This window comes from Pseudomonas sp. CP-1 (assembly GCF_021213715.1).
GTDB classification, from domain to species: domain Bacteria; phylum Pseudomonadota; class Gammaproteobacteria; order Pseudomonadales; family Pseudomonadaceae; genus Pseudomonas; species Pseudomonas aeruginosa.
Window position 1 is genome coordinate 1 of sequence record NZ_JAJQKY010000023.1, and the last position, 56,326, is coordinate 56,326.

Annotated in this window: 56 protein-coding genes and 1 pseudogene (1 of these 57 cut by a window edge); 12 read left to right on the top strand and 45 right to left on the bottom strand. The window is 56.9% G+C overall.

All coding sequences use genetic code 11. The features are described 5' to 3' along the window. From LT948_RS28645 to LT948_RS28655, 3 genes are all read right to left on the bottom strand, one after another. Window positions 1–892: type II secretion system protein (locus tag LT948_RS28645; protein WP_232197130.1), on the bottom strand; the 892-nt coding region annotated here is incomplete at its 3' end. 41 nt (window positions 893–933) lie between these two features. Next, the gene (locus LT948_RS28650) at window positions 934–1,368 is read right to left on the bottom strand and encodes a metal-dependent phosphohydrolase (protein WP_021018389.1); all 435 of its coding nucleotides are present in this window, start codon (window positions 1,366–1,368) and stop codon (window positions 934–936) included. A gap of 75 nt (window positions 1,369–1,443) precedes the next feature. Beyond that, window positions 1,444–1,788 carry a hypothetical protein gene (locus LT948_RS28655; protein ID WP_038405185.1) on the bottom strand — a complete coding sequence of 115 codons (345 nt, stop codon included), beginning with the start codon at window positions 1,786–1,788 and terminating at the stop codon, window positions 1,444–1,446. A gap of 175 nt (window positions 1,789–1,963) precedes the next feature. Between LT948_RS28655 and LT948_RS28660 the strand changes: the two genes are divergently transcribed. Next, on the top strand, window positions 1,964–2,386 hold the full coding sequence (locus LT948_RS28660; protein ID WP_021018391.1) for a hypothetical protein: 423 nt from the start codon (window positions 1,964–1,966) through the stop codon (window positions 2,384–2,386). A 53-nt stretch (window positions 2,387–2,439) separates the two neighbouring features. On the opposite strand, the gene LT948_RS28665 is transcribed toward LT948_RS28660, so the two are convergent. After that, window positions 2,440–3,078, bottom strand: coding sequence for an SOS response-associated peptidase (locus LT948_RS28665; protein ID WP_021018392.1), 639 nt, complete (start codon window positions 3,076–3,078; stop codon window positions 2,440–2,442). A gap of 129 nt (window positions 3,079–3,207) precedes the next feature. Between LT948_RS28665 and LT948_RS28670 the strand changes: the two genes are divergently transcribed. Next, a complete protein-coding gene (locus LT948_RS28670) occupies window positions 3,208–3,381 on the top strand; it encodes a hypothetical protein (RefSeq protein ID WP_162835983.1) in 174 nt (57 codons plus the stop codon). A 31-nt stretch (window positions 3,382–3,412) separates the two neighbouring features. Here LT948_RS28670 and LT948_RS28675 read toward each other — a convergent pair whose 3' ends face one another. Both LT948_RS28675 and LT948_RS28680 read right to left on the bottom strand, forming a co-directional pair. Then, window positions 3,413–4,720: a hypothetical protein gene (locus LT948_RS28675; protein ID WP_021018394.1), complete on the bottom strand. Its 1,308-nt coding sequence runs from the start codon at window positions 4,718–4,720 to the stop codon at window positions 3,413–3,415. A gap of 161 nt (window positions 4,721–4,881) precedes the next feature. Then, window positions 4,882–5,451: pseudogene (locus LT948_RS28680) on the bottom strand (SPFH domain-containing protein); the annotation flags it as partial. Between the two features lie 61 nt (window positions 5,452–5,512). On the opposite strand from LT948_RS28680, the gene LT948_RS28685 reads away from it, so the two are divergent. Beyond that, entirely contained in the window at window positions 5,513–5,887 is a 375-nt protein-coding gene (locus tag LT948_RS28685; RefSeq protein WP_033997839.1) for a hypothetical protein, read from the top strand. 2 nt (window positions 5,888–5,889) lie between these two features. Here the strand turns inward: LT948_RS28685 and LT948_RS28690 are convergent, their stop codons facing one another. Further along, complete coding sequence (locus LT948_RS28690; RefSeq protein WP_232197131.1) at window positions 5,890–6,810, bottom strand: putative molybdenum carrier protein; 921 nt, start codon at window positions 6,808–6,810, stop codon at window positions 5,890–5,892. Window positions 6,811–7,233: 423 nt separating this feature from the next. On the opposite strand from LT948_RS28690, the gene LT948_RS28695 reads away from it, so the two are divergent. Together LT948_RS28695 and LT948_RS28700 are read left to right on the top strand one after the other, a co-directional pair. Further along, window positions 7,234–8,268: a DNA-binding protein gene (locus LT948_RS28695; protein WP_010792471.1), complete on the top strand. Its 1,035-nt coding sequence runs from the start codon at window positions 7,234–7,236 to the stop codon at window positions 8,266–8,268. Between the two features lie 133 nt (window positions 8,269–8,401). Then, complete coding sequence (locus tag LT948_RS28700; protein WP_021018396.1) at window positions 8,402–9,601, top strand: hypothetical protein; 1,200 nt, start codon at window positions 8,402–8,404, stop codon at window positions 9,599–9,601. A gap of 30 nt (window positions 9,602–9,631) precedes the next feature. On the opposite strand, the gene LT948_RS28705 is transcribed toward LT948_RS28700, so the two are convergent. The 7 genes from LT948_RS28705 to LT948_RS28735 form a co-directional block, all read right to left on the bottom strand. After that, complete coding sequence (locus LT948_RS28705; protein ID WP_010792474.1) at window positions 9,632–10,723, bottom strand: hypothetical protein; 1,092 nt, start codon at window positions 10,721–10,723, stop codon at window positions 9,632–9,634. An 807-nt stretch (window positions 10,724–11,530) separates the two neighbouring features. Beyond that, window positions 11,531–11,752, bottom strand: coding sequence for a hypothetical protein (locus tag LT948_RS28710; protein ID WP_010792475.1), 222 nt, complete (start codon window positions 11,750–11,752; stop codon window positions 11,531–11,533). Window positions 11,753–12,820: 1,068 nt separating this feature from the next. After that, a complete protein-coding gene (locus LT948_RS28715) occupies window positions 12,821–14,209 on the bottom strand; it encodes a tyrosine-type recombinase/integrase (RefSeq protein WP_010792476.1) in 1,389 nt (462 codons plus the stop codon). Window positions 14,210–14,246: 37 nt separating this feature from the next. Further along, a complete protein-coding gene (locus LT948_RS28720) occupies window positions 14,247–15,092 on the bottom strand; it encodes a prepilin peptidase (RefSeq protein WP_021018399.1) in 846 nt (281 codons plus the stop codon). Further along, window positions 15,089–15,493 carry a response regulator gene (locus tag LT948_RS28725; RefSeq protein ID WP_010792478.1) on the bottom strand — a complete coding sequence of 135 codons (405 nt, stop codon included), beginning with the start codon at window positions 15,491–15,493 and terminating at the stop codon, window positions 15,089–15,091. Before LT948_RS28725 ends, LT948_RS28720 begins: the two co-directional genes overlap by 4 nt. Window positions 15,494–16,171: 678 nt before the next feature. After that, window positions 16,172–16,696: a hypothetical protein gene (locus tag LT948_RS28730; protein ID WP_232197132.1), complete on the bottom strand. Its 525-nt coding sequence runs from the start codon at window positions 16,694–16,696 to the stop codon at window positions 16,172–16,174. An 878-nt stretch (window positions 16,697–17,574) separates the two neighbouring features. Next, window positions 17,575–17,856, bottom strand: coding sequence for a hypothetical protein (locus tag LT948_RS28735; RefSeq protein WP_010792481.1), 282 nt, complete (start codon window positions 17,854–17,856; stop codon window positions 17,575–17,577). A gap of 148 nt (window positions 17,857–18,004) precedes the next feature. On the opposite strand from LT948_RS28735, the gene LT948_RS28740 reads away from it, so the two are divergent. From LT948_RS28740 to LT948_RS28750, 3 genes are all read left to right on the top strand, one after another. After that, a complete protein-coding gene (locus LT948_RS28740) occupies window positions 18,005–19,939 on the top strand; it encodes a hypothetical protein (RefSeq protein ID WP_010792482.1) in 1,935 nt (644 codons plus the stop codon). A gap of 209 nt (window positions 19,940–20,148) precedes the next feature. Next, entirely contained in the window at window positions 20,149–20,544 is a 396-nt protein-coding gene (locus tag LT948_RS28745) for a hypothetical protein (RefSeq protein ID WP_010792483.1), read from the top strand. Further along, on the top strand, window positions 20,541–21,065 hold the full coding sequence (locus LT948_RS28750; RefSeq protein ID WP_021018402.1) for an RES family NAD+ phosphorylase: 525 nt from the start codon (window positions 20,541–20,543) through the stop codon (window positions 21,063–21,065). Before LT948_RS28745 ends, LT948_RS28750 begins: the two co-directional genes overlap by 4 nt. Window positions 21,066–21,110: 45 nt before the next feature. Here the strand turns inward: LT948_RS28750 and LT948_RS28755 are convergent, their stop codons facing one another. Together LT948_RS28755 and LT948_RS28760 are read right to left on the bottom strand one after the other, a co-directional pair. Beyond that, entirely contained in the window at window positions 21,111–22,361 is a 1,251-nt protein-coding gene (locus tag LT948_RS28755; protein WP_232197133.1) for a TerD family protein, read from the bottom strand. Between the two features lie 196 nt (window positions 22,362–22,557). Next, on the bottom strand, window positions 22,558–23,613 hold the full coding sequence (locus LT948_RS28760) for a prepilin-type N-terminal cleavage/methylation domain-containing protein (RefSeq protein WP_021018403.1): 1,056 nt from the start codon (window positions 23,611–23,613) through the stop codon (window positions 22,558–22,560). Window positions 23,614–23,990: 377 nt separating this feature from the next. On the opposite strand from LT948_RS28760, the gene LT948_RS28765 reads away from it, so the two are divergent. Then, window positions 23,991–24,182, top strand: a complete 192-nt coding sequence (locus tag LT948_RS28765) for a hypothetical protein (protein ID WP_010792486.1) — start codon at window positions 23,991–23,993, stop codon at window positions 24,180–24,182. A gap of 421 nt (window positions 24,183–24,603) precedes the next feature. Here LT948_RS28765 and LT948_RS28770 read toward each other — a convergent pair whose 3' ends face one another. From LT948_RS28770 to LT948_RS28805, 8 genes are all read right to left on the bottom strand, one after another. Beyond that, window positions 24,604–25,749 carry a glycerate kinase gene (locus LT948_RS28770; RefSeq protein ID WP_232197134.1) on the bottom strand — a complete coding sequence of 382 codons (1,146 nt, stop codon included), beginning with the start codon at window positions 25,747–25,749 and terminating at the stop codon, window positions 24,604–24,606. A 124-nt stretch (window positions 25,750–25,873) separates the two neighbouring features. Next, complete coding sequence (locus LT948_RS28775) at window positions 25,874–26,959, bottom strand: sugar diacid recognition domain-containing protein (RefSeq protein WP_010792489.1); 1,086 nt, start codon at window positions 26,957–26,959, stop codon at window positions 25,874–25,876. Window positions 26,960–27,167: 208 nt separating this feature from the next. Next, entirely contained in the window at window positions 27,168–27,365 is a 198-nt protein-coding gene (locus tag LT948_RS28780; protein WP_010792490.1) for a hypothetical protein, read from the bottom strand. Window positions 27,366–27,428: 63 nt separating this feature from the next. Beyond that, on the bottom strand, window positions 27,429–28,406 hold the full coding sequence (locus tag LT948_RS28785) for a hypothetical protein (protein ID WP_172405643.1): 978 nt from the start codon (window positions 28,404–28,406) through the stop codon (window positions 27,429–27,431). Window positions 28,407–28,730: 324 nt separating this feature from the next. Beyond that, window positions 28,731–29,942, bottom strand: a complete 1,212-nt coding sequence (locus LT948_RS28790; protein ID WP_010792492.1) for a hypothetical protein — start codon at window positions 29,940–29,942, stop codon at window positions 28,731–28,733. A gap of 9 nt (window positions 29,943–29,951) precedes the next feature. After that, on the bottom strand, window positions 29,952–31,826 hold the full coding sequence (locus LT948_RS28795; RefSeq protein WP_232197135.1) for a hypothetical protein: 1,875 nt from the start codon (window positions 31,824–31,826) through the stop codon (window positions 29,952–29,954). Between the two features lie 8 nt (window positions 31,827–31,834). Next, complete coding sequence (locus LT948_RS28800; protein WP_123083997.1) at window positions 31,835–32,686, bottom strand: SH3 domain-containing protein; 852 nt, start codon at window positions 32,684–32,686, stop codon at window positions 31,835–31,837. Window positions 32,687–32,712: 26 nt separating this feature from the next. Next, the gene (locus LT948_RS28805) at window positions 32,713–33,981 is read right to left on the bottom strand and encodes a hypothetical protein (protein ID WP_232197136.1); all 1,269 of its coding nucleotides are present in this window, start codon (window positions 33,979–33,981) and stop codon (window positions 32,713–32,715) included. A 377-nt stretch (window positions 33,982–34,358) separates the two neighbouring features. On the opposite strand from LT948_RS28805, the gene LT948_RS28810 reads away from it, so the two are divergent. Both LT948_RS28810 and LT948_RS28815 read left to right on the top strand, forming a co-directional pair. After that, window positions 34,359–34,862 carry a TerD family protein gene (locus LT948_RS28810; protein ID WP_052150437.1) on the top strand — a complete coding sequence of 168 codons (504 nt, stop codon included), beginning with the start codon at window positions 34,359–34,361 and terminating at the stop codon, window positions 34,860–34,862. A gap of 200 nt (window positions 34,863–35,062) precedes the next feature. Next, window positions 35,063–36,322: a VWA domain-containing protein gene (locus LT948_RS28815; RefSeq protein ID WP_057391298.1), complete on the top strand. Its 1,260-nt coding sequence runs from the start codon at window positions 35,063–35,065 to the stop codon at window positions 36,320–36,322. Window positions 36,323–36,428: 106 nt separating this feature from the next. Here the strand turns inward: LT948_RS28815 and LT948_RS28820 are convergent, their stop codons facing one another. The 16 genes from LT948_RS28820 to LT948_RS28895 form a co-directional block, all read right to left on the bottom strand. After that, window positions 36,429–37,622, bottom strand: coding sequence for a DUF4236 domain-containing protein (locus LT948_RS28820; protein ID WP_128683546.1), 1,194 nt, complete (start codon window positions 37,620–37,622; stop codon window positions 36,429–36,431). A 64-nt stretch (window positions 37,623–37,686) separates the two neighbouring features. Further along, a complete protein-coding gene (locus tag LT948_RS28825; protein ID WP_232197137.1) occupies window positions 37,687–38,664 on the bottom strand; it encodes a lysozyme inhibitor LprI family protein in 978 nt (325 codons plus the stop codon). 66 nt (window positions 38,665–38,730) lie between these two features. Beyond that, window positions 38,731–39,756 carry a hypothetical protein gene (locus tag LT948_RS28830; RefSeq protein ID WP_172688493.1) on the bottom strand — a complete coding sequence of 342 codons (1,026 nt, stop codon included), beginning with the start codon at window positions 39,754–39,756 and terminating at the stop codon, window positions 38,731–38,733. Window positions 39,757–39,890: 134 nt separating this feature from the next. After that, window positions 39,891–40,469, bottom strand: a complete 579-nt coding sequence (locus tag LT948_RS28835) for a TerD family protein (protein ID WP_033997894.1) — start codon at window positions 40,467–40,469, stop codon at window positions 39,891–39,893. A 33-nt stretch (window positions 40,470–40,502) separates the two neighbouring features. After that, window positions 40,503–41,081 (bottom strand): TerD family protein, encoded by a 579-nt coding sequence (locus tag LT948_RS28840; RefSeq protein WP_010792502.1) that lies wholly within the window; start codon window positions 41,079–41,081, stop codon window positions 40,503–40,505. Between the two features lie 28 nt (window positions 41,082–41,109). Beyond that, window positions 41,110–42,144, bottom strand: coding sequence for a TerC/Alx family metal homeostasis membrane protein (locus LT948_RS28845; RefSeq protein ID WP_057391295.1), 1,035 nt, complete (start codon window positions 42,142–42,144; stop codon window positions 41,110–41,112). A gap of 11 nt (window positions 42,145–42,155) precedes the next feature. Beyond that, on the bottom strand, window positions 42,156–42,605 hold the full coding sequence (locus LT948_RS28850; protein ID WP_010794506.1) for a tellurite resistance TerB family protein: 450 nt from the start codon (window positions 42,603–42,605) through the stop codon (window positions 42,156–42,158). A gap of 47 nt (window positions 42,606–42,652) precedes the next feature. Further along, window positions 42,653–43,843, bottom strand: a complete 1,191-nt coding sequence (locus LT948_RS28855; RefSeq protein WP_010792505.1) for a TerD family protein — start codon at window positions 43,841–43,843, stop codon at window positions 42,653–42,655. Beyond that, complete coding sequence (locus LT948_RS28860) at window positions 43,840–44,433, bottom strand: TerD family protein (RefSeq protein WP_010792506.1); 594 nt, start codon at window positions 44,431–44,433, stop codon at window positions 43,840–43,842. Before LT948_RS28860 ends, LT948_RS28855 begins: the two co-directional genes overlap by 4 nt. Window positions 44,434–44,435: 2 nt before the next feature. Beyond that, window positions 44,436–45,164: an HAD family hydrolase gene (locus LT948_RS28865; protein ID WP_232197138.1), complete on the bottom strand. Its 729-nt coding sequence runs from the start codon at window positions 45,162–45,164 to the stop codon at window positions 44,436–44,438. After that, window positions 45,164–46,111: an HpcH/HpaI aldolase/citrate lyase family protein gene (locus tag LT948_RS28870; RefSeq protein ID WP_010792508.1), complete on the bottom strand. Its 948-nt coding sequence runs from the start codon at window positions 46,109–46,111 to the stop codon at window positions 45,164–45,166. Before LT948_RS28870 ends, LT948_RS28865 begins: the two co-directional genes overlap by 1 nt. Further along, window positions 46,111–47,205: a cysteine protease StiP family protein gene (locus LT948_RS28875; protein WP_010792509.1), complete on the bottom strand. Its 1,095-nt coding sequence runs from the start codon at window positions 47,203–47,205 to the stop codon at window positions 46,111–46,113. Before LT948_RS28875 ends, LT948_RS28870 begins: the two co-directional genes overlap by 1 nt. Further along, window positions 47,198–47,956, bottom strand: coding sequence for a trehalose phosphatase (locus tag LT948_RS28880; protein ID WP_065760597.1), 759 nt, complete (start codon window positions 47,954–47,956; stop codon window positions 47,198–47,200). The genes LT948_RS28875 and LT948_RS28880 overlap by 8 nt, the downstream gene beginning before the upstream one ends. Further along, complete coding sequence (locus LT948_RS28885) at window positions 47,946–49,073, bottom strand: phosphoribosyltransferase domain-containing protein (protein ID WP_232197139.1); 1,128 nt, start codon at window positions 49,071–49,073, stop codon at window positions 47,946–47,948. Before LT948_RS28885 ends, LT948_RS28880 begins: the two co-directional genes overlap by 11 nt. Window positions 49,074–49,142: 69 nt before the next feature. Next, window positions 49,143–50,282, bottom strand: coding sequence for a trypsin-like peptidase domain-containing protein (locus LT948_RS28890; RefSeq protein WP_010792512.1), 1,140 nt, complete (start codon window positions 50,280–50,282; stop codon window positions 49,143–49,145). 75 nt (window positions 50,283–50,357) lie between these two features. Further along, window positions 50,358–51,356: an ATP-grasp domain-containing protein gene (locus tag LT948_RS28895; protein ID WP_021018409.1), complete on the bottom strand. Its 999-nt coding sequence runs from the start codon at window positions 51,354–51,356 to the stop codon at window positions 50,358–50,360. 447 nt (window positions 51,357–51,803) lie between these two features. Between LT948_RS28895 and LT948_RS28900 the strand changes: the two genes are divergently transcribed. Beyond that, window positions 51,804–51,974, top strand: a complete 171-nt coding sequence (locus tag LT948_RS28900; RefSeq protein ID WP_172405618.1) for a hypothetical protein — start codon at window positions 51,804–51,806, stop codon at window positions 51,972–51,974. Here LT948_RS28900 and LT948_RS28905 read toward each other — a convergent pair. The 5 genes from LT948_RS28905 to LT948_RS28925 form a co-directional block, all read right to left on the bottom strand. Further along, window positions 51,971–52,543 (bottom strand): hypothetical protein, encoded by a 573-nt coding sequence (locus LT948_RS28905; protein ID WP_010792515.1) that lies wholly within the window; start codon window positions 52,541–52,543, stop codon window positions 51,971–51,973. The two genes, LT948_RS28900 and LT948_RS28905, sit on opposite strands and share 4 nt — an antisense overlap. A gap of 103 nt (window positions 52,544–52,646) precedes the next feature. Next, on the bottom strand, window positions 52,647–52,961 hold the full coding sequence (locus LT948_RS28910; RefSeq protein ID WP_021018410.1) for a hypothetical protein: 315 nt from the start codon (window positions 52,959–52,961) through the stop codon (window positions 52,647–52,649). A 73-nt stretch (window positions 52,962–53,034) separates the two neighbouring features. After that, window positions 53,035–53,430, bottom strand: coding sequence for a hypothetical protein (locus tag LT948_RS28915; RefSeq protein ID WP_021018411.1), 396 nt, complete (start codon window positions 53,428–53,430; stop codon window positions 53,035–53,037). A 105-nt stretch (window positions 53,431–53,535) separates the two neighbouring features. Then, window positions 53,536–54,102, bottom strand: a complete 567-nt coding sequence (locus LT948_RS28920) for a M15 family metallopeptidase (RefSeq protein ID WP_010792517.1) — start codon at window positions 54,100–54,102, stop codon at window positions 53,536–53,538. 147 nt (window positions 54,103–54,249) lie between these two features. Then, window positions 54,250–56,326 carry the 3' portion of a hypothetical protein gene (locus LT948_RS28925; protein ID WP_010792518.1) on the bottom strand. It continues 344 nt past the right edge of the window, so only the last 2,077 of its 2,421 coding nucleotides appear in the window; the start codon falls outside the window, past its right edge; its stop codon occupies window positions 54,250–54,252.

Here is a 56,326-nt window from a genome sequence, read left to right on the forward strand (position 1 = left end):
TAATACCGGATTGGCAAGAAAGTATTACGCCGGCGCTAGACCTTGCGATCGCACCAGTCTTTGGGCAGGACGTGTTCTCCTGGACGACCTTCTGCAGCGAAATCCCGTCTTGGAAGGTACCTTCTCCGTTGAACTGAGATACGCCATTCACCCTCAACTGGCTAGCCTCTGCCAGTCCACTGATGGCGGCATTGACCGCTTCGATTCGACCAACCTCCTTGATGTCGTTGTTGCCCAACAGCAGGTTGGTTCTCATCCGGTTGAGTTCTACGTTTTGCTCAGCTACGCGAGATAGCTTCGCGTCGTTAGCTGTCTCCGAGCCCGGTATCCCAATGGTGCTTCGGATTCGGTTTTGAGATGCATTGACGATCGAAGTCCCCGGTAGGTTGTTGGCCAGCACCCCATCCCAGTCTTCCACGATGGACTGGTCAACGCTGAACGTCCATGCCGTGCAGGATGTGGAGACAGTGTTGTTGTATTTGTTCACGTCCAGGCCAGAGGGCAGCATTGCCGGGGATTGGCTCACCATTTCAGAGATGGCATTGATACAGGATGCGCCACCTGGCCAGGCTCCTTTGGACAGCCGGTAGGCCCTGGCCGCGTCCAGGATGGCTTGAGTGTTTTCAGTCGTAACTCGCGAACGGTTCCGATTGATCTCTTCCATGTATCTCGGCACAGCGGCGACGGCAAGCATTGCCATGATGGCAAGTACAATCGACAGCTCTAAAAGCGAGAAGCCCGCTTGGCGACCAGGTGAGCCACGCATTTCATCCCCTCCGCGAAAATTCAGTTGTCCGGAGCTTACCCCCATGAACGCTTGAGTTCGGGCGAAAACAGGGTGCTGAAATTCCGGAAGCTGCAGGCTTCCAGGGCGGATCGAGGGTAGGGGCATGCGAGGAGGTGAACTCCTCGCGGAAAGGCCACTGCTGGCCGCTACTGGCCTGCTTCGAAGGTGCTTAAGCGCTTCCAGGCCTGATGGTATTTCGACACACGACGAAGATCCGACTCCCCGAGGCTCGCCAGCCTCAGCACGTTTAGGTTGTCTTCGATGTCAGCCAGCTTGATCTTGCGCGCCAGCGGGTTTAGACAAATCCGTTCGATGAAGTCCGCGTAGCTCTCTCCACGTCGACGGCTCAAGATGACGACGACCTCGACTACGAACTCCGGAAAGCCTTCGTTGAGTAGATCCTCCGCGGTGGTGTCACTGTCCTCGATCACATCGTGGAGAAGAGATACCGCTTGCTCGAATGGGTCAGTGAATCTGGCCATCAGACGCAGTGGATGCAAGATATAAGGCATGCCGGCCTTATCGACCTTGCCCATATATGCGCTCAGCGCACGCTGTAGCGCCATTTCAATCAAAACCATCTCGATCCTCTTCCTTCCTTCCTAGGGCCAGCCTGAGGGGCTGGGACACCCGCCAGACGGCTGTAGACAATGATTCTACTGGCTGACACCTGCTTCATTCATGCGCGCCAGCGCCTGCTGGATCACGGGCTCGAATCCCCAGGACTTGGTGTAATCCACGACCATCCTGGAAGGCGATTCGCCCCACTTCAAGTGAATCAGCGCAGTGTTGCTGCCGTTCTTCAACAGCCGAATCACCGGTGGGTCGCAGCAAATAATCTTTTCCTGGACCTTCGTTACGTCGGGGGCGTACAGCCATTCGCTTCCTTGCAGTACCTCATGCGGAAGCCAGCCAGATTCTGCCAAGTGCGTTAGGAGCACACTCAACGCAGAGGTGTTCTGCAGGACCGCGGGCTTACCCCTAAAACTATCAGCAACCATCTTTCCCCCCCCAATCTCTCTCGTCTGCTGTCCATCATCGACGCGGGCTTCCTGTGCCACTAGGGGGCTTTCACTTGCTCAGGAAAATTTTCTTGTAGAGGGAATGGCGAGTGCAGGCTAGGCCGCGCTACATTCCAGGCTTCTGTAAGAACCCTTCCTCGTCAGGAGCACCTTCATGGCTGACAGCCTACCCGAGCGCATCAAAATGAAGATCACAATCGAGATCGATGCGCCATCTGATGCCCTGGAAGAAATCCCCAAGATGATCGATAACGCCATCGATGGGGTGAAGTTCGGATCTGCCAGCGGTAATGGCTTTCTCTTGGGGCAAAAAGGGTCCTACCGCTACACAGTGGAGGACAATCTTCCGAGAAAACCAGCCACGCTTGAGACTCTGTTTGAAATGTTCGACGGCCAGCTTGCTCCTGGGGAGCTGACCTCTGAGGTGAGCATGGCCATTCTGGCTGTCGGAGGAGAGGATGCACTCCAGTGGTGGACCCAACTTGGCGAGCATGGGAGATACAGCTGGATAAACAAACCAGGCATCAACACCCCGATCGACGCATGGCAGGAATATAGGCGCCAGCAGGGGCACTGAGCTTCATATTGCGCCTGGAACGCACCCTGCGAAGCCTTTCCGCCCCGGAACGTTCATCCCCTAGCTTCGGCCTGGAGGCGATCGGCAGGGTACTGCTGCATGAAATCCATACTTCGCTCCGCCGGCGCGCGCAGCCAATCCTGGATCAGCCCGTTTGGCAGGATGACGACCATGCGCTTTTCTGAACCAGGCTTATGAAAATTTTGCATTAGTGCGTGGTCATCCGCATTAACAGTCAGCATCGTGTAGGAATGCAAATCGCCCTCAGGAGTCTTCCACCGCTCCCACAACCCAGCGATCGACATGATGCCGCCGTCCTTCCTGCTGATGCGAGTTGGGACCGATTTTCCTGTACGCCAATCTGGTTCATAGATTGCCGCGGCCGGGATGATGCAGTGCTTCGCTTCACGCCAAGCCACTCGATAGGAAGGCTTGCTCGCCACAGTCTCGGTGCGAGCATTGTAAGTATCACGCCCCAACGTTCGTGTTTTTGCCCAAAATGGCAAGAGCCCAAATTGGCCGACTAACGCCTCAAATTCCGGCCCTTCCTCATCAGGTGATTCAGTGTCACGCAGACGGATAAATGGACCTTCGTAGCAGGGCCAGAGATCCATCTTGAACTGCCCCTCGGGAGCTACCCCAAATCCATCGATCAACCGCTGAGTTTCCGGGGCCTCATAGTGGCTGCACATGTCTGGGTTCCTTTTGGTCGGATTGAAAGCATAGCTTTTGACCCGCCGGAATAGGCGCCTGTTCGAAAACTGTAAAGGGTAGAGGCTCAGTCAAGAGATTGAGCTAGCCCTTCAGATTGGAGAATCCTTGTGTACGAAGACCACCAGCTCATTTGCAGCAAGTGCAGCGAAGCCTTCACCATCCGCGAATTCAGTCCCAATGCGCTGGGCGACCTGGACCGCTGGCCGCTTGAATGTCCGCACTGCGGGGAAACCACCGTGGAGAAATCGGCGGGCTACTTCGAGGTGATCCAAGACCAATAAGCGAAAGGCGGGCCTCATGCCCGCCTACTCCTCACGCCCAGTCTCTGGATTGCGACGATGGAGCTTCAAAGGAATCCTGCAGGAGGCGCCGGTATGCAGCAGGAAAGTTGTTAGGGAATCCGGCAAGTGCTGCCAGGCAGTAGTAGGCCTCGTCATACTCGCCCCTGGCCATTTGCTCACGGGTTGCTTCGACCTCCACCCACTCGGAACCATCCAGGCATCGCACATCAAGGAAGCCATCTGGGAACTCGCTGTGTTTCACGGAAGCCATGAAGTGAAGCAGGACCGCATCACCACAGGTAGCGCATGAACTGTAAACGCAGTTCATGCCCTCAATGGTGCTGTTGGGTGTCTCCCGGTACCCACACCAGTAGGAGTTATCATCTTGAACCCGGATGTAGGGCATGACCATCGCCGCAGGCAACTCTCCAGCCACCGGAATCCGGTGAGCGTTCCACCAGTCGGAAAGCATCTGCAGAGCAGGGTGCGATTCCAATTGCCCAAGGCAATCCTCGGAACTTCCAGGTGTCGCGGAAGGTACCTCGGGGCGCTTGTAGGGAACCTTTGCTGCCAGAGAGATCGCATCCAGAAGCACTCTTGCTGGCATCTCCAGGGCACCATTTGCCTTGTGCTCATCATTCAGCAACGTGAAATCCGTAACCTGGACCACTTCATGTAGCTGCTGTTTCTGGTAAAGGTGAATGCTGGTTGCCTGTTCGTAGGGGATTGTGGGAATCCGCATCTCCTCTCGGAAAGTCACGCCGAGCATGCCATCACGTAGGAGGCCGACATTCAGCGTCGGCCTTCCTTTTCTGTGCTGCTCCAGCACCTGGGAGGGCTTCAGAAATGCCATGGCATAGCGGTACATGTTCGGGACCGAGGCACGGCCATTTGGCCAGTTGGACACCGCCATGGTGTACGTCCGAAACGGGCCTTGCTCCAGCTCCAGTTGGATGAAATGGCGAACCACCCAATCACTTCCGTCACTGAGCAGTGACACGAAGGTCCAGCGGAACTCTACTTCGAAGCGCTCAGGGAGATTGGCCGCCGGTACGCACCAACCATTGCGATTACGCACCGAACCACCGACCAGGTAGGAGGAATTGGGGTACGGCTGCCGGATCACCACGCCTTCGGCCGGGAGCAAACCGTCGACGTTGGAGATGACCTCCAACACCACTCGGTCCAGGGATACGGCCTCAGTTAAAGGTTCATCCAAAAGTAGCTTGGGAAGAAGATGAAGCAGCTTCTGGTCGCTGTCGGTTGTGCCGACCTCCGAACCATCAACTCGTAGCTGTACCGTTGATCCATCAGGACGGGTCGCGTGGACAATTTCCATTGGTGCCTCCCAAGCTTGTTGTTGGTCGGGAGGATAACGGTGAGTTGGCAAGGGTTCGAATGAAGAGGGCGGGCGGAAAGTTTGCCCGCCTCCGCATCATTGGAGTTCACCGTGAGATGGCCCGCCTAGATGGGGCGGGCCTTGGCGGATGAAGAACTCAGTCAGTTCTTGGAGCCCAGGAAGGGAATTGCCGAGTCGGGGATCATGGTGGTGGGAAGTTTTCCATCCCATCGTTCGGCCTTGGTCAGCTCAACGAGGTTCTGGTTGCTCGCCAACGCTGCCGCACGAGCCTTGATGGCTTCGGCTTCAGCCTCGCCACGAAGCCGTGTCGCCTCGGCGTCCGCCTTGGCTTGAGCGAGCTTGGCTTCAGCTTCTGCGTTCGCCTGGGTCACGCGGATCTCAGCCTGGACTTTCTCCGTTGCCAGCATCTGCTCACGAGTTTTGACCTGGACCTCCGCCTTCATTCGATCCTCGATGGAGCGCTCGTAGGCATCGCTGAAATCCAGATTCTCGATCTGAATGCTGTCGATAATGACAGGGCCATTGACGGAGCCTTTGAGCGCCGCGGCAGCGTCGATCACGAACTGCCCACGTTCTTGAACCGCACGAATCGCCGTGTAGCGGCCGAAGGTATTTTCGATCTGGTTGGGAACCTGGCGGCTGATCAGTCGGGATACCATCGACTCCAGATCACCGTAGGACTTGTAGAGGTCAGCCACCTGGCCAGGCTCGTCGAGTTGACCTGCGCTCAACCTACACCTGGTACTTAGTCCCAAATGAGTAATCCCATCGATGAGCAATCACGCCACCAACTACCTGGCCCTTGAAGCTTTCGCTGCAGCGAATGCTAGATCTATGGGGGCTAGATCTCGCTTCCAGTTTGGCGACCTGATGGTGTATGCCCGGATCGCGGCACGCAGGATTGGCGGGGAAGGCCGCTGGACGCTTGACCTGGCTGATCTGGAAGTCACGAATGAAGGCGAGCGAGGGAAGGGGCAATTCACACATTTCCTGAGCCATGCAGAACGGATTGCGGACAGCAATGGGTTGATCGTGTACGTGCAATCGATCGTCAATCAGCGACTGTTGAACAGCCTCGTAGCCAAAGGCTATTTCTTGCAGGGGTACGATGCCTACCGGTTGCGCCAGGCCCCACCGCCACCCTAGACCTATTCATCAGTCGATGGATTCTTAACTCCAAGCATCAATGCCCAGGTCCGAATTTCAGCTTCGAGTTCTGTTGCAGTGCGACGCACATCAACGTTGTCCTCCGCTCGTTGGAGGAAGTGCTTCGGAAACAGGCCAAGACAATCAATCCCCAACGCATGCGCACTAACCAAACCGGCAACGTCAACTCCTGTCTGGCCGCCAGATCGGATGAACTCGATTGGCCAGTGCTGGTGGACCTTGCCGATGACTTGGTACACCAAGGCATTGATGCTCTCCTGCGTCCAGCCATGCTTAGACAGTGTGTAGATACCGTTCCCGGCGACATTCAAGGTGCGCGCCTTTGCAGCTGACATCGCCTTATAGAGGCGCCGGGCAGCGGCGACTGGCTCGATTGAAACGGGGATGGCCACATAGGCTTCACCGGCCGCCCGCAGTGTCAATTGCTCACCCCGGGTTGTGAAATCGGAGGCAAAGGCGACGGTAATGTCAGCGCTCTTGGCATTCTCCCAAGTCCGAGGGGCGTAGCGGCCTGAGTCATGCTGTTCAATCCGAAGCAAGGGCTGCTTCGGTGTGGGAAGGGTGAACTCGGCATGGTGAACGTACCGGATTTCTGCGAGCGGGGAATTCTGACAGGCCCATTCGAACAGTGCGATAAGCCACCCCAAGCTGACACCGGGCGAGCGATCTTCAGTGTTTGGCTGAACAGCAGGTTGCTGGCCGCGCTGGCTCCGTTGTCGTTTCAACAGATGACCTAGGGGGACCATTGCATCTTTGCCAAGCACCGGTGCCCCGTCTCCTCCTACAAGCAGCAAATGACAACCTTCATCAACTGCAGCCTGGAGCAGCTCCCTAGAGACCGCGTGACTGAAAACACATCGGCCCTTTTCCCAGAGCTCGACTGTCGCGACCGGCCCTTTCATTCCGTTTCCTGTGAGTTCAGTTTGTGCAAGGGCGACAGAATACACTCACGCTCGCTTCACCACCTCATCGCGGTATTGGAAGGCTCTGCTTTTTGCTCCTTTCCCCCAGCTTAGCGGCCGCCCCTCTCAGTAACAGCCACCACGATTTGTAGCCAGATCAGCCCCGCAGCGAAATTCATCCGTACGCGCAAAGTACGCCCTACACCCCACATGAAACCGCCAGAAATCACGTACAGGGCCGTTTTGAGGCTATGGCCAAGGATTACAGTTTTTATCCGATGTGATTTTTAACCCGTTTCTCTTGCGCATGACCTATAATATTACCGTAATTACCTGTTACGTAATGCAAGTAACAAAAGTTCGCCGGTAAAATGGCGCCAAATCATAGTTTTCGGATACTGTCAATAGGTACGGAGGGCAGCCATGAGCCGCGTTGGGATCACGAAAGAGGAGGTTCGCCAGGCGATTGCGCAACTCCGTAACCAGGGTTCCCCAGTTACTGTGCGTTCCATACAGGCCATCACAGGCGGCTCCTACTCGACAGTGCAGAGGTTCTGGAAGGATCTCCGCGACGAGGAAATCGAAATGCTGGGCGATGGCGGGCGCATCCAGACCGAGCTGCAGGCCTTGGTACACGCGCTTCACGACAAGATGAAAGAGAACTCCGAGCGGATCGTTCGTGAAGGCGAGCAGCGCTGCGAGGCGCAAATCAAGGAAATGGAGGAGGTCCTTGATGGCGAGCGAGTGGTGCACCAAGCCACCGTCGATCAGCTTGCGAAGACTGAAGGCACCCTTGCCGATCGCGAACGGCTGCTGGGCGAACTGACTGAGCGCTTGAACTCGGCCAACATTGAGTTGGGCCGCCTGGCCCAGGAGCTGACTGACACGCAACGTAACCTGGAGGTGGAGAAGCGCTCGACCAGCAAGCTAACCCACGACCTTCAAGCAGAGCGGGATGCTCATGAGCACTATCTCGCAGCCCTGAACGAGCAACGCCGGCAGGAGCAGGCGACTTTCGATAACGCGCTGACCTCTCTGCGCGAAGACAACCGCACCCTCTCGGCGGACAACATCCAACTGAGAGGGGAAATCCTGAGCCTGAATAAGCAACTGTCTGGCATGACCTCCCAGTTGACCGACCTGCAAGCGCAGAACAGGAAGTTGGCGCTTGAGGCTGACAGCGCGAAGGACAAGCTGCAGGTCGCAGAGCAATCACTCATGAACCTGAGGATCGAACTCGCCACGGTAAAAACTCAGCATTCGGAGGCCGAAAGGCAGCTTGAAAGCGCCGTCAAGGAGAGACGAGAGACCGAGGAGAAACTGGTGGAAGCAAAAGCCTCTGCTCGAACTCAGAACAGCGAGGTGAGACGCCTTTCCGCCCAGCTGGAGGGCATGAAGGCAGAGCTTTCCTCCCGCGTCCAATCCGCGGAAGAACGTGGTGCGGAAGGAAACACCTGAGGACCTGGCAGATAGCCATCAGTAGGACTGACTGGCATCATTCGGCTCGGGCGTTATGGTCAACGGGGGCTCATAAACCGCCGTGGGCCGCCGATAACGCAGACAGGCGATCAACAAGTAAAGGATGATCTTGATGCAACTTCGTGCAGCAGCCTCCGGTCTGCTTCTGGCCCTCCTGGCCGGCCAAACTGTGGCAGCAAGCTTTGACTGCTCCAAGGCCAGCAGCTTCCCCGAAAAAGAAATCTGCCGTGATGGCTACCTTTCCGGGTTGGACGATTGGTTAGCCAAATCCTATAGGACCGCTCTGGAGGTAAATCCTGACCAGTACGAGGCGGTCCGTCAGTCGCAGCGTGAATGGCTCGCTACAAGGGATGCATGTACTGACCAAAAGTGCCTCGACAAAACCATCGGCGCCCGCATACAGGCGCTTGATCAATATGTGACGGCAGAGAGGGGTAAATCGGCATCGGCTTTAGCTCAGGCCCAGCTCATCAAGCGCCAGGAAGAGGAGGCCATCAGGCAGCGGCAAACTGAGGAGCGCCTGGCGGCTGAAGACGCAGCTCGACAGAAGCAGATCGAGAATCAGCGCCAGCAGGCGATCATCGAACTCCAGCAGCGCGCTCAGGCCGCCCAAGCGATCGAATCTCAACGGGCGCACCAGCAGGCACCAGCCCAAATCCCGCAGTACCAACCACCCCAACAGGTTGCGCAAGCTTCGAGTACAACCTCGTTCTCGCCGTCATACCGCGCGCCGGAGAAATCTCTGTGGCAGCAGTTCAAATCCAGCCCGGCCTGGAAGTACATGCTGCTGGCGGGTGCGCTTCTGACAGCTTGGGCGATGTGGAGGCACCATCAGGGGCAAGCAACCATCTACAACGACTATACGGATGCCGCAATCACGAACCTCTTGCCGGCTGCAGGCGTGGTGTTGGCCTTCTTGATGAACTGGCTCGAGCTCCCCCGTCAACTCGCAATGGTCGCAGGCCTAACGGGTTTCATGCTTGCATTGATGTTCGCGGTGTATGCGTCAGTGCGAACCAATCAGGGATGGCTGAGCATCAGCCTGTCACTCATCGCCAAAATGACTCTGGTGTCAGTGTTCTATGCGGTGCTCGGCGCACTGGTGGCATCACTATTCGTAAGCACAAAGTACAAAGGGGAGTCCCAGGCTAGAGCGAATGCAAGGAATCGAAGGGAGAAGAAAGAAACGATGGCCATGATCGCCGCGCTCACTACTGCCTACACCTTCCTTTCGGCTTGGCTGTGCCGGCGGCAAGAGTTCATCCCAGTTTCTGAATGCCTAGCTTTTGACTCGACCGCAAGCGTTGCTTAAGTCATCCCCATGAGGCGCGGTCACCGCGCCTCAAGCTGATTCAGCCTCGGCAGCATCAATGTCTTCCGCATCCTCTAAGTCATCCCCTACAGCCGTAAGGATTTCCAGCTCAGAACGGATGCGCACCTTCGCTCCGATCTTCAACCCTCGGACTATTTCGTCCCCGTCATCGTTCCTGGAGATGTCCCAACCAGGTTCAATCCAGGCCTTCGCCTGCCAGTCTTCGAATCGCTTTTTGAGATCCGACTTCACCCGCCGCTTGACCTTCTGATACTCGGATTTTGAACCACTGAACTCGTGGTACTTCTCAAGCCCGATAGGCCATACCCCATCTCTATGGGATGCGATGAAGGGCAAAAGCTTGGTCCCAAATCGATCCAATTGATCCATGATCTCAAAGGGCACCAGGGTGGTATTCACACCATCGAAGAAAATTGCAGCGATCGGGTCAAGGTTAAGCAGTAGTCGCCCTGTCTTGTGGTTCTTTGCCTGGTTGGTCAAGAACCGCATGCTGATATCGACCACCGTATCATCTGACTCAATTGCCGCCGCGATCTCCTTGATCTGATCTCCGTAGCGATTCTTGATGTACTCGAGAAAGAAGTCCCTATCAGGCAGTCCGAGCGGCGGTCGTGTGAGCAGGTTGTAGAGTCTCTTCAGAGCAGGCTTGCTTGAAATCCGCAGTTCGCCGCCGGCGAGGTCATCAAGAATCCTTCGGGCCTTTTTGAAGTTCGCACCGGAGTCGTCGAGCTTGAGCCAACGACAGACATCAGCCTGTTTGACTTTGACGGACTGGGTCAGTGACCTGCCGCGGGCCAGCACCATGATTCGGGCCAGGACGAGTTCGTGATCTGTAGACAGCGCCGGACCGCGGTACCAGATTGAGCCCGATCCCAAGGAGAAGATCTCTGTCCATTCCTGGAAGAAGAGGCCTTTGGGAATCTTGCCCGCTGAGAAGAGGGCTGAACGGACGATGGGGTTGCTTTGCTCAAAGAAACGCTCATTCGTGAAAGGGAGAACGCCCTGACCTGATTCCAGATCGAACTTTGTTTGCAGCTTGAATCGCCTGTCATCTACAGCTACCTGCCGTACTTCTTCAGGTGTCAGCTTCAACTCGGTCATGGCCTATCTCTCTTACTTTTCGCGTTTCGTCCGTCTCGACAAACCTGATGCAAAGGATATATTCCCTCATCTTGATTTTTTAGTCCAAATCAAGACCGTTTTCGCATAAGCCGTTCTGAGATCCGCTTTGGCGGTTCGGATCGCCGGAATCCTGTGAGCGCTCAGAGCATTCCGGCTCGAAGAAGATCAACCCACTTGTTCGGCATCTCTCATACCGTACACAGGATTCCGGTCGCTAAAACCGAGCAAGGCTTTGCTGTATCCCATGAAAAACGGGGCGCTCACAAGAATCCGGTTACCGTGGCAATAGGTTCGGAGCTCGAGCGCTCACCAGATTCCGGCCGGGAGGATGAGCGCTCTTTCACGCACCGCTCAGGAAATTCCGGTCCATTCTGCGTAGTGCCGATCACCGACCATGCCTCCAGGGCAGGAAATACGGGCCGCTCACCAAATTCCGGCCGGAATATCGGACCTGGTCTTCCACTGAAAACCCTGCCCCGTAAATCCGCGGAACGCGCTGATGTGGTCTTCCCCGGCTGGATCGATGCCCCACGAGGAGAAAACCGGGCGGGCAGTCCGTACACAGAATTCCGGTCACCCTCTGCCTCCCTAGCCGGCGCGCTGCCGGGCGCTCACCAGAATCCGGAGTTGAACGGTGTAGCGTCCAGCGGGACGCTGCGCTCATGAAATTCCGGTGTTCAGACCTCTATCTCTCAATCGCACTCCAGCTCTTGCCCCCATGCTTTACACAGTTGCAAAGCCCCGGGGGAGTAGGTGTACACCAGATTCCGGTTCACCCTAGAGCAGTCATTGAGCCTTGCGCTCACGATATTCCGGCCTATCCACCTCGAGGATTGGCATGCGCTGGGTACCGCTCACGAGAATCCGGTCTTCCTGAAGGGTAACCACCGTCAAAGCCAGTTGCCGCTCAAAGGAATCCGGTACCAGAAAAGCAAGCCCTGGACAGACGTCATCAAGGCCGCCCCTCGGCGCGTTTCCCAGCTCACGGAATTCCGGCAAATTCAGCATGCGGGCCTGGTCGTGATCGTAATCGCTTCTTCCTGGTCACCGGAGACTATGATGGGGCTGGGCTATTGCGCCAGCCGCGCGCCCCATGACTCTGGCGTCGACGCTGGAAGTTGCGGCTCAGGGATGTGGGCAAGGCCCATCCGCTGTTGCTAGCCCCCGTACCACTCATAAGGCTGCCAAGGTTGGCCAGCTCGAGCAGCCCCGAGACCGATTCAATCTTGTGCGAGTGCCTTGTTGTGCCCGCTCACTAAAATCCGGTCGATCTGCGCATCGCCAAGTCCGACTGGCAGAGCCTGCGTCGGACTTGGCGTACACGAAATTCCGGTTGGTCTCGATGTGCATTTTGCCGCAGGCCGGCTAGATTCCCGGGCGCTCGCAAGATTCCGGTCCCCGCTCCACCCTCATTGCCTCCCTTGGCGCTCAGGAGATTCCGGTTCGAGGAGCTAATAGCCGCGGGTAGGGGCGTTTGGGGAAGCGCTCAGAGAAATCCGGTCTCGCATTAGCCGTATTCCAGACCTGAACGCCCTCCCGCTCAACAAATTCCGGTTCAGAAGGGGATTTACCCGTACGCTCACAGCATTCCGGTCGTTAGCCAGGCGTGACTCATGCTGTCAGTAAAAGGTAACCATATACAGGTGTAAGCCACTGTATTTAAAGCCGATTTACTGATGCTTCGGTAAAGTAAAGCAGTTGCCATGCACAGGTTGCACACAGCTTAGACACAGGTTATCCAGAAATTAATGGCTAGTTATCAACAGGAGACCGGATTCCGGTGTACGCCACCGGAATCCCCTGAGCGCGACCGGAATCTTGCGTGCATCAACCGGAGTCCTCTGAGCGCTGACCGGAGCCTCGTGTACGGCTACCGGATCAGGCTGTACGGGTCCCGGAATCCGGTGTACGGCGTCAAAGTAGCCTACGGTAGACAGGGCTTGGGGTGCAGCCATCTGTCCACACCCTATAACCCCAATCGGTAACCCCAAGAAAGATAACCCTGTTCTCTAACCCGGAAGGTAAGCCGATCGCAGGCTAATCCCTGTTGTTGCTTGCGCTAACCCGCCCGCTGGATCAGCGCTTGACCGTCAGGCCTTCAACTTCAGCCGCACGCTGATCGTCCAGCGAGTTGTAGTAGATGTCCTGAGTCGTGCTCATCGACTTGTGCCGGAGATCGGCCTGAAGGTTTTTTGCATCACGATGAGGAGCATCAAAGGTCGCCCCTGTGTGACGAAGCCAATGCAGGGTGGCAACCCGTAGGTCGTCAACTTCACAATCCGATCGTCCCTCCTCATGCATTCGCTTCAGAGCCCGATCAAAGACCTCCTGGACAATGTTCCGCACCTGGCGATCACTCAATCCTGGGGCACCATTCAACTTTGTGAGGAGAGGGGCCTGCTCTCCCTTCAGTGGCAGGGGCGTGAGATTACGGCTCTGACGGTACCGCTTCAGGTACTTGAGGTAGTCAGGCTTCACTGCAATGCGCGCTTCTACGTTCCCTTTACCAACCACCTCGTACCACCAAGTTTCATCCTCCTTGACGAACGAACCCATCGTTGGAGTCCAGAGCTGATTACCTACCAGGTCCGAGACTCGTAGGTACATAGAGAACAGAGAAGAGACAATGAACAACGTGCGCTCATGAGATTCCGGTGCTTCGTTAGCCATGAGCTCCGCGGTCTCGATCACGAAGTCCCACTGCAGCTGGGTAAGGGATTTCCCGCCACTTCGTTTGGCTGTGGTCCTGATCCAACGACTTTTGCCCTTGATCGCCTTGAAGGGGTTTCCTTGAGCCAGGTCCTCCTGAGTCAAAAATTCGAAGAACGAACTACAGATGGAAAAGACCTGCCGGATACTGCCCTGAGCCATTTTGTAACCAGACACCCCCAACTCCTCGCCGGCTTCCTTGGCTCTCTTTCGATCACTTTTCGAAATCTTGATGCCGAAGGGGCGCCAGGCAGGGTTCGGTTCGTAGACGCCCCCCCTTGGGAGGAACCTCTGGCGTACAGCATCTCCCACCCAGCTCGCGGGCGGAGCCACGTTGAAATCCATGAATCTCTCAGCGTCAGACCGGCGCAAGTCCAGAATCGATTTCCCTGCGATGATCCAGGACCACAACAGGATGCGCTCTACCTGCGTGCGATAGGCCTTAAACGTGGTTGCTTGGCCGCTATAGGACTTCAAAAACGCTCGAGCATGGGCGAGGTCATTTGCTGCCGGAATATGGGGAGCGAAAACCTTTAGGAACTCCTCAATCGCCGGCCGCTCTGCAACGTACTCAGCAGCCGAAGACGAGAGAAAGGTTTCGTAGGTATCAAACAGTGGGGAAGGGCGGGCGCCACTGTTGGGTGTTTTTGCTGGAGCTGGCAAGCGGACCTCGGAGCAATAGAAAGCGAATACCCCAAGGTTAACCGCGTTGCTTCGTAGCACAAGCCAAGATTGCCCTTGAAGCGCCCAGATCATGGGGCGCTCAGGAAATTCCGGTCCCGGATTTCACCGTTTACCGGTACAAAAGCCAATGATTGATTTCACTGCCGAAAACCAGGGTGATCACCCCACCTACGATCAGACCAGGACCAAACGGCAGATAGCGGTCCTTTCGGCCGAGTCTGATCGCCATCCCCACAGCAGCAGTGGTCACGCTGGCGATCAGCAAAGTCGCGGGCAGCACTTGCCACCCCCCCCAGGCACCAAAGAGTGCAAACAGCTTGTAATCACCTTGGCCCAGTCCCTCGACACCGCGGACGACGTAGAAGAGCTTACCTATCGTCCAGAACGTCATATATCCCACCACCGCCCCTGCAACCGCGTCGTGCAACGACGCGAATACGCCGAAATAGTTCGCAACCAGACCGAGCCAAAGGGCTGGAAGTGTAATCGCATCTGGGAGCAGCATGACCTTTAGGTCGATCAGGCAAAGGGCTATGAGCATCCACAGCAGCACTATTGCGGCACAAGCAGCAGGAGTTACACCGTAGTGCCAGGCCAGCGACGCGGAGAGGAGGACGGTCGCCAACTCAACGGCAGGATAAGTGATGCTGATCTTGGTGCCACAGCCTGAGCATTTGCCGCGTAACGCGATGTAGCTCACCACTGGGAGGTTTTCCCAGGGGCGGATCTTGTGCCCGCAATTGGGACAAGCAGAGGAGGGCGACGACAGGGTGAACCGGCCAACTGGTTCGCTTGAGGGTAGGCCCAGGCATTCCTGAGCCTCAATTGTCCAGGCGCGTTCCAGCATGATCGGCAGCCGGTAGGCCACGACGTTGAGGAAACTCCCAACCATGAGGCTCACAAGCGCAACGATGCCAATGAAGAGTTCTTGGTCTGCTTGGAGTATTTCAATCACGCTATGACAGACTCCCAGCCTTTGGGGATGAAGCCAGGGACGTAGCGGCGAAGGGACTCCATCATTTTGTCGAGAGTAGCTGGCTTCACGATGTAGCCGGCCGCACCAGCTTCGACTGCCAGACGCTTGTCTTCCTCAGCGGCCTTGCTCGAGAGAACGATGATCGGCGTGATGCTGAGTTCGCCATGGCCCGAGCGGAGCTCACGAATATGGGAAAGGCCGTTGTGCCATTCGCCCAGGTACAAATCCATGAAAATGACGTCGGGATTGAACGACGGCACCACCTGCAGGAGCTCCTGCAGGGTACCCACCACTTTGACTTCATCGAACAGTTGATCCGCGCATTTCTGGGATACGTAGGCGTCGGTGCGAGAGTCGTCGACAATCAGGGCCTTGGACATAGTGATCTTCCGTTTGTTGTGAATGCTGGAAACCCATATCGAGCATGATCCAGCGGGCAAGGTCAGCCTATCGACGTCCATGGCCAGGTCAAACCAAAACAGGGGGCCGGATTGCGGTGGCCAGGGTAGGGAGCGATGAGCACCTGCAGTCAAACCAGGATGACGCTTTCCAGATGCTGGCGGGTTAGCTGCAAGCAACATCGGGGTGCGATGCTCGGTTTAAGTAGTGGGGTTAAAATGAATGGGGTTATTTAACATGGGATTACCAACTGGGGTTATAGGGTGTGGATAGATGGCTACAACAAGCAGCGGGCTTGTGTTTACAGTGCGTCTTGACGCGCACAGCTTTCCGGTGTTAGTACACATTATTCCGGTGACCGCTCAGGAATTACCGGTAACCGTACATGCTAATCCGGCCACCGCACATAGAACTCCGGTAGGCGCTCACTAAATTCCGGTTCCGCACATCGAATTCCGGTAGCCTGTTGATAACAAGGCTATTTTCTGTTTGCAACCTGTATATAAGCTGTTCGTAACTCCGCATTTCCGCTTAACTTATAAAGCGGAAATATGAGCGGAATAGTCCTTCGCCAATATATAAGGGTAGGGTAAAGACCGATCTTTCCCTGTGTCTTGCTGTATTTACGTCAAACCCAGAATTGGCGTTGTTTGTACGATTTATGGATCTTGGATTTGTCTGGCGATGAATGCCCGTTGTCTAGGATCGAAGACATGTATTAACACCTTTTCCTGGAACCCATTGCCATTATTGATGTACACCGGCTGCCGGAATACCACCAACTGCCTATTTGGCGTGCCAGCAACAAAGCGCTGGGCCTTTCCAAAGAGCATTTTGGGACGCTGCTGCGCTTGGCCTGGCGAGAAAGAGTTCGTGGGTGATCCTTTGAAACGCCGGCCATTCGCTACGAAATCTTTCTTCACATGCTTTCCGCGGAAGGCCTTTTTGCCGTGAACGATGAAGGGCACGGCCTCGTTAGCGTAGTTGTGCACTCTGATCTGGCGTTTACCGGCATGGTTGTGAGGATTATTGGCTCGCTTCTGTACATGCGAGTGGCCGCCGCGATTGAAGTCCCGCGCCAATAGTTGTCCATCGGTGACCTGGGTGTTGGGAAACGGCTGGGAGGCGCACAGCGGACTGATGATGCAACTGGTCAGCAAGGGAATCAGTGTGGGCGAACGCATGGTGGGACCTCCGTTCGGAATCCCCGGAATGCCCCCAAATGAAGTATGGCACAGTCTATAGTTCAGCCTGGTGTTAGGCCCATTCTGAGTCTTCGCACTCATGCATGAGCGAAGATGCAGATTCCACAATTTTGATGCTTAAAAGTTGTAAAAACAGACATGCCTAGCATTTCCGATTATAACAATAATCGGAAATGCTAGGCATGTCTTTGCGCTCTGCTCCAGCAAATTGGGCGGACACGCACTGTCTCTTGGGGAAACTCCATTTATTTGAGCGGCGTTCCGCCACCCCCTAAATGTAGCCCTGCTTCTTAGCACCGTAAGACCGATGTCTTCTAAGCGTTCGGCCTGAGTATCACTTAGCACCGCACAAGTCGACAGAGTTCCGCGAGAGCGAGTTGTTTTGTGTAGCCGGCGCCTACCAGGCTGTGTGGTACATTGCCGCGCGGTCGGTGGTGCGCGTTCTCCTGGTGTACGTACCAAAGTTGGCCGGACCACCACCAGCACAGGCTGGGTTCAGCACAGGTATTAACATCTTCAACACAGTCCATCTTATTTCCTCACCTTTGCGAGGCATAGGCTCTTAGTGTCCTTATCTCTGATGCTGTAGCAGGACGAAGCATTACCTCTAACCTCGGCCAAACATAACTTCTCAGTTTCTTTGTTCTTGATGCTGTAACACTTCGAAGTGTTACCACTGGTTACCGCCAGGCAATAGCTTTCCGAGTCTTTATCCTTGATTCGGTAGCAATCGTTTGATCCCGCTAAAACCAATCCAGGGCTCATGCACATCAATAAAGCCAGAAGCTTCATACTGCTTGTTCTCTTGTGAGCGGATGGAAAATCATACACCTATCACCCTTGAATTTACTGGCCTGCTAGTTTCGAGTGTTGTTCGCTGACGCTCTTGGCTTGCTGGAAAGCTCTCGCTCCATAACCACCAAAGCACACTCCTTAACGCCTTGCGGGCAGTTGAGGGATATGACCTCCACCGCCTTCAGGCTCCATCCATCACCGGAGTGTTTGGTCAAGGTGGCTGCAAGGTCGTGGAACCGCTCTGAGAAGACCTGGTATTCCAACCCACCATTGCCTTGAGCCCCGCCAACCAGCAACGGGACGATAGCGCTGGCCTGCACCAGTATTCGAATGCCTGCCTTCATCCTGAATCACCTCTAAGACAATGCAATTGGGGAGCCCACTATTGGCTAGTTTTCGGGGATGGAGTCGTTACACTCTTCTCAAAATCTAGTTCAAGTACGTCCCGGGTGATCTACGCGCTGGGTGCTGTGTGCTTAAGGTGCCCAAGGTATGCCACGAACACGTTTGTTCCTCCCTCTCTCCCGTCCTCAGGCAAATGCTTTGGAAGATCGCGACTGCGCCCCCGTAGTGCTGCTTTCGCAGTGGTCTATTCCGTCCTTGGCGGCAGTGATCGCGATCCAGTCACTACCGACGCTGGCTCAGACAATAGATCCCAGTGCTCGACTGGAGCGCGCATTAGCGGGCCTTATTGATGCCGGCTTTGACCTGGAATCCGCTGGCCAGGGAGCTTCTTTCTCCTCGCTGGTGATCAGCCGCTTCAACCCTCAGTTGTTCAGCGCCGGGCTAAATCAGCTGCGGCCACTGTCAATCCGTCTTCTCGAACCCGAAGATCTGGATGCAGAGGATTACCTCACTGAAGACCGAAAATGGGACTTCGAATTCACCCCACGCCATGCAGAGGCCTTGAACCCATTTACCGAGGGTTTTGTTGACGCAGCTGGAAACTCCTTCAACCTCGCCCCCCAACAGGCCCGGGCATTCCGTGTCTTTAAGTCAGAACTGGATGAGGACTTTCACCTCCAGGCTCTCGCCGGAACGGGAAAGACGTTCATGATCGAACGTCTCATCGACTGCCTCACCTCTTACCGCCCTCTCGTCCTGGCCATGACCAAGGTGCAACTTGATGCCCTGCAGCAGAGGATCGGTACAGGGCGGGTAACGGGTATGACTTTTTCGGAGCTTGCAGTCCGCTCGCTTCAACTGGATGTCGGGCGGCATGGTTCCAGATCTTTCCGCTTATCGATGAGACGAGCGCGTGTAGAGATGAGCCAGATTGCCAACCACCTAGAATTCAAGCCCGTTGGTAACCTCACTCCCAGTCAAGTCGCCTCAGTGGCCAACAGGACTGTCTTCCGGTACTGCACAAGCCGTGACGCCGAGATTGGAGTTCATCATCTTCCATCATTGGGCGGGTCGTACTCGGTGCCCCAGAAAGAGCTTCTGGTCCAATGCGCAAATCGACTCTGGCAAGAGACCATTTTCCCGTCGTCTTCATCACTGGAGCTACCTGTCCGTGGCTACCACCGGATCAAAGAGGTTTCGCTCAGCAGTACAGCGGCCGTCGAGCCAGGCTTCACTCACGTGATCGTCGATGAGGCCCATGACCTCCCTGCCCCAATGGCTCAATTCCTGGATCGGTGCTCTATCCCGGTGATCACCTTGGGGGATTCCTGCCAGCGCCTGGACGGGGCCGCTGTGGAGCGTGCGCCACACGTTCGCCGGCGTGAAATATTCCACTCTCTCCGTTCTGGCCGAGAGATGGAAGCTGCGGTGAACACCCTGATCGAGCAGAACCCTGTGGTCGACGTGCACCCGCTCGAGGGGAACCGCGATCAGGACACAAGGGTCGTGTTCTATAGCCGTCCCTTCATTCCCGAGCAACCCACTACTATCTTGGTGTGGTCTGAATGGGGAATGTTTGAGTGGTTCCAGCGCTTGGCCAACGCGAAGGCACAGTTCAGCCTTCTGCCAGGGTGCGAGGGAGGTTTTAGGTGGTTTGTCCTCGACTGCATAGGGCTCTACCGCGAAGGAATCAGACCGACACACGGCGCCCTGTTCAAGTACACCTCCTGGGACGCGCTGCGAAGGGATGTCTCGAAGCGGGAGAGCGCCTTTGATCGTATCGACCGGATGCTTGAAAAGGGATATTCCACAATGGACTTCGAGCGCAGCCTCATGAAGTTGGAACAGTCTGGCAAGACGCCATACAAACTGGGAACGGTCGTTGCGGCCAAGAACTCGGAGGTCAATTCTGTGATGCTGACCCCTGAGCTACTGGATAGCACCGGTTCCGATCGTCTGGATGCTGCCCGGGCTTTTGCTGCGGTCTACACAGGAGGTACCCGCGCCCGCCATCAGCTTTTTGTACCTGGGCATTTACAGGAATGGGCTTCCGATACTGCGGCCAGGGCGAAGTGCACCTAGCCCAGGAGATGGCATCCCCTCCTCCGCTTGCTGGCGGCCTGTCCGCGGGCATAGCCGGCGGCAGCGAGTACCGCTTGTGGTTAGTTTGCTCAACCGGGGGAAGGCTTGGATCTTGGGGGCGTCGAGCCTTAATCGCCGCGGCAGCTTGAAAGATGCGCATATTGTGCGAGAATTGTGCATAGTAAGTGCATTCTTAAAGGAGGCCCCCTATGGCCAGCAAAGCCGTATTAGAGCTTCGCCCCACCAACTTCGCGGGCTTGATGGACGCTCTCAAAGAGGTGAACCGTGTGATGTTCTCTCCTGAGCGCTTCCTCAAGGTTTTTTCGATGGACCAGCAGACCTTGGCGCTCCGGGCCCATGTCCATCGCAACACCGTGCGCAACGCGCCTGAATCGGAAAAGGTCCAAGCCTACATTCGTGATTCAGTGAAGGTTCTGCGTGCAGTGACCGACATGGGCACGGACGTGACGAATGCCATCTTCTGGTTTAAGAACGAGCCTCTTTCCACGTTCAACTACAAGACCGCGGAGGAAGTGGTCAGCGAAGGAAAAACCGAGCAGCTGATCGCTTTCCTTCAATCCTGGGAAGCTGGTGCGCAAGGATGAAAATCATCGGAGTGCAGGACCTCCCCTGCTACCGAATGCACACTCCCAAGTGGTCCGTTGCGCCTACATCTGGAGCTGGAGCTGCAACCCAGGGTGGCCGGGTTAACCGAAAGGGGCTAGAGGCTCTATACCTCTCGCTTGAGTCGGCAACGGCCATTGCTGAGTTTCAGCAAGGAAGCGCATTCCTTCCACCAGGTCTGCTGGTCAGCTATTCCCTCAGTCTGGACCGAGTGATCGACTTCACCGGCGGCTATGACGATACCTGGGCCCCGATCTGGCAAGACTTTTTCTGCGACTGGAGAAAGATTCGCTTCAACGACGGCGTTGAACCGCCGAGCTGGATTGTCGGGGATCTGGCTATCGAGGCTGACTGTGCTGGGATTCTGTTCGAGTCCGTTGCGAACCCTGGAGGTCGGAACCTGGTGCTTTTCACCGATCAGTTGCCGGTGCATGGGAATATTGTGGTAAACGATCCTCGCGGGGATCTCCCTACCGACCAGTCATCTTGGACGCGCCCGTAGTGCAAGCCCGGTGCCAGGCTCACGCCTGGCTACCGGGGTAGCTCCTTACACGTACTGTTTGCTTCCTTTCCGCTCGAGCGGACGCCCTTTGAACACGTGCGGGCCGTCCATCGTCAGTTCGACCTTGTCTCCCTTGCGGATCAGCCAGGGCGTGGCTTCAGAACCGGTTTTGGAGGTCACTCCGCTGGGGCTTATCCGAATTTCATCGCCGTCGATTTCGATCGTCCCCAGGACGTAGGTGTAAATCAGACTGCTGAAGAACCCGCTTTTAAATTCGAAGGCACACTCTACTACCTGGTCCCCATACTCCATCCGCATTCTCGGCTTGAGGGAGGCAACCGACACGGCGCCATTGTCGACCGCGGAATAGACACTGCAGACCAGCGCAACTTTGCCACCCATGCGATGGGAGATGGCCGGGTTGATCTCGACGGTTTCGATCCCAGGAGCGGAGGCGCTGGCACTCACCACGTCACCGGTATGGAACACAAAGGGATCAGCATCGAAGGAGCCTCGCTTGTCAGGCGCCTGGATTATGGACATTCGACCGTCTGGGCGAAGGATGCCGATGCGAAGGTCTAGGTCGTCATTGTCCCGACCGTCGCCGTTGTCCACCCAGGTGGCGCTGACCTTGATCGCCTTCGGTGCGGCCGCACCTTTCTCCAGTGAGACTTTGTGTGAGGTTCCTGGCTTGTCCAAGGTGACAACTGACTTGGTGATGTTCACCGGCTTTGCAGGGGGCGCGGCCGGGGTTGGAGCAGCTGCCGGCGCTTCGTCGACCTCTACACCGTACATGCCACAGAGCCCGGCCAAGCCAGAGGCGAAACCCTGCCAGACTGATCGCGCCTTTGCCTGGTCATTTCGAATGTAGAGTTCGAGCACGATGATCCCCGTCTCCCGGTCGAAGGCCCCGGGGGCAAGATCCAGTACCTGTTCGCCGGCGATGACTCGAGCAGTGAGGTTGGGCACTTCGGCGAAGCCTCCACCGCTGCCGTCCTGGGTCAAGGTGATGGCGATCTTCGAAATTGTGGGTGGAAGACGGCTCAAGTCAAAGCTGATGCTGTGGCTGACCGTTCCGGCCTGGTTGATGGGAGGAGAGAAAGCGGCTGCGCCGGAGGCATGCTCTGGTGCATTGAAGAAGACCATTCCGCTGTCATCGATCACTTTGCCTGTGTCAGTGACGAGGAAGGCCGTCAGGTTCACGTCGAGATTTGCGCCGGCGGAATGCGCTACCAGGACCTGGCCTTTGGGCTGGTTGATCGTTGTGTTCTCGCCGGGTTTCAGGGATTGACTCAATTTGCGTCGCCTATTCCTTGGTTGATGTGCAGGCGATCTCGCCTGGATTGCATTACTTGAGATCAGCACTCACCCGCTCAGGGCCAAATCTCATTGGTGAAGTGTAACGGGCCCAGCCAAAGGTAGGAGTCCATAAGCCACTGACTGCCGTAGCGATTTGGCTTCCTTCGTGTGCGTCGGTACACATCGATACACCTCAGTACACCTCGCAACAGTACACATCGTGGTCAGAGTATCCGCTGCCGTAGCCGTTATAGTTCATGCCTGTGGCTACCATGTTTGCAGGACAAATCTTTGTCGCAAACGGTGCACCAGTGATCCATCGGCAGTTCCTCATGCCATTGATGCCGCCAGGCTTTGTCCAGCGGTAATTGTCACAAGAAAGAGTGGCACCAGTCGAATTCCGCGCCTGCTGGCCGAGGATTCCACACGCGGTATTTTCGCCAACGATGTTGGCGATGACCGCCCCCTGTTTCAGCACCACATTCCCATCGAATTGCGAGGCCCCACCAAACCAGGTTTCACCATACACAGCGGCGGTGCCGTAGGTTACCTGGCTACCGATAGTCGCTGTTCCGTTGATAGTTGCATAGTTGGTTACAGCGGAGTTTGAATTGACCTGCCCTGAAATCGAAGCAGATTGGGCAGTTAAAGTATTCGTGCTCACATTCCCACTGATTGATGCCGATACCGCCGAGATATTATTAACCTCGCTTATATTATTTCCGCCAAGCAAGAGATTAGTCTGCATCCTATTCAGGTCAGCATTAGCTGTTACAATCCGCGATAGTTTGGAATCAAGTGCTGGCTCTGAGCCCGGCACTCCAATTGTGGTTCTTATTCGGTTCGCAGCTGTGTCTACGATGCTTGTCCCGGGGAGCATGTTAGAAAGCACACCGTCCCAGTCTTGGGCAACCTCCTGGTCAACGCTAAATGTAAAAGCGGTGCATGAGGTGGACACCGCCTTATTGAATTTGTTGACCGAAAGGTTACCCGGAATGAGAGGGGGAACGTTGTCTTGTAGTGCTTGGATAGCCTGCAAACACGTAGCGCCACCAGGCCAGGAGCCGTTTCGCGCTCGATATGTTCTGGCCGCATCGATCACAGTCTGAGTTTCAGAGGCTGCGAGTTTTACTCTATTGTCGTTTATCTCCTCCAAGTATCTTGGAACAGACATAACAGCCAACATAGACATTATTGCAATTACAACCGAGAGTTCAAGCAATGTGAATCCAGCTTCACGGGTACGCATCGAGGAATATCCCAAAACGTGTTTTTGATTTCGGTGGGCTAAGGCCGTGCAGAGCGCGCTAGCTCATATTCAGTTTCCGAAATTCGATGTAGGGATACACGCCAAATGATGGCTCTGAAATTCCATTAAAACTAACACGATACGTGATTTATAATTCAACACAGACTGCGGAACAGCTAGCATTTATCCTAACGCTCAGCTTTTCCTGTGATCACAGTTTGATTACATTGCAATAAAATCAAGCCATGTTGGCTTGGTATCGAGCATTGAAAAAGAAGCTCTGGGGGGGGTATGACCAATTCAGCCCATCCGAGGCTTCTGGCACAGTCCAACGGTTGTTACGGTGGATGCTCAAATCCTGAAGGAGGATCAGCCTGATGTCTGTCGCACTTTCTATTCCAACCCCCCGTAAGCAGCGAATCATCGAGATAGCCTCGGAGATCGTGGATACGAAGGTTGAGCGCGGAGAACTCGACCCCAATGATGAGGGTGCAATGGACGCCGCATGCAGGGAGGCCGTCCTAGATGCAAAGACGCTCTACGATGCTGCCGTTGAATACGTCAGCTGAGGCCTCCTCGGAGACAGAGCATGTCGTTCGAGCAGCCCCTTCGCCTGTCTATAAAGGAGACCTCTTTCCCATGAGAGAACCAATCATTACCCCTGAAGACAACGCCCAATACAGGCTGCTCATGGCCGACTGTGTTCAGCTGATGCGTACGTCCAGAGGCGAGCCGGTGCCCACGTGCCACTTCACGGCGATGGAGTTCCATGAGTGCGACTCTGACCCCAGCGGCCGCACTGATGGGTATCAGTGTCGGCATTGCGGCCACACTGAGTCGAGCGCCGAAGCCTGGGCGAAAGTCGAGGCGCGCAACCAAGGGCAGACTGCCTAGGGGCCAGGCCCTATTTAGGCCTTGCCCCTCCGTCCCGCTACCATCCCACTTCGCGGTTTCCACACCAGAATTGGGTCCTGGGGCTGAGGGGTTCCCTCAGGACCCCCCTACTCTGGCTACCTTCCACAGTTGCACCACGTCCGCAGCTCTATGACGAAGCAGCATCGCTGCGTCAGCGCACGCGGACTCCAGATTCATTGGGCCAGAAGTGATTGAGAAGGCTGCAACGATTCCAATGTTGCGCAGACGCTGATACCCAGCTCCCAACGTGCCGGCGATCGCTACAGTCGGTACCCCTGCTGCAGCTGCGATAGCAGCTACCCCAGCAGGGGTTTTCCCATATAGCGTTTGCTCGTCCAGCTTACCTTCGCCGGTGATCACCAAGTCGGCTCCTTGAACTGCCAGGCTCAGCCCAGACAGATCTGCGATCAGCTGAACGCCGGGCCTGAATTCTGCCTGGAGAAATGCCTTTGCAGCGAAGCCTATACCTCCAGCAGCGCCAGCCCCGGGGAAATCACGAACGTCTTCCTGGAGCTGCTCTGCCACGATGTCGGCATACGCGGCCAATGATTCATCCAGAGCCAGGACCTGATCAGGTGATGCACCTTTCTGTGGGCCGAAAACGTGGGAGGCCCCTTTTGGCCCGGTGAGTGGGTTGTCGACATCACAGGCAACATCAATCCGGACTTTATGTAGCCTTTCATCCAAACTACTGAGGTCGATCCGCCGAAGGGCATTGAGCGCCAGTCCACCCTCCTCGAGCTCATCGCCGGCAGAGTCCAGAAACTTGGCTCCAAGCGCTCGCAACATTCCGGTACCGCCATCATTGGTCGCGCTCCCACCGAATCCCATGATGATTCGTTGCGCGCCGGCGTTTAGAGCCTGCAGAACCAGTTGACCAGTTCCGAAGGTGGATGCGCGCGTCACGTCGCGGGCGGCGGGCGCTACCAGGTGGATGCCACTGGCAGCCGCCATTTCGATCACCGCCGTGCGGGATTCGCTCAACCACCCCCAGGTTGCCTGGACCTCTGCCCCAAGTGGTCCACGGACGCGGCTGAACCGGCGTTCCCCCCTGGTGGCAGCCAGGACCGCGTCGACGGTACCCTCCCCTCCGTCTGCCATTGGCACGCATACGATTTCAGCGTCAGGAGCCGAATCTCGTACTCCCAGGGCAATGGCTACCGCCACGAGCTCTGCTGACAGGCTTTCTTTGAACGAATCCGGTGCGATCACAACTTTCATGCAGTACCCCTCGGGCCAAGCTGTTGTTTGAGGGGATTGTTCCTGCTTCAGGTGCGCGGCGGGTAGGTGGGAATCACAGACTTTATGACGGTCTTTTGTGCAATTTTACAAGGCCCACGAATCCCTACTCCGCAGCCAGGATCATAGCCAGATAGAGTTCAGTGATGCCCTTGGGGGACGCGAGGTCGAAACCGGTGATATCGGCGATTCTCTCCAGTCTGTAACGAAGGCTGTTCCGATGGATATTCAGTGCCTCTGCACAGGCTTGGCCATCACTTCCGTGCTCCACCCAGCACTTCAATGTCTTACGTAGCTGGCCATTACCATCCTCTTGCTGCAGGGCGAGGTAAGGCTCAGCCAGTTGCTGAAATCCATTCTCGGAACGATACCGCCACACTGCGACCGGAATTCTGTGAGCGGCCAGATCAAGCCACTGGTTATCTGGGATCTTAGCTTGGGCGTAGGCCATCAAGTCAGATAGCTGCTCAACCTCAGAGCGCAGAGATCCGGTTTCGATGTTTGGGGTGCCGATCGCCACTCTGCTGAATGAAATGCCGGCGCGAGTTACCCGCTCACGAAAATCCGGTAGAACGGTGCGAGGTGGGCACCAGACCAGGCCTGATGCATGCAACGGAACGCACCAGGCGTCGGCTACCTGGTGCTGAATCCATCTGGTGACCTGCTCAATGTCGGATGGGTTGGCCAGCTCGAGGAGGATTGCCGTCCGACGAAGATCAGGTTTCAGACCCAATCGCTGGGCCTCAACGATGGCTCGGTGAGCAGACTGGCCGGAAAGGAGGATGGCAGACAGTACATCTTCAGTCCGCTTCTGGAGCCAAATCTGGTGCTGCTGGTCGTTCCGCTGGGCCACCAACATTTCAGCGGTCATTCGTACCATCTCAGCGAACGTGCGGACCTCCTCGGGATCGCCAGATACGCCGATGACGCCGATCAGCTGGCCATCCAGGCACAGTGGAAGGTTCACCCCTTCCTGAACGCCTCTGAGAGCGCCAGCAGCAGCGCTGTCGATTTCCACAGCCCTATTATTGGCGAGGACCAGTTGAGCCCCTTCGTGGCGGGTATAGAGGCGCTCAGCCTCCCCTGTCCCAATGATCAAGCCCTGGCTGTCCATCACATTCACGTTGCGCGGAAGGATGGCCATCGCTCGGTCGGCGATTTCCTGGGCGAGGGAGTGGTCAAGATCGAACATTGCCGGAGGCCTGTGTTTTATTTCAGGCCAGTGTACCGAGGCCGGCGGTTGCCACCAGCTTTTCGGAAAATCATTGCTCGGGGCCCAGAAACCCTGAGGAAGTCGCAATAGTTCCACCGCGGCTGATGGGAGCGCACATGAAATTCCGGTCCACTCTCTTGAACCGTCTGCCCCCTCGGCCGCTCCTCTGCCCTGTTTCCCAGGATGCTTAATAAAACCGCGTCGGCCGGAGATCACCAACAGTCATCCAATGCGTTGGGGCGTAGCCTTGGGATATCGCCATTTGCCGGGCCTCGCGCGGGGTCACAGCGTTATCGAGGTCGACATGCTCGATCCCTGCTTCCACCTTGATCCTGAGGTAGAAGGCTTTACCGGGATGCCTTTTCGCTAAGTCCTTGTCCATCATGATGACCTGTTCCGGGAAGTCATCCGGAGGTGTAGCGTCTATTGCGTGCATACGGTGGCCTGATTAGAGGTGGTTGGTCAGCGCGCCAGCACCCAATGCAAACGCGGAAAGCGCTAAAGCTGCCCAGAGGAGCTTCATGAGGGCCGGGGCCAAGCTGATTGTCAGAGTTCTTTGCATCTGGGTGGCAGATTCGGCCCGGGCCTCCAACGTATCCCCGGCGGAGGGCTGGGCAGGGTTCAGGGCTGTAACCCGATCTTCGATCTGGCCATGCATACTCTGGATATCTTCAATCTGCCTACGCAAGCCTTGAGTTTCTTCTGCCTGCTTCTCCAGTAACTCGCGAATTAACGCTGCGTGTTGTTCTTCCTGCGAACTCACCGTTCCTTCCAGTTGCTCAATCTTGGATTCGAGAGATGCGACCTCTTCAGCATGCGCGGTTTGAAGTTGGGAGGCATGCAGGTGGGCGCCTTCAACAATGCGCTGTGCGGCCTCGACGGCTTTTTCCGACTGGTTTTTCTCTCGTTGCCACCTCGCCGCCAACTCCACGAAACTGGGGAAGGAGAGGAAACTGACTTTCTGTTGGTTCCACCAAGGGCGGAGGTCTTGGGCACGCCGCACCCCAATCACCTTCTGTCCAGCAGCTGGTGAGACGTAGAACCCAACCCGAGTCAGGAATGTCTCGATCCGCGCGTCGTTAGCCCGGGCATCCTCTGGCTTGACCTTGGTCTGAGCCGCGATAGGAAGATGTACCGCCTGGACCTGGTAGTTGCCACGCATCTCCGACTGCTGGATTAGTCGGATGAGTTGCGCCATGAGGTACGAGCCAATGCCGAGCCCCGGCTGTCTGATCTCAATGCCATCGGTGGGGCCAAATACGATCTGGCAGTCTTTGTGGTCGATGACACACCACACGGTGTTCTGATCGAGGTGGTACTGGCAGTCCGGATCTGAATCATCCCCTACGAATCGAAACGAAACGCGGAAGAACTCTGCCCCTCTGTGCAATGATCCTTGCTGCTTGGAGGTTACAAGCTGGATCAATGCTAAGCGCTCTGTCCCATCGCTCAGGCGAACAAGACAGGCGCGGTCCTGTCCGGTTTGAGGGGAGGCATGAAGCTGCTTGCCTACCGAGATTAGAGTGGTCCTGCTCCGAGTTTCCGTCGTCATGGCATCGATCATTTGATGAATAACAGGGACACAGCATAACAGCACCTTGACATATCCCCGCTTCAGGCAAGCTGCAGGGAATGACAGGGCTGTGCTTTGCCAGTGGCAGTTCGGTGATGATGCCGGCGGGGCGATTGTGCCGTAAGCACGTCGAGAGAAGAGAGCGCAGCCCGGTACCCCGGGCTGCTTGCAGGAGGATCAGTTGGCTTCGAATTCGTAGGACCGGCCCACGAAAAGAGAGGCGTAGAGGGGCTTTCCTTCGCTGAACTTGTAGTGCTCTTCGAACTTACCTTCTTCGACTAGCTTGCGTGCGATCGCGCATTCGCTGTCGCTGTGTTCTCTCGCCTTGGCCCCGAAGTCACTTTGCCAAGTCGATAGGCCAGCTGCTTGGCAGAACGCATCGAACTGCGATTTGCCGGCGTTTGCCTGGTAGGAATCAAAGGCGTCCTTGATCGAAGAGAAGCCCCTAAAGGTCACCGAGTAGTCTTCGACCTTGGTTTGGAGCGCAAACTTGCTGACTGCGTCCAACAGGACGGACTGACCGGTGAAAGAGCTGTAGGCCCCAATGATGAAGCTGCTCAGGGTATTCCTGAGCAAAGTCTGCACCTCATCGAGCTCAGGAAGGGAAGCAAACTCCGCCTCGCGAACGATCTGCCCTACCTCGCTGCCGTCATTGCGGTGGGTCACCACGAACCTCATGGAGCCCGCCCCATCGTCGCTACGCTGGATGTAGAAGTCGAGGTCGACCTTGGTGCCAAAGTCTCCGGTTGCACCAACGATGAAGGCACCTGTGACCGGGCTACGCACTGCCATGTTGGTGCCCCAGGAATAAGGCAACTTGACTTCGCTGCTGGCAGTCTCTGCAGGTGCCCATTCGTTGTCGGCAGCCAGGTCGCTCACCAGAACGACTTCGGCCCCTCTGCGGGAGATGAAGGGGTTTGCCATTTCCATTCCCAGCAATTGGACGTGAATCTCACCGTCCTTGCTGTCGCCGGAGTGGTTGATCTTCAGCGCATCCGCCTTTAAGTAGACGCCCGCGGCGTTGCGGCCGGTAGTGGACAGCATCTGGTACTTGGTCCACCCCATCAGGCCTTCTTCGCTCGACCGGCCAATCGCCGTTTCAAAAAGGCCGCGCAAGCCCTGAAGGAACTGCTCAGCACCGTTGGTTTGAACCGCTGCGAGGCGGATTTCTGGATTTTTAACGGTCAAGTCGCCGGAGAAGACGGAGTATGAAATCTCGCCTTCGGAAAGGACGTCCTGCAGGTAGAAGCGCTCTTTGAAGCTGTCGTAGTAGCTAAGTGCCGACTTTTTCCCTGAACTGGAGAGCATGGCAGTAACACCACCGATAGCCACCACTGCAGCTGCGATGGAAGCCATGAGAAGGTGCTTCTTCTTGATCGATTTCGTCATGGTGATCCCTTATTGGAGCTGGGCAGAAGCGTTTTTCCAGGTGTTTACGTACTGCTGTGACACGTCTGGAGTCCAGTTGAAGTCGATCCCTGAGTCAGGACCAAATTCACGTGCCAGGACTGCGCCGAACGAGACCTTGTCGGCGCAATGGTCCTGCTTACAGGCTTCAGGTGCGGCTGGCAGGTTGCCACGGAACGTGGGAAGAGCCCGTCCGTCAACCAGCGGCATGAAAGGAGTGAGGTTTGCCACTGGCACCACATACCACTCCTTCTCGAAGGTCTGGTTCGATAGCAGCCGCCCTTTGGCTGGGAAGTCGATGTCATAGCTGCCGTCTGTCTTTCCAACGACGTGGATCATCATCAAGCCCACACTCTTGGAAGAATTCGGGTCCTGCAGCGCCAGCGGTGATCCGAAGCGGACCTGGATGCCTGCCATTTGAGCAAGCGCCTCGACCTCTCTGCCTTCGTAGTCCTTCATGCCCGCCTTCAGCTGCTCATAGCGCTCAAGCACCCGAGAGTGGAGTTCTGCCATCTGCTGCTGCACTCGCCGCTCTTCGCGCAAGCGTTGCTGTTCGCGCTGAAGGGCCCAGTTGGAGCCTTCCTGTACGTCAAAGTAGAACTGGCCGCGGCTCTCCCCGATGCGGTTGCGTATGATTTTCTGCGTGTCATCTCCCCAACCTGTTTCCGGGTAAAGAGCGGCGAGACTTTTCGCCACATAGAAGTTCTGTACAGAGACGGTTGAAGAGGAGGTGGTCCTGATCAGCTTAAATACCTCTTCGCCCGCCCTCTTGTAGTCGACCGGGTCAAGCGCGAACGACTCATCGGGTGTGATCGCAACGTAATAGGGATCGCTATTGAACGGTCCCAGTACCCGGTAGTTGCCTCGCTGGAAGGCCAGATAGACCTTCATTTGCCGGCTAGGAATCTCGCCCAAGAGGAATAGCGCTTGATCGGCATCCGGGCTCAGGTAGGAGAGCTCTTTGCCCTTAACGACACTCTCCAGGTCCTTGTTGAACATCAAACCGCTGGCGTGGACAAACACTCGGTTCCAGTTGTCTCCACGGTAGGTGTTCGGAACCTTCCAAGACAGCTTCTCGAATGAGCCTTCAGCAAATCCTGTGGAGGGACATGGCATGGATGGCGTCGAATCGAAAGCAAGACTGCCATCGCCATCGTTGAGGACAGATTTGCTCAACACCCATTTACAACCGCCTGCGTCGGTGATTTGGGTGAGTTTGCTGTGCTCAAGCACCAGTGCCTTTCCAAAGTCGGAGGCCGGCGTGGCTGTAATAGCCTCAGGTGCGGAGGAGCCTTGAGGGTCGGGATGAACCTGCTCGATTTGGGTTGAGGGGGCCACCGCGATAGTGGTTTGGGGAGGCAGCTGCTGGACGGCTTGATCCTGCTGCACAGGTGGCTGATCATGCGCCGGCTCCGTGTTTGTCATGGGAGCCACAACGTTTGTTGGTGGAGCCGTCTGTTCGACCAATGCAGATGCTTCGACAGCCGAGGTGCTGGCGAGAACCGCTGGCGAAGATATCTGCTTGGCGGAAGCCAGCGTGACAATGCCTAAATTTGACGCTGTACCAGATCCGCTGGCGTATAGGTTGCCGCTTGCATCGACAGCCCTCCAGGTCACCCTCGCGGCCGGGCAATCATTGGCGAGTACAGTTGGCAATTTGCCGACCAGGCCGGTCAGAAGCGCTTGGTTGTCCCAAACTGGCCGTCGAATGGTCAGCTCAATTTCGGGTTTGCACCAGTTTGAGGCTTCGCCTGGGACATCTACCTTGATGTGATCTTTTTTCGAGACGGCCAGCTCGTGAGCGAACGCTTGCGGCACTAGGCCGCAAGCTCCAACCACAGCCAGCGCGAGCGCGCGCTTCTTCATGGTCATCCTCAGATCAGTTCCCAGGTACCGTTGGCCTGTTTGCAGAAGGTGTTTTGCTGCTGCTCCGCCTGGCCACTGGCCGATTTGAGACTCACAGTCACCGGCCGGCAGGCAGTTTCGGCCACGACTTGCTCGGTGGGGAGGGACTGGATGGAATCGAGGTCGAACGCCTGGGTTTCTTTGCTGGCAGAGACATTCATTTCATCGAGGTTCACGGCAGGTGCAGCAGTCTTGGCAACGGCCTGTGCCTTCGACTCGACGTAGTCCTTGTGAACATAGCCCACCGTAACACCCTTGCGGCCCACCAAGATCCAGTCACCGGTGGAGCCTACGGCGGTAAATTCAGTGTTGGTTGGCAGTCCACCGACTTTATCTGCCCTCAGGTTCGGAGCTGCTCGGACATTCAAGCTGGACTTGGTCACATACGCTTCGTTGATCAGCTTCATCGAAGGAACTGCCTGGATCTTCGGCGCGCGCTTGACCTCAACTGTCTTGGTCTTGCTGTACTCCTGCCCCTGGGTGATTTGGGCAGTTGCACCGGAGTGATCTGAGGTCCAGGTGACCGGCTTGCTAGCAACGATCGGCTGACTCAGGACCTCTTGGGTTCGCAGGGCCAGCGCCTGCTGGTCTTTCTCGTCGAGCATGTGTCCGATTCGGTTGCCAAGGTACCCGCCAATGCCTACCGCGATGATCGTTGCGGCAATTTTGCCGTTCCCTTTGCCCATGGTCGCCCCGATTGCTGCGCCAGCGAGGCCGCCGAGGACGGTACCGGCCTGTTCTTTACTGATGCCCATTTCTGCACAGCCGGAGGTTGCTGCAATCGCTACTGCCAGGATCGACGCGACGAACTTCTTACGCACGGTGTTTCTCTCCCTTTCGTTGATACTCACTCTGCTTTCAGCAGAGGTTTAGTGAGGTCGTAAAGCATCGCTTCTGCCGACATTGCCCAGTGGAAAATGCCGGCCATGATGGTTGGCCCCTTTTCGATGCTCCGAAATGCGGTTCGGTACCCAGCTGACTGGATGATGGAGTTCCCATAGATCAGCGGGACGATGACGATCACGACGACTGCCCCAAGCCGAACCAAACGTCTCCGGCCCTGAATAAGGCCGCGCTGTTCCACGGCCGAGAGCACCAGTCCTACGAGATTGAGGGCGCCCATGAAGAGGCCGCTGATCAATGTCCAAGGGACGAACCACATATTCTTCAGGACGTTCAGGCCCTGCTCACCGTGGATGTCGGTGTGAGCCACATCGAACGCCATATTCTTGGCTATCCCTGGCAGGTACTTGTCGAACTGCTGTCGGCTGGCCAGAACATCCATGCCATTGACGTAGAGCGGGCCCATTGCTTCCTTGGCGAAATAGCGGACCTCGGCGCTGTTCAAGATGGACTGACGAGATCGCAAGCCAGGTTTGATGGACCGGGCAAAGTCATCGAGAGTAGGCTCGTAACCGAGCTCTTCCCCTGCCTTTGGCCAGGCAATGGGTTTCCACTCATTGCCTGGAAGCCCCGCCGCGCGGAATGCCTCGAGCTTGGCGTATGTCCTGGCGATATCCTCTATCTGAGGAACGACCTCATCTTGGATGCGTCCATATAGCCAATCGCCGTTTCGCCTTGTGTAGCCGGTGAAAACTGCTGCTGCGAACCCGAAGAAGTTTTGGTCGATCTTTTCTACGTAGGAGCCCTGCACGCTCATCAACACCCCAAGATTCGCAATGAATGCCTTGCCATCGCCCGTATCGCGATGCTCTTGGTAAGGGACGCCTGGGATCTGGAGTGAGTCGTAGAGCAACCCTTTCTTCGTCACGTAGGCATAGAGGCTGTATACGCGCAGGCTGGCCGGAAACTTCTCGGCGATCACGTCCGGGGCTTCACCCTGAATCCACCAGGTTGCTGGAGCTGCGACTATGGTACTGAGCGCAATGCTGAGACCGATGTATTGACCTCCCCCCCATCGGCGGTGAGCCCAAATGCACATCCGCCAGGCGAACAGGCACACGCTGGCCGATGCCAAAATTTGACTGTAGATCTCGAGGGTTTGGAGCTGCTTGAGGGGAATGTCTGCCCCTGCCATGTTCAGCAACTCGGCGTTGAAGAGCAGGCCGCTGATCAAGCAGACGGCATTCAGCACAACGAGTGCGATGAGAAGCATCCAACGGGTCCTTGTCAGAGAACGGAACCAGCGGCCACAGAGCCTGTTATCTGAGAGGCGGCCGTTGGGATGGATGGCATTTTGCCATCCGCTTCGGAGGCAGGCTACCAATTTTACGCCAGAAAAACGTACCCCGGGGGCCGCACCAGCTGGATTTGAATCTAACGGGGTTGCTGCTCGGTTCAAGCCAAAGCGTGCCGCTACGAGCACGGCTGAGGGAACGCCAGAGAGATAGGGGCTTGGTTGTTCAATCTTCGGCGTTATGGTCTTACAGGTGCAAAAGCATACGGCTGCACATTCAAGCCACTCGCGTTCCCGGGCGCGGCACTATCCCGTCCAACACCTGGTGCACTTTAGACCTTTCAAGGAAGAACTCAATGCAGATCAGCCAAGGGCAACGAATCCCGTTGTCTAACCTCATTCAGGGACGGACCCTTTCCGTCGCGATCCAGATCAAATCATCCCCTACAGTCGACCTTGCCTGTTTCGCACTGGATGCTTTCGGGAAGCTGTCAGACGCTCGCAACTTGATCTTCTACAACCAACGCATCTCTCCTTGCGGCAGCTTGAGACAGGTTGGTGCACAGTTCAGCCTGAAACTTTCAGGATTACCGTCATCCATAGAACGGTTGGTATTCACCGCTTCAATCGACGGTGAAGGCGCCATGGGCAATATTCGTCCCTCCACCTTTGTAATCAAGGACCGGACGGGTGAAGTCGTTGCCACATGCCCTTTTGCCGGCAATATCTTCGGGGCGGAGAAATCCATCATGGTCGCGGATCTCTACCGCGAGGATGGCCACTGGCATTTGGCGTCGAATCTTCAAGGTTTCAACGAAGACCTCACCGCCTTGGTGAGGCATTACGGTGGGCGGTGTTGAAGAGGTATCACCGGCAATTACCCTGTGTCAGCCCAGTTCAACCACGCTGGCTAGCTAGGGGCTTGGTTGTTCAATCTCCGGCGTTATCGTTCGGCATGCGCAGTAACTCAATGCTGCACATTCGAGCCACTCGCGCTCCCTGGGCGCGGTACTATCCCTCCAGCACCTGGTGCACGTTAGAACTCTCAAGGAAGCACTAAATGCAGATCAGCCAAGGGCAACGTATCCCTCTATCGAACCTCATTCAGGGCCAGTCTCTATCCCTCGCGATCCAGATCAACTCCCCCCATACAGTCGACCTCGCCTGTTTCGGCCTGGATGCTGCGGGGAAGCTTTCGGACGATCGCTACATGATCTTCTTCAACCAGCCGATCTCCCCTTGCGGCAGCTTGAAGCAAGCTGGAGCAGAGTTCAGTCTGAGCCTGGCTGGACTTCCCCCCTCCATCGATCGCTTGGTGTTTACCGCGGCAATCGACGGGGCCGGTGCCATGCGCGATATCCAGTCCTCATCTTTTGTAATCAAGGACCCGGCCGGTCAAGTTGTTGCCACCTGCCCCTTCGCTGGCAACACCTTCGCCGCGGAGAAGGCCATCATGGTAGCAGACGTCTACCGCAAGGATGGCCAGTGGCGTTTGGCGTCGAATCTCCAAGGCTTCAACGAAGGGCTCAGCGCCCTGGTGAGGCATTTCGGGGGCGAGGTTGCTGATGATGCACCTCCCGCAAGTTCCCCTGCGCCAGCCCCCGTTCAAGCCACCATTTCGCTGGAAAAGAAGGTGGCGGCCGCGGCTCCGCAACTGATCAGCCTGGCCAAAAAGGCCCAGGTAAGCCTCGAGAAAGCGAAGCTGACTCATGTGAAGGCGCGTGTTGCGCTGGTTCTCGATGCGTCGGGCTCCATGAACTCCCAGTATTCCAAGGGTCGTGTTCAAGAGGTGGTCAACAGACTGCTGCCCCTGGCCGTCCACTTTGATGATGATGGCTCAATTGACTGCTGGGCCTTTGCAGCAAAGCCGCAAAAGCTCTCCGAGATCACCCTGAGCAACTACCAAGACTTCATCAACACCGACAATTACGGTTGGCGTGACTGGAACGTTGGTAGCCGGATCAACGACGAGCCCAGGGTGATGGAGCAGGTGATCAGCTATTACCTCAACGACGGTGACCGGTCGCCCGTTTATGTTCTCTTCATCAGCGACGGCGGGGTACACGAGAACAGGAAGATCACCAAGCTCATGACCGAGGCTGCGAAGCTGCCCCTCTACTGGCAGTTCGTTGGCCTTGGGGGGCAGGGCTATGGCATCCTGGAAAAGCTTGATGACATGAAAGGGCGAGTGGTCGACAACTGCGGATTCTTCGCTCTGGATGACCTACACCAGGTAAGCGAGGAGCAGCTCTACGACCAGCTCATGGAGGAATTCCCGAGCTGGATCAAGGAAGCTTCTGCGAAGGGGATCATCGCCTAGCGCGCCCCAGAACCCACCGGGGTCTTAGCTGGGACGCCACTTCAAAACAAAAACCCGCCTAGATGGCGGGTTTTTGTTTTAGGAGCGATGACCTCGGACACATGGTTCAGCCTAGGGTGGCTAAATCCATTGGGCTGATTTCACGGAACCGCGATGCTCTGTCGAGGCTCACCACTGCCCCGAATGCCGTCAATGTCGCACCTGGATCGATCGCTTCCAGCCGGTTGAAGTCCAAGGTTTCCCATTGATCACGAGAGATCAGCGCCGAGATTACGTATTGATCCTCGATACGCCCCGTAGCCGGATTTGTGCGCTGAATGTACCCGGAAGCAAGGCACTGTTGGATGCCTGGGAGCAAGGCAAATACCTCCCCAACCACACGAAAAACGGTGCCGTAACAGAGGGAGACGAAGTCCTTTCGAGTCTGAGCTTCTGACCTGGTCTTGAAGCTGAGCTTGCCATTGCCTTTGGCTTCAGCGGTTCTGTTCGGCACATCACCTTCATCGGGCAGGTCGATGTCCAGGGCTATTCCAGTAACGTCGTGGGAGAACTCGTACTCGAGGAGTGTTTCTTTCGGCCAGGCGATGCCGGAAAGCACATAGTCCAGCGCGCGCTCCATTTGAGCGCTATATCCCTTTGCAGCCAGCCGGATGGCCTTCTCGATTTCGGCACGTGCCTTCTCGTGGGCGTCGCGGGCGGAGTTCCACTCAGCCAGATCCTGCTGGTACTGGGCCTCCAGTGCCTGAGTCTCCCTTTCCATCCTGGCACTTCGCAAGAGCATCTTGTCGAGTAGCCCGGGCGCGTCAATGGATGGTCGGCGCGGTTCTTCAAGGTTGAACGCAGGAGGAAGCGCCGGCAGAGAACCTGGCCTGGGAGTCATCATGTGCACCGAAAGGCACTCTTCGAGCCCTTCGTTGATTTTTGCTGCAGCTTTTTCGAGAAGCGCCTGGATCTCCTCACACTTCTCCACCTTAACGCGCTTAACGATCTCGGGCGGAAGCAGGTTGTCTTCCAGATCTGTGATGATTAACGAGCCATCATCGTCGACTTTGACCTTTATGGGCCCGGAATAGGCCGCTGTCTCTCCAGATGGACCAGGTGCGCGCCTCTGGCCAGATCGATCCAGCCGTTCACGATAGGAAAGGCCAGTCCCTGGCAGGCCCGCGTTAATGTAGGTGCCACGTTTGCCCATGGTTAGGCTCAATCCGCGTGGACCAACAGAGGTACTGATTCCCGAACCGCTGATGTTGAGCCGAACGCCGGGAACGATCGTAATACGTTTGCTGAAGCGGAACCCCATATCTTCCTCCGAGATTCACTGGGGACGCCGGCCTGCCCACTTGCAGGTCGATGTCGATGCCAAGCTATGTCCGGCCGGCGAGGTAGTCGTCAATGTGTGAAAACTGCCGGTTACGGCACATCCAGGCGGTAAAGAAGGCAAACAATGCGCTTGCAGCAATTGCCCATCCACGCCGCCGGCGACGGTCCGCCTTTGTTGTCCCGCCAAGCAGCAAAAGGCCCATTAGGAGCAGGTAGAGCGTGAACAGGACAACCTTCGCGTAGAGCGAGAGCAGGAAATACAGGGATGGGCCGTTGCTGCGGTAGGTCTGAATGAGGATCTGGACACTCATCAACGCCAGCAAAAGCAAGGCTGACCAAGCGGCGATCTCTGAGGAGAACTCCAGCCACTTCACGAGGAAATAAGCCCCTACTCCGAGGATTGGGGTCATCGTTGTCCAAAGGGCGTCGGTATAGTCCTGGTAGATGGTCATCGAGCCCCTGGAGTGCAGCCAAATGCAGATGAGCAATACCAGTACCATGGCCACCACCCCAATCTTAAAAGCCTGCGAGCTCGTAGTGAGCTCAGGCTTGGTGGTTGGCGTAGTCGATTGGGAATGCACAGTGGTTGCTTCTCGGTGCACCAGCTTCTGTGGCAAAACAGCCTGGTGGTCTCCCCCGATGTCAGTCTTTTGAAACTGGGCTGTGAGCTTTGGAGAGATTCCCGTTACATTCGGCTCTGTGCCCCAGAGTGCCAGTGCTCGGATCTGGTCTGTCATGGCTACTGAAACACAGCTGGGTGTTTGGCAAGAATCCCTGCGCTTAAGCCACTCTCTCTGTGCCTGACGCACCTGACCCTTGGTCATTTCCGTCACCCGCCCGAGAGTCTTCACATACTCAGAATTCAGGTCCTCATCCAAACGCTGAAGAGGCTCAGATGAGCAGATTGTCGCTTGCGCAAAGGTCTTTGCTTTTGCACAGTCAAAGCTCGTTGCCTGGGCCGATCCTAGCCCGGCTGCAGTCAGAGTGGCGTACAGGACGATACTCTTTAGGATGCTTCGCATTGCCTACTTCCATGAGTCCAAGGTAACGATGAGCAGGGCCAGGATTTGTCCTGGCCCAATGGAGGTTCAGCCAGCGCTCTGGCTAGCGGCGGTCAATTCAGCGAAGGCTGTTCCGGTCCACTTGTACCTAACGACGCTTTCGAGGCTCGGGCAGCACATTGGATCGTCGTCGCCGTGGGTCAAGACCTTCAAACCGAAAATGTTCTGGCCCAGGACCTGGATGTCTGTTGCGCCACCTACGACAAGCTTCTGCTTGAGGGCCCAGCCGTCCGGCTCCTTGTACAGGGCAGCCAGGGTTTGGTACGAGCCGTTCCCACCGCCCTGCCCTTCGATGGTGAAAAGGACAACAGCATCCTCTGCACCGTCGCCATTAAGATCCACTTGAACAACCTTGCGACCTTCTTCGTACTCACTTCCGCCGTCAGAGGAAACTTCGGCAGCGACAAGGCTATCGATGGCTGCCGGCAAGGTCAGTGCATGTCCGCCGGCGGGAAGTCCATGCGATTGAAGCTGCGATTGCTGCGACACTTCACTTACCGGTCGAACAGAGTGCTCTGCGGAGCCCAGGGTAGCTGGAGCTTCTTGCTGTTGAGGGGGCTGTTTCTCATCGTTGTATTTCGCAGCTGCTTCAGCATTAGGTTTCAGCCCTGCTGCCTTCAGCTTGCTGACAAACACTGCCTTGGCACGATCCTGGAACGGCTTCAGGTCACTCGGCGCAAGCTCCATTACCCCTTTCTCATCGAATGGCTGGGCGTCACCCAGGAACCATCGGGAGAAGAAACCAGGGCGTCTTGATTCGAGGATCTCGATCACCTGGTCCTTCACTTCTTCCTCGGACTCCTCCCAGAGATCCCACCCTTCGTCTCCGAACATCGCAATGATGCCCTTCTTGTCTTCCGGCCCAGAAAGGGGCACTGACTCAAGCACTTTGATATTGAAGTCGATGGTTTTGCTCACGCAGGTGTTCGTAAAGCTACCGAAGCATTCCTCGCGCAATTCCCGCTGCGCCATACCCAGCTTGAAATCAGTGACAGCATCACAGCCCACTAGCCCCAGCACGCCACCTACAGCCAAAAGCAACCTGAGTTTCATCTCGCGATTTTCCTTGTCCAGACACACAGCTTGTACGGCGCAGCAACTGGAGATTTGCCGGTCGTGACATTCGTTCCCTTCCTACAGATGTGAAAAAGCCCCGGCCATGCCGGGGCTTTTTCCTGCCTTTCTGCTTAGCCGATGCTCACGCCGTGAGCTTCAGCCAGAGGCTTCAGGCCGCCGGCGAAACCTTGGCCGATCGCCTTGAACTTGAACTCGTCGTTGTGACGGTACAGCTCGCCGAAGATCATGGCGGTCTCGGTGGAGGCGTCTTCGGACAGGTCGTAGCGAGCGATTTCCTTGCCGTCGGCCTTGTTCAGGACGCGGATGTAGGCGTTGCCCACTTGACCGAAGGACTGCTTGCGAGCTTCGGCGTCATGGATGGTGACGGCGAAGACCAGCTTCTTCACGTCCGCGCCCAGGCCGGTCAGCTTGACGTTGACTTGCTCGTCGTCGCCTTCGCCCTGGCCGGAGCGGTTGTCGCCCAGGTGCTCGACGGAGCCATCGGTGGACTTCTTGTTGTTGTAGAAGATGAAGCTGGAGTCGTTCAGAACTTTGCCGTTTTCACCGGTGATGAAGATCGAGGCGTCCAGGTCGAACTCGGTGCCATCGGTAACGCGCGGGTCCCAGCCCAGGCCTACGACGACTTCGCTCAGGCCAGGTGCTTCTTTGGACAGGCTGACGTTGCCACCCTTCGAGAGAGATACTGCCATGGTGTGATTCCTTGATTCAGTTGGGGTGAGGGATCAGTTGACGGTCAGACCGTAACCGTTGGCCAGGGCCTTCAGGCCACCAGCGTAGCCTTGGCCGACAGCGCGGAACTTCCATTCGCTGTTGTGACGGTACAGCTCGGCGAAGATCATCGCGGTTTCGGTCGAAGCGTCTTCGGCCAGATCGTAGCGAACGATCTCGGAGCCGTTGGCCTCGTTGACGATGCGGATGAAGGAGTTGCTGACCTGGCCGAAGTTCTGGCGACGGTTTTCGGCGTCGTGGATGGTCACGGTGAAGGCGATCTTGTCGACGTCGGCCGGCACACGGCTAAGGTCGACCTTGATCGCTTCGTCGTCACCGTCGCCGGCGCCGTCGCGGTTGTCACCGGTGTGCTCTACGGAACCGTCCGGGCTCTTCAACTGGTTGTAGAAGATGAAGTCGGCATCGCCGCGGACTTTGCCGGTGGCGTTCAGCAGGAAAGCGCTGGCGTCGAGGTCGAACTGGGTGCCATCGGTGGAGCGCGGGTCCCAGCCCAGACCGACCAGGATCTTGGTCAGCCCAGGTGCTTCTTTGGACAGGGAGAGGTTGCCACCTTTTTGAAGAGACAGTGCCATGTATACAGCTCCTTGTGGTTGCTACTGATTACTGGTTTTCGGCTTGCGCTTCTTCCTTTTCGGGGAAGATCACGCTTGCCAGGATGCCGACTGCCAGAACTGCCAGGACGATAAGCAGGCTGGTGTTCGGATCGATGCTGATGCCGTGGTGGAACAGGTGGTCGGTGGCGTTCAGGCCGAGCTTGGCGGCGATGAAGAACAGCAGCACGACGACCGCTTTCTCGAGGTGCACCAGGTAACGCTTCAGCGCTTCGAGGACGAAGTAGAGGGTACGCAGGCCCAGGATTGCGAACAACATTGCCGAGTAGACGATCAGGGGCTCACGGCTCACCGCGATTACCGCCGGTACCGAGTCGAAGGCGAACAGTACGTCAGACACCTCGACTACGACCAGGCAGAGGAACAGCGGGGTGGCGAACAAACCGCCCTTCGCAGCCAGGCTCATGCCTTTGTTCTCGGTCTTCTGGACTTCGACTTCGAGCTTTTTCCGGCTCACGAAGAAGTTGTGGCCGTATAGTTTCGGCCATACAGGGAAGAGCTTTTTGGCGAAACGGTAGGCGAGATGTTGGGAGTAATCTTCCTCAGCATCATCATCGTCTCCGCCTTTGAGCATCATCACCGCCGTCCAAGCCACGATCAGCGCGAAGACGATCTCAACCCAGGGACCGAAGGCCAGCAAGCCGGTACCGATCGCCACGAACACGCCACGGAAAACGATTGCACCGATGATGCCCCAGTACAAAACGCGGTGGCGCAGACCATCCGGCACCTTGAACCAGGCGAAGATGGCCATGAAGACGAACAGGTTGTCGACCGACAGCACTTTCTCCAGGGCGTAACCGGTAACGAACAGGCTTGCGACTTCAGCGCCGTGTTGCACGTAGAGGAAACCTGCGAACGCGAGGGAAATCGCCACCCAGAACACGGACCAGATAGAGGCGCGCGCCAGAGTGATCGGCTTGTCATCGCGGTGTGTGACCATGTCCAGCAGCAGGGCGGCAAGCGCCAGGCCGACAAATACCGCCATGGTCAGCGGTGGGAAGCCAATGTGAGATGTTTCCACGTTTCAGTTCCTTACAGTTCGAAGTCTGCGGGGTTCAAGCCCAGCTCTAGGCAGATCAGGCGAGCAACTGCCTTTTCCTTGTTATCAAAGTCGCCATCCGAGGCGCCGACGGCGCACACCACACGGACCAGCAAGCGCGACTGCCCCTCATTGCTCTTGATCTTGCTGATCACTTTCAGAGCTTCCGCTTGGCCGATCTGGAAATCGAATTCGAACTTGCCGCAGGCGTCGTTGAAGACACCGATGACGTCATTCAGATTGAAGACTTTCAGCTCCGGCGAGTTATTGATGAAGCCGGTCATCTTCATCTTTTCTTCGGATTTAATCTCGCCGTCCGCGGCGGACATCAATGCACAGCCGTTAGCGATGGCGGCCATGAAGTCCCGGTTCTTATATTTACCTACCTCGGTAGTCAGCGTTTCGCGGGCTTTGGCCGCGTTGGTTTTCAGCCATTCGAGCATGTGTTCCCCCTCAATGAGCGGGGCACTAGGGCCCCGCCGGATAAGTTTTACTTGGAGCCCGCTTTCCAGCGCATCCCCCAGCCGTAGGCTCGATCCATCTCTTCGTGCCCGGGATGGAAGTCGACTCGGCGAGAGACCTTAACGGCCCCATTCACGTTTTCAAGAAGTGCAATCGCACACATGCCGTGGCGACCTCCCTCCTCGTTCATACGTACCTCGATCTCCGGTTGCCCGGGAACGAAAATGGTCACCACCCCGTCGGTTGCTTTCCAATTGGGAGCGCCGTCGTAGATGAAGGCGAACACCAGAATCCGTTTAACCTCGCTCCAGTGTTGCCCGTTGATGTGAAGCCATTCACCACCAGCGACAGAGCCAGTACGGTCATCCCCCATCAGTTGGATGTACGGCTCTTCGCGCAGATCACCGAACCGCTGACCGAGCGCCTGTACAGCACCTTTGTAGCCGTCCTGCATTTCGAACAGGCAACCCAGGTCCAGGTCGATGGCATTGCGTTTTCCCAGAAGGCCGCCAAGCAGGCCAGTGCCGCCCTGGTTCCAGTTCAGGTTGACCTTAATCTCACCGAAGCCAGCAGACGTTTTTTCCAGGCTGATGCTCGAGCGAGACTTGTCGAGGGTCACCTTGCTGAGGCTGATCGTCGATTTCGGCGCGGCTGGCGGTACCGGCGCGGGAGCGGGTGCCGGCTGCGCCGTGTTCTGGGCCGGATTTCCCGACGGCGCTGCAATATCGACACCGAAATGCTTAGCCAGCGGCTCCAGGCCACCCGCGAAGCCCTGTGCGACACAGCGGAACTTCCACGCTCCCTGGCGCAGGTAGAACTCGCCAAGAATGAGCGCCGTTTCGTTCATCCCGCGTGTTGGGATCTGAGCTTCAATCCCTCCAGTAAGGGCCAACGCCAGCGTCGAAACGCGATCGAAGGTTGCCTTGTTCTCGTATATGGTCGCGGTGAGCGCAACTTTCTCCACGGCAGGATCAACACGACTGAGATCGACTGCGAATTCAGCACGACCGGCCGAACTGGCCGTCAGCTGGACTGCGCCGCTCAGAATGCTGGTTTGGCCGTAGAAGCACATGTCACCATCGCCGCGGACTTTCCCCGTGTTGGTCAGGGCGAACGCAGAGATATCAAGGTCTGCGCCTGGGATCGGCGTATAGCTGATGTCCACGCGCAGTTGGCCGGTGGCAACCGGCGCATTACCGCCAGGTACCAGTGTTGTCATGCGCGTACCGCCTGAATGGCCAGGTTGACGAGGTCATCCGCGGTGCGGCCGTTGGTGGATTGGCCGATCGCCTTGAAGTCCCAGTCGTTACCCTTGCGGCTGAGGCTGGCCATCACCACACCGGTGTGCTGGCCTTTCTCCGCGAGATTGAAGCGCGCCAGCTCTTGGTTCTTGGACGAGTTCACGATGCGGCAGTATGCATTTTCTACCTGGTCGAATTTCTGCCCCGTGAACGAGTTGACAGTAAATACCAGGTGGTGGACGGTGGCCGGCAGGCGCTGCAGGTCGACGTTGATGGTTTCATCGTCGCCCTCACCTTCCCCGGTGCGGTTGTCCCCGGAGTGCTTGATGGAGCCGTCCTTCGAACTGAGCTGACGGAACCAAACCAGGTCCACCGGCTTCATGTTCCCGTCCAGCAGAATGCAGGAGGCGTCGAGGTCGATCGAGTCGCTGCCGCCCCCGAGGAGCTTGGAGAGGAAACCACCGGACTTCACCGGGTCCCAACCCAGTCCCAGGCTGACCGAGGTCAGTCCGCTGCCGGCAGTTTTCTCCAGCGAGATGCTCTGATTTTTGCTCAGGGTGAGTGCCATGTTTACGCTCCTTGTTGATCTTCAGAGTTCGAGTGGGAGGCACGCGGAGGAACACTCCCCGGGCTCCCTGCTTTGCTAAACCGCGGGCGGGAACGCCGCCATACGGGGTGAAAATGACGCCAATGCGCATCTTGCGCAGCAGCCAGTAATTCATGATCGCCGCGAGTATCGCCCCAGGCCCTCAACCGGTATTGGGTCAGCGGACCATAGATGGCTTCCAGTCGGAGTACCTTGTTCTCGCAGCGACAATTGTTTCCGCTGATCTTGCCGGTCAGCCGGCCATCGACCACTTCCAATTCTGTCCCGATGAGCTTGATACCGAGCCGGTCGGCGAATGGACGCAAAACCAGGACCGGAGAGGCTGAGCAAAGTGTCACCTCTGCTCCGGACGCCATTTCGGCCGCGACGGATCGTAACCCTGATGGGCGCATGAGCTTAGGCCAAACCGACTGGCAGAAATCTTCTGCTTTCTGGCCCACCCATTTGGCTTCCACGCCGGCGAGAAATGTGCTCACCAGCTGGGCCTTAAGCTCATCCCGCGACATGCCCCTGCCGAGATACCTCAGGCTGGGCAGCACCAGCCTGAGGATACGAAGGGTGAACTCACGAGTGCCGAAGGCAAACCGAAGGAACGGCACGAAACTGTCGTGCCGGGTGAGGGTTCCATCGAAGTCAAACACCGAGAGCACCTTCGCTCCTTTCGGCCCTGCCTCCAGCATTTCGATGCTCATCAGTTAGCCTCGGCCAGGCGGACACTGAGTTCGCCATTACCCATTTCGGCGGGCTTCACTCCGTGCCACTTGGCGCGCTCGAGGATGTTTACTGCCCACTTGTAATGAGTAGCCGGCTCGCACATTGCGTCGTTGTGCTTGAAGACGGCGGGGGCCACATCGTTGACGATCAGCTTGGCGCAGTTGAGGTCCTCCAGGCTCACGCGGAGCGTGTCCTGAATGATGCTGATCTGGCTTGGATGAATTGCCGTCTTGCCTACCAGGCCATGCGCGATATCGAGCTTCAACTCCTCCCGAAGAAGATGGGGGGTGGCCAGCTGTTCGAATACAGGGGCCGTCAGGGCAAAGCCCTGTGCTCCCATTACGCCGGCGAGCATGGGAATCACGTAGCTCATAGGTGTGTTGTAGAGCGTGGTGGCAGGGTTCCGGCGCAGGCCGAGGCAGCCCATTAGGTCGTTCCCGCCAATCCGGAGGGCGATGATGCGTTGGTTCAGGTTGGCTTTCAGAGCCTGACCGAGCTCCACCATGGCACCCGGATCGTAAACATCGCTCGTTTCCAGAGTTGGCATGAGATAGAGATTAGGATTGCTGACCGCGGCCTCCCAGAAAGCAAGAGACTTCAGCGTTAGCTTGGGAACGACGAACCCGTTGACGTGCTTCATCAGCGGCCATTCGTTCAGCACTGCTGCCATCTCTGCATCGCGAGGACGGACGAATAGCAACGGCCCCTGTTCCGGGCGGCCGCCACGGGCGTCGATGCCCATGAGGAGCGCCTGCAGATTTGCGAGCGCACTTTCGACGTCGATCGCCGCCACTGCGTCTTCCAGGCATACCACCAGTGAGCGAAGCTCAGGAATCTTCATCCCGAACACCACATCCAGGATGTCATCGCGAGTTGCCGGCATGTACAGAGTCGCCCCGAGAGCGAATGGAGAAATCGCCTTCATCAGTTCGTACTCCGGATGATGGTTACCGCACGGTACGGCCCCAGTGCCTCGCCGGCCTCCTCCACCGTTACCCCAGCGCGCTCAGTGAGATGCAGCAGGAGTTGCACGTCGCCGTCGTTACGATCCCGGACCAGCACGTGATCGGGCACTCGGCGCAGGACTGCTCGGGTTGCCTCGGCAATACCCGGTTTGACGCGGTTCAGGTTGCTGATGCCGAAGCGGGTAGCGAGGGAGGTGACCACGTTTTCAGCTGCGGCCTGGAGCTTCAGGCGCTGCTCGTGCGTCCAGGGCGATGCAGTTTGAACACTGTTCAGCGCTTGGCGCTCAGCCTCGATCTTGTCGATGAACTCACGTGTAACGTCGTGTTCATGCAGGTGGTCGTAAACCACGCAACCATGAAGCCCACCTTGAGTCGGCCAGATGGATCGAGATACCAAGCCTGAAACGGTTGCGCCCAGGATTCCGGACGGGATTACCCAGTCCTCTGCGGAGGCAGCGAGCCATGCGCGGCCGCAGGGGTCGGCAAGTACAACGAGACGTGGTTCTTCCGGGAAACGCTTGTCGGCTCCCAGCGTCCGCTTGAGCTCGCCAGAAATTGCTCCCTTGCCGGTCCAGCCATCCACGAAGACGATGTTCTCCGCACCGTGCAACTGGATGATCGCTTGGAGGGCCACCGTATCGATCCCGCGATCACGGATAATGCTTACGCCATAATGGTGGGCGTCACGGCCCATCTCGACCAGTGCCCGACGGAGCAGGACGCCAAGTGGAAGACCGGCGCGCACGAAGGAAACCAGGGCGATGCTGGAGCCGGTGTAGGCGGCATTCAACGCCAAAGCCAGAGATTGAACATCTTCAGCCATGCGCGCCCCGTTCTGCACAAGCGCACGGGCGTACAGGGACTTGTGCACGTCGGTAGGCGCGTGTTCTTGGCTGATCATCTCCGAATAGTGCTTCTGATTGCTTTGAATCAGGCGCTCCTTCTCCTCGACATCGGTGACATTCATTTCCACCGACTGCAGAAGGAAATGGACGTCTTCCGGCGCGTAGCTACCGCTGCCGACGGTGTTCAGGGTTGCGAGGAGATTACTCATTGATCATCTCCTCCACGGCCTTGGCCAATTGGCTGCGAGCGGGTGTAGCCCACATGTGGCAAAGGTCCATGAATCCCAGGTCAGTGATGCTGTCGCCGAAGCCGAGGACCGGGCGTTCGCCGTTGATTTTGGCGTCACGGCGCAGCCATTCTTGAACGGCCAGGCGCTTAGCCAGCCCCTTGGGCAGGAAAGCGAGGTTGTTGCCGTTGGCATGGATGTGCATGCCTTCCAGCATGCCTCGAGCCTGAACCTCGTTCAGGACCTTGGAGAGGACAGCGTCATCGGATTCATTGTGTTTGGTCACCACGTAGTGGCGCAGGCCCTCTTCTTCCACAACCCAACCGCGGAGCGAATAACCCATGTCCTTCCCGATCTGCAGGGTTGCTTCGCTCAACGCCGGCAGTCGATCCTGGAAGGTCCAAAGGGACTCGGCCATCTGTCCATGCCAGTCCTGATCCAGTGTGCCATCAGGCCGGAGCATCACCCCCCCATGCGAGCAAATAGCCCCCTCGGTGAAGGGGAGCTTGACGCGGCTGTAAGCCTCTACGCTGCGCGCGGTGACAGGCACTACATCGGCCGAAGCCAGCAGCCAGTTGACGAAGGAGTGCTGGACCGGGTTCATGTACCCATTGGGTTGGCCGTGTACATCCAGCGTCGCGGTAGTGCGCGGCGCACCTTCGACCATCTTGCGAGCGGTCTGGAACAAGGTGTCGTCGAGGTCGACAAATACCAGGGGACGATTACTGCTCATCGAAAATCACCTCTGCATTTAGGGCCGCAACCAGCTCTGCAGGGACTGCCTGCGCGGGGGTTTCGGTGCAGATCAGGACTCGGTCAAACTGCCCCGGCTTCACGTTGTAGAGGAAGTTCGGGATGCCAAGACCGTAGTTGTCAGAGAACGACAGGGCATGCTCAATGGAGTGGCCCAAGGCGATTGGAGAGCGACTGGTGGAACTGAAGTGAACATCAGCGCCTGCACGTTCCAGACGCTCGGCCAGCAGGAAGGGACGCCAGACGAACTCACTGGTGCCCAACACGATGATCTTTTCGCCGGGTTGGACCTGGATCTCGGGAGCAAGCGTGTCTTCCACATGACGGACGCCCAGGCGGCCCCAGTCTTTATCTGCCGAAAGTGGCCACTCTCCGATGGATACGGCCCCTACGTCTGGCATTTCGGGCAGCGGCGCTGCCTGGTCTTCATGGAACTGATAGGAGCCCTGCATCAGCGACACCGCTGTCGCCTGCTCGCCGATGGCATGGCGTACAGCGCCAGCAGACCAGTCCGTGAGGACACACGTGACGACACGCTCGATCTTGCTCAGGCCTGCATCTACCAGGGCGCGATGCAAGTTGACGAAGGTCTTCCCGGTGGAAGCCTCATCGTCCACCAGTACCAGCGATCGAGCCTGTAGCATCATTTCCCGGACCTCTGGGTCGACGGGCATGTGGATCAGGTGGGCGCTGGCGTGGCTGTGTTCTTCCTCGAAACGAGCGAAGAGCTCGGTGCCGAGGGGGTGGCGAGTGCTGATGAGGTATACGCTGTCAGGGCGAGTTGCGCTGAAGGCGCGGTGCACGCCGGCACCGAGGCCTACGGCAGTTTCGGCCATGCCAATGACCAGCACTGGTCCAGGGAGATCAGGCGGGATTTCAGCAGCCAGGCTCTCGAAGCTGGCAGTCATGACCGATGGGCGCACTGGTATATGGCGGCCCAGCACTTTGGAAACGAATAGGAATGCCCGCTTGGGATTCCGGCGCTCTGCAAAACCGAACAGGTTAGCGGGAGGGAGGACGGCGTCGTCGACTTTGACCTCAAGAAGCCCCCGCTTGAGTTGGGCGCGTAGGGACGTTGGTACTACGTTGTTTTCCATGATTGCTTCCTTGATTGGCGCGAGGGGTGACCCTAACGCCTTGTCCCTTGCTTTCAACCCGAATAGGGCTTACGGATTCCGCGCCTCGATTTTCCAAAGCGATTGTTGGGCTTCACGGGCCATCTGGGATGTCGTGAAGGTCATTCCTGTCGGGGCACGATTGGGCTCTACACCACAGGCGTCGAGAAACGCCAGGGCAAGTCCAGCCTTGACTGCGAAGTTCATGTTCTGCGCATCAGGAACAGTGGAGGTCACCATCCCCACAACCGATCCAGAACCATCGAACAGAGGGCTTCCGCTTGATCCCGGCTGAATCGGAGCAGTGAACTGGAGCAGGCTGGCGTCATTGTGTAGGCCAAAGAGTGCAGATACGCCCCCCTGAGTAACGTGTATTCCTCCACCGGCCAGCCCAGCGAGTGGGTACCCGAGGGCAACTACTGTTTCCCCCAGGTCACAGCCAATACCATCGCGGAAAGCCACTGGTTTGAAGGCAGGTGCACCTTGCACCCGGAGGAGCGCCAGATCATTCCGCTGGTCAACAACTACGGCCTCGGCACGATGCCGACCCTCGAACGAAGCAATGTGGATCTCTTGCATGCCCTCGATCACATGCGCACACGTGAGAATATGAGTGGATGTCACAGCAAAGCCGGTACCGGTCGCGCCGGCTGCCGATCGGTTCTGATCTGAGGAACCGAAGCGGCGATGAGGATGGGCATCGTCGATATTCAGCCCGATCCGACGTCCAAGCGCTGAGAGACCGTATGCCGACCCTTCAGCGAGAGCGCGGAATTTCCACTGTTGATTGCGGCAGTAGAACTCGCCGACGATGATGGCTGATTCGCCATTGTCGGATAGGTCCAAGCTGACTTCGATCTGAGAGTCGACTTGCAGGCGAAGGGACCGGAGTTCGCTGACTGGTCCCATTGCCGAGAAGGTGTAAACCACCAGGAGCAGACGGTCGGCGCCGGTCGGCAGTTGGGCGAGATTCAAGCTGCAGCTGACTTTCTCCTGCGCGCCACTCCACTGCATCCAGGGCTGGGTGACCTGGAACAGTGCTGCCTCCCCTTGGGGGTGACGTTTATCGTCTAGTGGAAGCAGAGCAACAGCTGCGTATTCCCCGAATGCCGAGGAATTTCCGCACTCCAGCGTCCAGGAGCATTGCGCAGCTCCCAAAGCGGTGTTTGCGCCAGGCGCCAGCACCATCATCCCTGCTTCGCTCCTTGAGTCCCGTACCTTATAAAAAGCGGCAAAATAGTATCAAACTTGAGGCTTGATTACATATCAGGTCGCCACTGGCACCGCAACGGTAATGGCTTTCACCCTGATATTTGGTATCCACTGACTCACCGGCTCGGGCAGTCCGAGCCTTCTGGTGGCGAAGATACCTGGCAGGTTGATTCCCGTATGCCGGGTGTAACCGATGCCGCCCGAGTACCGCGGATTGATCTCGAGGAGATGCGGGACACCATCTGCATCATCCCGCGTCTGGACGTTGACCAGTCCATCGCACTGAAAGTGAGCAGCGGCTTTCAGTGCGAGTTCAACCGCTGGCGAATCGTTCTCGAATGTCTGGTGAAGGCCCTGCTTCCGGCGTCCAACGTATGCCACCGGACGGCCGGACTCGCAAACCATGTCGATCGAGCACTCGCTCCCCGCCATGTACGGCATCACCAGCATGGCGGGACGCTCCCCGCCGGCGCGATAGGCTTGCAGGTAAGTTTCGAACTGGACTTCCCGAGAGTCGGGGTTGGCGAAGCAACGGAACGGGTCCGCTTCAGACTTGAATCGCCAGAATCCTTGGCCGTAAATGCCCACAGCCGGCTTCACACAAACGTCTCCGTGAGCGCGAAGGGTTTCGTAGGCGTCGATGAGTTCCTCGGCGTTGGTTGCCGTAATCGCGGGGACACAGGCAAGTCCAGCGCGCTCTGCTTCAGCAGTGAACTTGCTTTTGTCGTCTACCAGCTCGAACGTGCTCATGGTCGAACCACCGGTAACCAGCACCAGCCCTGCAGCCTCGAATCGGCGACGCTGGGCCTCGAAAACACTCCCCACTCGGCCGGCCAGGATAACTTTGATCTTATGGGTCAAGGCTGTCTCGATTACCCAGTCGATTCGTTCTTGGTTGTCCTTCGGCTCAATGAAGCTCACGTCGGCGTGACCGGTGATTTCAGGCCTTTCTTGGCGATGGGAGGCAAAAATCTTTACCTCCGGTGGTAGGGCCTCACGCGCTCCTAGAAGAATGTCGCGCTGGCTGGATTGTCCCTCAAGAAACCAGATCAAGATGTGTGTCCTCATGGAGGCCGCGCCCGTGCAGAACGAGCGGTCAGCTGTGTTTATGGTGGAAGGGACGATAACGGGGGCTCGGCGCGTATCAACCGGGCGGGGGCATTCTACTGGAGGGTATCGGCAAGAGCTGGCCAAAAGACAAGTCACTTTGCCACTAGATATGGCAAACGCTGGCTACACTCTGGGCAAGTCCACCGTAAAGGTCGCTCTGAAATGGATGCAGAACGGATGACTCAGGTCGTGGCGGTCCTCGAGAAACAGGAATCTCGGTACCGGTGTTCAGCTATACGATGGAAGATCGGATACAGACTGCTGCTGATCCTTTCAGCAGTCCTATCCGCATCCGCTGCCATCGTTGCAAAGCTGTCATTCGTCCCTGAGGGGCTAGGATCTGACTTATCAGCCATTCTTGCGGGTGGAGCAGCCATAATGACTACGGTCATGGCTGCCCTGGATTTTGAGACCAATTTCCGCTTGAACAGGCGCTCTCGGCATCAGATGCAGATATTGGTAATCGAAGCGATGAAGGAAGGGGCTGATCCTGAAGCCCTCCTCTCCTCCGCCCAGAAAGTCATTGATGAACGTACCAAGGAGTTGGACAAGCTGGACTAGCTACTCACCTGGCCCACGGAAAAGGCCCAGCGGCGCTTAAAGTCCTCCAGCTTCCGCAGGTTTTCCTCTTCACTCCACTGCGTCGACCAGACGATCTCCTTACCCAATTCTTCGCGCTCCGGCTGAGGGTAGATCGTGTGCCCGTCACTCTGCCGCTCATAGCGCCAGCCATCTGGAATGTAGCTGTAGTGATCCCGATAGTCCGCAGGTTTCGTCCTGTTGTGCTCCTTGTTCTCATTCGACTCGTGCACAGGTATCAGGAAAACGGTAGTGACCAGCTGGATATCCAGGGTGCTTTGCTGATCAACGCTGAAGTGATCTGCAAGGTTCAGAGCGCCAAGCTCTTGCGGATTGAGAGAGGTGAGGTACCCGTAGTAGTCGTTGTGACACGGCCCCTTAGTGAGGATCTTGCCTCCGTGAACGTACAGGAGCTGCGTCTCAGACTCCTGGAGCCAGATAACCTCCCGCTGAAATTCAACTCTCTGACGCTCGCCGCCAATGTTGACGTGGTCAACAAAGGTCTCGGTTGTTCTCTTGGCAATTGGGGAACAAGTGCGGATCGGGCTCATAGACACCTCTTCGAAAGGTTTTGCGCCAGCTTACCGGGAGGTCTGGACTGTTCCAGTCGAAGAGGGCGTGAGAGTTTCGGTTGATGGCCTGATTTTGCTCTAGCTATTTGAGCCGGTCGAAGAAATTTCCACCTCTGCGGGTATAACCGCCGAGGTTGGTGAAACGATGCGCTGCAGATCCGGCCTGCCGTCGGCAAACCTGCGGATTACCGTCATAGCCGACGGTTAAAACTTCGTCGCCAGCGGCACTGGACAGGACTACCGTGGCAGCAAGAGGCTCACGCTCAATTTCGTTTCCTTCAATATGCTGGGCCAACGCGCGGAACCAATCCGCCAATTTCTTTCGCTCTGCCTGGTTCTGCTGCACCTTGTTGTTGTGCAGCCTGGGCATGGAAGGGAAAGGAATGATGTCGGTCATGGTGTCTCCTTCTCGGCCACCAGGTGTGCAGGCGCGCGGCCGTATTAATTCGCGGTTCCGGTTCTCTATTTGACTAGCAGGTGGCCTGGGCTGGGTAGTGCTCCTCGCAGTCCACACCGAAAAGCTCGAAGGCGTGCTCAAGCTCCCCATCGACAAGGGCTGGAATTGTCGAGTCACCGCGGAAGATGGCCGCTGCTAAACGATGGTTCCCGTCGGTCACCATCCAATTCGGCCCCCAATAACCTAGAGAAGGACAGCCGACATCGATCAGGATCGGGTCTTTGGCGGGGTTCTCCACGAGAAAAGCGATGCGCCCTGCATGATCATCAGAGTCTGGAGTGCCTACAAGTCGGCGCTCGATCAAGGCTTGTCGAACGTCCTTTTGACGAACAGTTACACCCCATGGAGCATCGGACTTGAACGGATTGCAGTGACGTTTCACTGCGACAACGGGAAGATTCGAAGGCATTACTTGGCCCATATGAGGGTTGAGAGGCAGGCCTCGTTTACCGCTTCCGGCGAGGCCCGCTGGGTCATAGGCCAAGATTCTAACGACTGGTGCCCCAACTGAAAGTCAGATCAGTCCATCCTTTTTCCATTGGGTGAGCAGGCCTCTGGACACCTCGAAATGCATCCCATCTTCTGTAGGGAATGCAGCTCCCCAATACCAGCCGGCCGCGTTGAAGTAGTTGGCCAGGATCAGGAGCCCACGCTGAACCTTGTTGTCTCCCTGCTTCTCCGTATCCCCTTCGATGAACATGTCCAGGGCTGTTCCCCACGAGTGGTTCGAGATCCCCGGACCAATTTTTCCCTTGATCCTGGTGTAGCGAGAACAAAGCATGCCGTTGTTCCTGAGTAAGGGATATAGGTCTGGCACCTCCCGCTCCACCCGCTCGAAGATGGACTTCAACGAATCCAAGGCCGGCAGAAGCCCTGTTGCCCTAAACGGCCCAACCTTCCGTGAGGCAACCCTCTTCTGGAATTCTGGGTCATTCGGGCTCATGCATTTCCCCTTGGAGTCATACTTCCCATCGAGGACGGGATGTCCGAAGTATTTGAGCATGTCCGAGTTTTTCGCGGAGACCAGCCCAATGTTGTAGGTGCCAGGCTTGGGGAGATCGATAAGGTCGGAGTATTTCATCGGCGTTCATCCTCTGTGGTCTGGTTGGCAAGCCGCTGATGCAAATAGCCTTAAAACTGCGCGCAGCGGACTGCCGAGACCACCTGACGGAAGCTCGCCAGCTGCTCAAGGGGAACTTACCCCTTTGAGTTGAAACATAGCTTTCGCTTAGCGTTTGTCGACTATGACGTTGCTCAAAGCAGGTGACACCCCAACTGCGGATTCTGGGGCGCTGGAGTCGACAGAGGGGACCAGCCAGTAGCAACGAGTCCGTGCCCTGGTGATACCTGTGTGCACCAAACGTTGATTCTCTTGATCCAGTAGCGTGTCGTAGTGGTTCGTTCCGCTTTCGGCCCACCTCCCCGCCAGGTTGAATAGTTGATTGCGAAAGTCGGATCGAGGTCGAGTGGTGAAGTTACCCGCGAGGATGACCGTTTCTGCCACCGCAGGCCGAGCACGTTGGAAAGGTCGGATCTTGATCTTGCCCTTATCTCTTGCTCCATCGATCTGGCCCACCAGGTAGGCCACTGCGGTTTCTGCCATCTGGTACGACGCAATTGAGTCCACCAAGACCAACACATCACCTCCTCCTTCTACGGCCTCCTGCAGTAGCCGGCTGAGGACATGAGAGTCGAAGCTATGAATTTCCACAGGTGGCTGTTTGGTTGGAGCGATTAGGGCAGTTGACTGCCTACCGACGTCCACCTGATTCCGCACCACGCTAAACGCTGCATCGATGAGGTGCTGGTGCCCTCTGAAGCAATCCTGGAGGATTACGCGCGTAGGGTTTGAAACCCTGAATTCAGTGTCGAAATGGCGAAGCCCTTGGCTTGAGCTCCCCTGGGTTGCGAATGAAGCCTGAACGGGATCGCCGGCGAGAGTGAATGTTGAGGGCAGAAGATCGGAATCTCGGCGCGAGATCGCTCGACGTTTGAACTCCGAAAGGATGCCCCGTAGGAAGTCTGCAGTGGGGGCGCTCGTATCCTGTGCATCGTCAAGCAGGAGATGTCTGAATCGGTTCAACGCGGCCGCAGGAAGCCGCTTCAAGTTCGCCCCGTGCCGCTCAGAGAAAAGGTCCAGGAGACGATTGATTGTCATTAGGGGCGGGTCGTTCGCGAGCAGGTCGCCTTCAAAACCCAACCAGAAGTGCCCAAGACCTTCGAAGAACAGCGCATCCGGATCGTTCTGAAGGAAGTTGAGTTTGCCTACTGCCTGGGGGACACCCATCCCGAGGTTCTCCACCAGCGTTGCTACTTGGTAGAACGCTTCCACCAGTGGAACATGTGCTGGTTCGCCGCGGAGTCTGTATCCGAAGTCGGGAGCAGTAGTGGACAAGGCTTTTAGCGTCGCAACCATCTGCTTGGCGTCCTGATAGCTGTCAAGATGGATCACGGGCTTGTCGAGGTAGGCCTGGAGTAGGGTTTTCTTGATCTCACACTCCTTGTATACCTCGAGCTTGATTCCCGGCCCACGGGTCAGATAACGGTCCTCGGTGCGATCGAAACCAAGCAGAACAAAAGCATCTAGCCGCGGGACGAAGCCATGAAGACTGAATTCGCAGCCGCGTACCACCACCTTGTGACGGCCGGGCTTTATCCCGTCCAAGGGCCAAGCACCAGCTCCCTTCCATAACGACTCGACTTTCTCGCAAAGGTCTTGATCGTGCTGGCTCAACTTCCACCCTATCGCTGCACGCTTAACCACGTCGGGGTGATCAACTTCCAGCGGCTCCAAGAGCATGGACTGGCGAAACAACCCCACAACCAGTTCGGCATATCGGGGATTACTGCGATAGAGCTTGCTATGCGTGGTCCGAAGGAGAGAGGTCTGGGCCGATGACAGCCTGGTGTCGAATGGCCTGATTTCGAAGACATCGGAATTTACCCTCACTTCAAATGGCCGTACGTTCTCCCAACCTACAAGGGAGTTCACAAGTTCCAGGGCTGCAGCTGCTGGAGTAGTGATGCATCCCTGAATATCTGCTTCCGAGCATTCGATGCTCCATCGCCGAAATAGCCAATGGAGTCGTTTAGCGAATTCCTCTTTCACCTCTTTGCAATCCACAACAACCCTGATCGAGGAAAGTGGCTGCATCAGGTACTTGTGCAGATAGAGCGCCCGCATCGCCAAGGTGAACGATTTCCCGGTACCGCCCTGGCCGGACACCAACAGAGCTCGTGAACTGGTAGCGATGGCTTTCCACTGCCCGGGTGTCGGCTGCAGATCCGCCGGCAGGAGGGATGCA

What these genes read in the sequence shown, in the direction of transcription:
- LT948_RS28650 (WP_021018389.1), bottom strand. Translation starts at nt 1,368, where the DNA reads ATGGTTTTGATTGAAATGGCGCTACAGCGTGCGCTGAGCGCATATATG.
- LT948_RS28655 (WP_038405185.1), bottom strand. Translation starts at nt 1,788, where the DNA reads ATGGTTGCTGATAGTTTTAGGGGTAAGCCCGCGGTCCTGCAGAACACC.
- LT948_RS28660 (WP_021018391.1), top strand. Translation starts at nt 1,964, where the DNA reads ATGGCTGACAGCCTACCCGAGCGCATCAAAATGAAGATCACAATCGAG.
- LT948_RS28665 (WP_021018392.1), bottom strand. Translation starts at nt 3,078, where the DNA reads ATGTGCAGCCACTATGAGGCCCCGGAAACTCAGCGGTTGATCGATGGA.
- LT948_RS28675 (WP_021018394.1), bottom strand. Translation starts at nt 4,720, where the DNA reads ATGGAAATTGTCCACGCGACCCGTCCTGATGGATCAACGGTACAGCTA.
- LT948_RS28685 (WP_033997839.1), top strand. Translation starts at nt 5,513, where the DNA reads ATGAGCAATCACGCCACCAACTACCTGGCCCTTGAAGCTTTCGCTGCA.
- LT948_RS28690 (WP_232197131.1), bottom strand. Translation starts at nt 6,810, where the DNA reads ATGAAAGGGCCGGTCGCGACAGTCGAGCTCTGGGAAAAGGGCCGATGT.
- LT948_RS28695 (WP_010792471.1), top strand. Translation starts at nt 7,234, where the DNA reads ATGAGCCGCGTTGGGATCACGAAAGAGGAGGTTCGCCAGGCGATTGCG.
- LT948_RS28700 (WP_021018396.1), top strand. Translation starts at nt 8,402, where the DNA reads ATGCAACTTCGTGCAGCAGCCTCCGGTCTGCTTCTGGCCCTCCTGGCC.
- LT948_RS28705 (WP_010792474.1), bottom strand. Translation starts at nt 10,723, where the DNA reads ATGACCGAGTTGAAGCTGACACCTGAAGAAGTACGGCAGGTAGCTGTA.
- LT948_RS28710 (WP_010792475.1), bottom strand. Translation starts at nt 11,752, where the DNA reads ATGCTGAATTTGCCGGAATTCCGTGAGCTGGGAAACGCGCCGAGGGGC.
- LT948_RS28715 (WP_010792476.1), bottom strand. Translation starts at nt 14,209, where the DNA reads ATGATCTGGGCGCTTCAAGGGCAATCTTGGCTTGTGCTACGAAGCAAC.
- LT948_RS28725 (WP_010792478.1), bottom strand. Translation starts at nt 15,493, where the DNA reads ATGTCCAAGGCCCTGATTGTCGACGACTCTCGCACCGACGCCTACGTA.
- LT948_RS28730 (WP_232197132.1), bottom strand. Translation starts at nt 16,696, where the DNA reads ATGCGTTCGCCCACACTGATTCCCTTGCTGACCAGTTGCATCATCAGT.
- LT948_RS28735 (WP_010792481.1), bottom strand. Translation starts at nt 17,856, where the DNA reads ATGAAGGCAGGCATTCGAATACTGGTGCAGGCCAGCGCTATCGTCCCG.
- LT948_RS28740 (WP_010792482.1), top strand. Translation starts at nt 18,005, where the DNA reads ATGCCACGAACACGTTTGTTCCTCCCTCTCTCCCGTCCTCAGGCAAAT.
- LT948_RS28745 (WP_010792483.1), top strand. Translation starts at nt 20,149, where the DNA reads ATGGCCAGCAAAGCCGTATTAGAGCTTCGCCCCACCAACTTCGCGGGC.
- LT948_RS28750 (WP_021018402.1), top strand. Translation starts at nt 20,541, where the DNA reads ATGAAAATCATCGGAGTGCAGGACCTCCCCTGCTACCGAATGCACACT.
- LT948_RS28760 (WP_021018403.1), bottom strand. Translation starts at nt 23,613, where the DNA reads ATGCGTACCCGTGAAGCTGGATTCACATTGCTTGAACTCTCGGTTGTA.
- LT948_RS28765 (WP_010792486.1), top strand. Translation starts at nt 23,991, where the DNA reads ATGTCTGTCGCACTTTCTATTCCAACCCCCCGTAAGCAGCGAATCATC.
- LT948_RS28770 (WP_232197134.1), bottom strand. Translation starts at nt 25,749, where the DNA reads ATGAAAGTTGTGATCGCACCGGATTCGTTCAAAGAAAGCCTGTCAGCA.
- LT948_RS28775 (WP_010792489.1), bottom strand. Translation starts at nt 26,959, where the DNA reads ATGTTCGATCTTGACCACTCCCTCGCCCAGGAAATCGCCGACCGAGCG.
- LT948_RS28780 (WP_010792490.1), bottom strand. Translation starts at nt 27,365, where the DNA reads ATGATGGACAAGGACTTAGCGAAAAGGCATCCCGGTAAAGCCTTCTAC.
- LT948_RS28790 (WP_010792492.1), bottom strand. Translation starts at nt 29,942, where the DNA reads ATGACGAAATCGATCAAGAAGAAGCACCTTCTCATGGCTTCCATCGCA.
- LT948_RS28795 (WP_232197135.1), bottom strand. Translation starts at nt 31,826, where the DNA reads ATGAAGAAGCGCGCGCTCGCGCTGGCTGTGGTTGGAGCTTGCGGCCTA.
- LT948_RS28805 (WP_232197136.1), bottom strand. Translation starts at nt 33,981, where the DNA reads ATGCTTCTCATCGCACTCGTTGTGCTGAATGCCGTCTGCTTGATCAGC.
- LT948_RS28810 (WP_052150437.1), top strand. Translation starts at nt 34,359, where the DNA reads ATGCAGATCAGCCAAGGGCAACGAATCCCGTTGTCTAACCTCATTCAG.
- LT948_RS28815 (WP_057391298.1), top strand. Translation starts at nt 35,063, where the DNA reads ATGCAGATCAGCCAAGGGCAACGTATCCCTCTATCGAACCTCATTCAG.
- LT948_RS28820 (WP_128683546.1), bottom strand. Translation starts at nt 37,622, where the DNA reads ATGGGGTTCCGCTTCAGCAAACGTATTACGATCGTTCCCGGCGTTCGG.
- LT948_RS28825 (WP_232197137.1), bottom strand. Translation starts at nt 38,664, where the DNA reads ATGCGAAGCATCCTAAAGAGTATCGTCCTGTACGCCACTCTGACTGCA.
- LT948_RS28830 (WP_172688493.1), bottom strand. Translation starts at nt 39,756, where the DNA reads ATGAAACTCAGGTTGCTTTTGGCTGTAGGTGGCGTGCTGGGGCTAGTG.
- LT948_RS28835 (WP_033997894.1), bottom strand. Translation starts at nt 40,469, where the DNA reads ATGGCAGTATCTCTCTCGAAGGGTGGCAACGTCAGCCTGTCCAAAGAA.
- LT948_RS28840 (WP_010792502.1), bottom strand. Translation starts at nt 41,081, where the DNA reads ATGGCACTGTCTCTTCAAAAAGGTGGCAACCTCTCCCTGTCCAAAGAA.
- LT948_RS28850 (WP_010794506.1), bottom strand. Translation starts at nt 42,605, where the DNA reads ATGCTCGAATGGCTGAAAACCAACGCGGCCAAAGCCCGCGAAACGCTG.
- LT948_RS28855 (WP_010792505.1), bottom strand. Translation starts at nt 43,843, where the DNA reads ATGACAACACTGGTACCTGGCGGTAATGCGCCGGTTGCCACCGGCCAA.
- LT948_RS28860 (WP_010792506.1), bottom strand. Translation starts at nt 44,433, where the DNA reads ATGGCACTCACCCTGAGCAAAAATCAGAGCATCTCGCTGGAGAAAACT.
- LT948_RS28865 (WP_232197138.1), bottom strand. Translation starts at nt 45,164, where the DNA reads ATGAGCATCGAAATGCTGGAGGCAGGGCCGAAAGGAGCGAAGGTGCTC.
- LT948_RS28870 (WP_010792508.1), bottom strand. Translation starts at nt 46,111, where the DNA reads ATGAAGGCGATTTCTCCATTCGCTCTCGGGGCGACTCTGTACATGCCG.
- LT948_RS28875 (WP_010792509.1), bottom strand. Translation starts at nt 47,205, where the DNA reads ATGAGTAATCTCCTCGCAACCCTGAACACCGTCGGCAGCGGTAGCTAC.
- LT948_RS28880 (WP_065760597.1), bottom strand. Translation starts at nt 47,956, where the DNA reads ATGAGCAGTAATCGTCCCCTGGTATTTGTCGACCTCGACGACACCTTG.
- LT948_RS28885 (WP_232197139.1), bottom strand. Translation starts at nt 49,073, where the DNA reads ATGGAAAACAACGTAGTACCAACGTCCCTACGCGCCCAACTCAAGCGG.
- LT948_RS28890 (WP_010792512.1), bottom strand. Translation starts at nt 50,282, where the DNA reads ATGATGGTGCTGGCGCCTGGCGCAAACACCGCTTTGGGAGCTGCGCAA.
- LT948_RS28900 (WP_172405618.1), top strand. Translation starts at nt 51,804, where the DNA reads ATGGCTGCCCTGGATTTTGAGACCAATTTCCGCTTGAACAGGCGCTCT.
- LT948_RS28905 (WP_010792515.1), bottom strand. Translation starts at nt 52,543, where the DNA reads ATGAGCCCGATCCGCACTTGTTCCCCAATTGCCAAGAGAACAACCGAG.
- LT948_RS28910 (WP_021018410.1), bottom strand. Translation starts at nt 52,961, where the DNA reads ATGACCGACATCATTCCTTTCCCTTCCATGCCCAGGCTGCACAACAAC.
- LT948_RS28915 (WP_021018411.1), bottom strand. Translation starts at nt 53,430, where the DNA reads ATGCCTTCGAATCTTCCCGTTGTCGCAGTGAAACGTCACTGCAATCCG.
- LT948_RS28920 (WP_010792517.1), bottom strand. Translation starts at nt 54,102, where the DNA reads ATGAAATACTCCGACCTTATCGATCTCCCCAAGCCTGGCACCTACAAC.